This is a genomic window from Cobetia sp. 3AK, from assembly GCF_029846335.1.
In the GTDB taxonomy this organism is placed as follows: domain Bacteria; phylum Pseudomonadota; class Gammaproteobacteria; order Pseudomonadales; family Halomonadaceae; genus Cobetia; species Cobetia marina.
This window is the reverse complement of the sequence record NZ_JARWKR010000003.1, coordinates 1-57,671: the sequence shown is the minus strand read 5'-3', so window position 1 is coordinate 57,671 and position 57,671 is coordinate 1. Positions and strand designations below refer to the sequence as shown.

Annotated in this window: 43 protein-coding genes and 2 tRNA genes (1 of these 45 running past the window's edge); 24 read left to right on the top strand and 21 right to left on the bottom strand. The window is 63.3% G+C overall.

The genetic code is table 11. The features are described 5' to 3' along the window. On the top strand, window positions 1-176 hold the end of the coding sequence (locus QD228_RS05075) for a hypothetical protein (protein WP_279874665.1). The gene continues 643 nt to the left of window position 1, outside the view; the window shows 176 of its 819 coding nt (coding positions 644-819); its start codon lies off the left edge, out of view; its stop codon occupies window positions 174-176. A gap of 45 nt (window positions 177-221) precedes the next feature. Here the strand turns inward: QD228_RS05075 and QD228_RS05070 are convergent, their stop codons facing one another. Continuing rightward, complete coding sequence (locus tag QD228_RS05070; protein ID WP_279874663.1) at window positions 222-830, bottom strand: helix-turn-helix domain containing protein; 609 nt, start codon at window positions 828-830, stop codon at window positions 222-224. Between the two features lie 273 nt (window positions 831-1,103). On the opposite strand from QD228_RS05070, the gene QD228_RS05065 reads away from it, so the two are divergent. From QD228_RS05065 to QD228_RS05055, 3 genes are all read left to right on the top strand, one after another. After that, window positions 1,104-1,658 (top strand): carboxymuconolactone decarboxylase family protein, encoded by a 555-nt coding sequence (locus QD228_RS05065; RefSeq protein WP_077379203.1) that lies wholly within the window; start codon window positions 1,104-1,106, stop codon window positions 1,656-1,658. 798 nt (window positions 1,659-2,456) lie between these two features. Then, window positions 2,457-3,509: a magnesium/cobalt transporter CorA gene (gene corA, locus QD228_RS05060; protein ID WP_279874661.1), complete on the top strand. Its 1,053-nt coding sequence runs from the start codon at window positions 2,457-2,459 to the stop codon at window positions 3,507-3,509. Between the two features lie 435 nt (window positions 3,510-3,944). Further along, a complete protein-coding gene (locus QD228_RS05055) occupies window positions 3,945-4,844 on the top strand; it encodes a LysR family transcriptional regulator (RefSeq protein ID WP_043333112.1) in 900 nt (299 codons plus the stop codon). Between the two features lie 18 nt (window positions 4,845-4,862). Here QD228_RS05055 and QD228_RS05050 read toward each other — a convergent pair whose 3' ends face one another. Genes QD228_RS05050 through cydD form a run of 3 tightly spaced genes read right to left on the bottom strand, consistent with a single transcriptional unit; the run spans window position 4,863 to window position 9,404 of the window. After that, entirely contained in the window at window positions 4,863-5,747 is an 885-nt protein-coding gene (locus tag QD228_RS05050; protein ID WP_279874659.1) for a short-chain dehydrogenase, read from the bottom strand. Between the two features lie 25 nt (window positions 5,748-5,772). Then, complete coding sequence (gene cydC, locus QD228_RS05045) at window positions 5,773-7,596, bottom strand: thiol reductant ABC exporter subunit CydC (RefSeq protein ID WP_279874658.1); 1,824 nt, start codon at window positions 7,594-7,596, stop codon at window positions 5,773-5,775. Beyond that, window positions 7,593-9,404, bottom strand: coding sequence for a thiol reductant ABC exporter subunit CydD (gene cydD, locus QD228_RS05040; RefSeq protein ID WP_279874656.1), 1,812 nt, complete (start codon window positions 9,402-9,404; stop codon window positions 7,593-7,595). Before cydD ends, cydC begins: the two co-directional genes overlap by 4 nt. A 301-nt stretch (window positions 9,405-9,705) precedes the next feature. Here cydD and gltX point away from each other — a divergent pair, with 301 nt between their 5' ends. The 3 genes from gltX to QD228_RS05025 all read left to right on the top strand — a co-directional run bounded on the left by gltX (window position 9,706) and on the right by QD228_RS05025 (window position 11,547). Continuing rightward, window positions 9,706-11,181 (top strand): glutamate--tRNA ligase, encoded by a 1,476-nt coding sequence (gene gltX / locus QD228_RS05035; protein ID WP_077379213.1) that lies wholly within the window; start codon window positions 9,706-9,708, stop codon window positions 11,179-11,181. A gap of 196 nt (window positions 11,182-11,377) precedes the next feature. Continuing rightward, a tRNA-Ala gene (locus tag QD228_RS05030) sits at window positions 11,378-11,453 on the top strand. An 18-nt stretch (window positions 11,454-11,471) separates the two neighbouring features. Beyond that, a tRNA-Glu gene (locus QD228_RS05025) sits at window positions 11,472-11,547 on the top strand. 575 nt (window positions 11,548-12,122) lie between these two features. Here the strand turns inward: QD228_RS05025 and QD228_RS05020 are convergent. Both QD228_RS05020 and gltA read right to left on the bottom strand, forming a co-directional pair. Next, window positions 12,123-13,010 carry an NAD(P)-dependent oxidoreductase gene (locus QD228_RS05020; protein ID WP_077379215.1) on the bottom strand — a complete coding sequence of 296 codons (888 nt, stop codon included), beginning with the start codon at window positions 13,008-13,010 and terminating at the stop codon, window positions 12,123-12,125. A gap of 239 nt (window positions 13,011-13,249) precedes the next feature. After that, complete coding sequence (gene gltA / locus QD228_RS05015; protein ID WP_077379217.1) at window positions 13,250-14,536, bottom strand: citrate synthase; 1,287 nt, start codon at window positions 14,534-14,536, stop codon at window positions 13,250-13,252. A gap of 391 nt (window positions 14,537-14,927) precedes the next feature. Between gltA and sdhC the strand changes: the two genes are divergently transcribed. The 10 genes from sdhC (at window position 14,928) to QD228_RS04965 (ending at window position 27,427) form a co-directional block, all read left to right on the top strand. After that, on the top strand, window positions 14,928-15,305 hold the full coding sequence (gene sdhC / locus QD228_RS05010) for a succinate dehydrogenase, cytochrome b556 subunit (protein WP_043333108.1): 378 nt from the start codon (window positions 14,928-14,930) through the stop codon (window positions 15,303-15,305). Then, complete coding sequence (gene sdhD, locus QD228_RS05005; protein WP_077379219.1) at window positions 15,299-15,646, top strand: succinate dehydrogenase, hydrophobic membrane anchor protein; 348 nt, start codon at window positions 15,299-15,301, stop codon at window positions 15,644-15,646. The genes sdhC and sdhD overlap by 7 nt, the downstream gene beginning before the upstream one ends. Before the next feature lie 3 nt (window positions 15,647-15,649). Further along, window positions 15,650-17,422, top strand: coding sequence for a succinate dehydrogenase flavoprotein subunit (gene sdhA, locus QD228_RS05000; protein WP_077379221.1), 1,773 nt, complete (start codon window positions 15,650-15,652; stop codon window positions 17,420-17,422). Window positions 17,423-17,536: 114 nt separating this feature from the next. Beyond that, complete coding sequence (locus QD228_RS04995) at window positions 17,537-18,241, top strand: succinate dehydrogenase iron-sulfur subunit (protein ID WP_077379223.1); 705 nt, start codon at window positions 17,537-17,539, stop codon at window positions 18,239-18,241. Between the two features lie 228 nt (window positions 18,242-18,469). Next, window positions 18,470-21,304 (top strand): 2-oxoglutarate dehydrogenase E1 component, encoded by a 2,835-nt coding sequence (locus QD228_RS04990; protein WP_077379225.1) that lies wholly within the window; start codon window positions 18,470-18,472, stop codon window positions 21,302-21,304. Between the two features lie 51 nt (window positions 21,305-21,355). Continuing rightward, window positions 21,356-22,906, top strand: coding sequence for a 2-oxoglutarate dehydrogenase complex dihydrolipoyllysine-residue succinyltransferase (gene odhB / locus QD228_RS04985; RefSeq protein ID WP_077379227.1), 1,551 nt, complete (start codon window positions 21,356-21,358; stop codon window positions 22,904-22,906). A gap of 110 nt (window positions 22,907-23,016) precedes the next feature. Further along, window positions 23,017-24,456 carry a dihydrolipoyl dehydrogenase gene (lpdA, locus tag QD228_RS04980; RefSeq protein WP_279874654.1) on the top strand — a complete coding sequence of 480 codons (1,440 nt, stop codon included), beginning with the start codon at window positions 23,017-23,019 and terminating at the stop codon, window positions 24,454-24,456. Window positions 24,457-24,564: 108 nt separating this feature from the next. Beyond that, window positions 24,565-25,731: an ADP-forming succinate--CoA ligase subunit beta gene (sucC, locus tag QD228_RS04975; protein WP_077379231.1), complete on the top strand. Its 1,167-nt coding sequence runs from the start codon at window positions 24,565-24,567 to the stop codon at window positions 25,729-25,731. Further along, entirely contained in the window at window positions 25,731-26,603 is an 873-nt protein-coding gene (sucD, locus tag QD228_RS04970) for a succinate--CoA ligase subunit alpha (RefSeq protein WP_065392579.1), read from the top strand. Before sucC ends, sucD begins: the two co-directional genes overlap by 1 nt. Before the next feature lie 281 nt (window positions 26,604-26,884). Further along, window positions 26,885-27,427 (top strand): DUF302 domain-containing protein, encoded by a 543-nt coding sequence (locus tag QD228_RS04965; RefSeq protein WP_136939005.1) that lies wholly within the window; start codon window positions 26,885-26,887, stop codon window positions 27,425-27,427. Window positions 27,428-27,612: 185 nt separating this feature from the next. Here the strand turns inward: QD228_RS04965 and glpQ are convergent, their stop codons facing one another. From glpQ to QD228_RS04930, 7 genes are all read right to left on the bottom strand, one after another. Next, on the bottom strand, window positions 27,613-28,758 hold the full coding sequence (glpQ, locus tag QD228_RS04960) for a glycerophosphodiester phosphodiesterase (protein ID WP_205632712.1): 1,146 nt from the start codon (window positions 28,756-28,758) through the stop codon (window positions 27,613-27,615). Window positions 28,759-28,900: 142 nt separating this feature from the next. Next, window positions 28,901-29,905 (bottom strand): lysylphosphatidylglycerol synthase transmembrane domain-containing protein, encoded by a 1,005-nt coding sequence (locus tag QD228_RS04955; RefSeq protein WP_279874651.1) that lies wholly within the window; start codon window positions 29,903-29,905, stop codon window positions 28,901-28,903. A 63-nt stretch (window positions 29,906-29,968) separates the two neighbouring features. Continuing rightward, on the bottom strand, window positions 29,969-30,784 hold the full coding sequence (locus QD228_RS04950; RefSeq protein WP_279874649.1) for a DUF2334 domain-containing protein: 816 nt from the start codon (window positions 30,782-30,784) through the stop codon (window positions 29,969-29,971). Then, window positions 30,777-31,904: a glycosyltransferase family 1 protein gene (locus QD228_RS04945; RefSeq protein WP_279874647.1), complete on the bottom strand. Its 1,128-nt coding sequence runs from the start codon at window positions 31,902-31,904 to the stop codon at window positions 30,777-30,779. Before QD228_RS04945 ends, QD228_RS04950 begins: the two co-directional genes overlap by 8 nt. 660 nt (window positions 31,905-32,564) lie before the next feature. Further along, entirely contained in the window at window positions 32,565-32,918 is a 354-nt protein-coding gene (locus QD228_RS04940; RefSeq protein ID WP_077379237.1) for a hypothetical protein, read from the bottom strand. Between the two features lie 272 nt (window positions 32,919-33,190). Continuing rightward, window positions 33,191-35,137 carry an exoribonuclease II gene (locus tag QD228_RS04935; RefSeq protein ID WP_077379239.1) on the bottom strand — a complete coding sequence of 649 codons (1,947 nt, stop codon included), beginning with the start codon at window positions 35,135-35,137 and terminating at the stop codon, window positions 33,191-33,193. A gap of 172 nt (window positions 35,138-35,309) precedes the next feature. Continuing rightward, window positions 35,310-35,975, bottom strand: a complete 666-nt coding sequence (locus tag QD228_RS04930; protein ID WP_279874643.1) for an NAD(P)H-binding protein — start codon at window positions 35,973-35,975, stop codon at window positions 35,310-35,312. Between the two features lie 405 nt (window positions 35,976-36,380). Here QD228_RS04930 and QD228_RS04925 point away from each other — a divergent pair, with 405 nt between their 5' ends. Then, window positions 36,381-37,502 carry an oxidoreductase gene (locus QD228_RS04925; protein WP_240499595.1) on the top strand — a complete coding sequence of 374 codons (1,122 nt, stop codon included), beginning with the start codon at window positions 36,381-36,383 and terminating at the stop codon, window positions 37,500-37,502. Window positions 37,503-37,602: 100 nt separating this feature from the next. Here the strand turns inward: QD228_RS04925 and QD228_RS04920 are convergent, their stop codons facing one another. The 7 genes from QD228_RS04920 to QD228_RS04890 all read right to left on the bottom strand — a co-directional run bounded on the left by QD228_RS04920 (window position 37,603) and on the right by QD228_RS04890 (window position 48,485). Next, window positions 37,603-38,808: a TIGR01620 family protein gene (locus QD228_RS04920; protein WP_279874641.1), complete on the bottom strand. Its 1,206-nt coding sequence runs from the start codon at window positions 38,806-38,808 to the stop codon at window positions 37,603-37,605. Further along, on the bottom strand, window positions 38,805-40,292 hold the full coding sequence (locus QD228_RS04915) for a YcjX family protein (RefSeq protein ID WP_240704268.1): 1,488 nt from the start codon (window positions 40,290-40,292) through the stop codon (window positions 38,805-38,807). Before QD228_RS04915 ends, QD228_RS04920 begins: the two co-directional genes overlap by 4 nt. Before the next feature lie 115 nt (window positions 40,293-40,407). Then, window positions 40,408-41,613 (bottom strand): MFS transporter, encoded by a 1,206-nt coding sequence (locus QD228_RS04910; RefSeq protein ID WP_279874839.1) that lies wholly within the window; start codon window positions 41,611-41,613, stop codon window positions 40,408-40,410. Window positions 41,614-41,779: 166 nt separating this feature from the next. Next, on the bottom strand, window positions 41,780-42,616 hold the full coding sequence (locus QD228_RS04905) for a DUF2927 domain-containing protein (protein WP_279874639.1): 837 nt from the start codon (window positions 42,614-42,616) through the stop codon (window positions 41,780-41,782). Window positions 42,617-42,773: 157 nt separating this feature from the next. Further along, complete coding sequence (locus QD228_RS04900; protein ID WP_136938999.1) at window positions 42,774-44,366, bottom strand: solute:sodium symporter family transporter; 1,593 nt, start codon at window positions 44,364-44,366, stop codon at window positions 42,774-42,776. Between the two features lie 420 nt (window positions 44,367-44,786). Beyond that, window positions 44,787-46,382 (bottom strand): solute:sodium symporter family transporter, encoded by a 1,596-nt coding sequence (locus QD228_RS04895; RefSeq protein ID WP_279874637.1) that lies wholly within the window; start codon window positions 46,380-46,382, stop codon window positions 44,787-44,789. 393 nt (window positions 46,383-46,775) lie between these two features. Beyond that, window positions 46,776-48,485, bottom strand: coding sequence for an alkaline phosphatase D family protein (locus QD228_RS04890; protein WP_279874635.1), 1,710 nt, complete (start codon window positions 48,483-48,485; stop codon window positions 46,776-46,778). Between the two features lie 335 nt (window positions 48,486-48,820). Between QD228_RS04890 and QD228_RS04885 the strand changes: the two genes are divergently transcribed. From QD228_RS04885 to QD228_RS04870, 4 genes are all read left to right on the top strand, one after another. Further along, window positions 48,821-49,447, top strand: a complete 627-nt coding sequence (locus QD228_RS04885) for a DUF924 family protein (RefSeq protein ID WP_176493619.1) — start codon at window positions 48,821-48,823, stop codon at window positions 49,445-49,447. 99 nt (window positions 49,448-49,546) lie between these two features. Continuing rightward, window positions 49,547-49,792, top strand: a complete 246-nt coding sequence (locus tag QD228_RS04880; protein WP_084209300.1) for a GlsB/YeaQ/YmgE family stress response membrane protein — start codon at window positions 49,547-49,549, stop codon at window positions 49,790-49,792. 259 nt (window positions 49,793-50,051) lie between these two features. Next, complete coding sequence (gene katE, locus QD228_RS04875; protein WP_279874632.1) at window positions 50,052-52,295, top strand: catalase HPII; 2,244 nt, start codon at window positions 50,052-50,054, stop codon at window positions 52,293-52,295. Window positions 52,296-52,745: 450 nt separating this feature from the next. Further along, window positions 52,746-54,272 carry a catalase gene (locus tag QD228_RS04870; protein WP_084209298.1) on the top strand — a complete coding sequence of 509 codons (1,527 nt, stop codon included), beginning with the start codon at window positions 52,746-52,748 and terminating at the stop codon, window positions 54,270-54,272. A gap of 125 nt (window positions 54,273-54,397) precedes the next feature. On the opposite strand, the gene QD228_RS04865 is transcribed toward QD228_RS04870, so the two are convergent. After that, window positions 54,398-56,557 (bottom strand): prolyl oligopeptidase family serine peptidase, encoded by a 2,160-nt coding sequence (locus QD228_RS04865; RefSeq protein WP_279874630.1) that lies wholly within the window; start codon window positions 56,555-56,557, stop codon window positions 54,398-54,400. Between the two features lie 241 nt (window positions 56,558-56,798). Here QD228_RS04865 and QD228_RS04860 point away from each other — a divergent pair, with 241 nt between their 5' ends. Together QD228_RS04860 and QD228_RS04855 are read left to right on the top strand one after the other, a co-directional pair. After that, window positions 56,799-57,317, top strand: a complete 519-nt coding sequence (locus tag QD228_RS04860) for a hypothetical protein (RefSeq protein ID WP_279874628.1) — start codon at window positions 56,799-56,801, stop codon at window positions 57,315-57,317. Window positions 57,318-57,361: 44 nt separating this feature from the next. Beyond that, window positions 57,362-57,671 (top strand): hypothetical protein (locus tag QD228_RS04855; RefSeq protein ID WP_279874626.1); only part of this gene is annotated, 310 nt, incomplete at its 3' end.

Genomic DNA, 57,671 nt, shown 5'->3' with positions numbered 1-57,671 from the left:
TTCTAGTAGTGGGTGAGATGTATCCAAGATTTAAAGATAAGTTCAGGCTTGCTGATTCAAATAGTCCTGAAGGGATGCATGTGTTGGTTATCGGAGAGTTAAAGAAGAGTAGCAGAGATAAGTTGTATATCATGTTAGAGGGTTTGGAGAGATGCGCGCTTTGTGACGATAAGTAGTACTGTCTGTTTTAATAAGGGCGATTTATGCATCGCCCTTATTCGTTAATGCACTCTTAGCGCCTCGATATCCTGGGCGATGTCTTCGGCGAGCTGGCGGACGGCGTCGCTTTCGCCTTCACGCTGGGCGTAGGCGCGCAGGCCCATGACTTCGGCCTGCAGGCGGCGACCGAGGCGTTCCGGCTGGTGAGCGGGGCGCTCGGGGTCGACGAGTTCACCGGCGTCGCGGGCGTCCGCGAAGGCCTGGCGGAAGCGGGCTTCCATGTTGGCGAGCAGCGTCTCGACCTTGTCGCGGGCGGCCTGTTCACGCTCGCCGAGTTCCAGCAGGCTCTTGGCCAGCATGCAGGCGCGGGACGGCACTTCGCAGTCACGTAGTCCGCCGAGCTTGCGAATATAGGTGGCGAGGGCGGTCAAGGGTGAGTCGTGACTGGCCATCAGGCTTTCCATCTCGCGCAGGCTGCGCGCGGAGTAGCACTCCAGCGCTTCCTGGAAGAGGCCATCCTTGCTGCCGAAGGTGGCGTAGATGCTGCCGGGACGCATGTCGAGCGCGCGCTCGATGTCCTTCAGCGAAGTGGCATGAAAGCCCTTCTGCCAGAAGAGATTCAGCGCCCGGTCGAGGGAGTCCTGGCGGTTGTGCAAGGTCGCGCGTGGCATGGCTGTCCTGACGATGGGGCCCGCGAGTGACGCCTGACTCCACACAGTGTGGAGGGGAGGCTGATCCCGAGGAGCAAGGTATTGAGTGAGTACTCAATTTTAACTTGAATGACCGCTCAAATCCAGCTAGTGTGTCCCACGACAACGTAGTGAAGCGCATGAGCAGGTCTTTTTTTGAGCAATTGCTCATCATCATGGGTAGCGACGACGTTCACGACGCCTCCCCAGCCCTGCCATTGCGCTCATCTCGTCCATCATATTGAAGGAGTCATCATGACCGATTTCACGCTGCACACTGCCGATACCGCCCCGCAGGACAGCAAGCCGCTGCTCGACAAGTCCGTCAAGGCCTTCGGCATGGTGCCGGGTCTGCACGCCGTGATGGCCGAGGCGCCGGGCCTGCTGGAAGGCTATCAGGTACTGCACCAGCTGTTCCTCGACAGCAGCTTCAATGATGAAGAGACCACCGTGGTGTGGCAGACCATCAATGTCGAGCACAACTGTCACTATTGCGTGCCGGCACACACCGGTATCGCCAAGGCGATGAAGGTGGATGACGCCATCACCGAGGCGCTGCGCAACGAGACGCCGCTGCCGACCGAGCGCCTGGAAGCCCTGCGCACCTTCACGCTGGCCGTGGTGCGTGAGCGTGGTTTCGTCGATGACGCTACCGTGCAGACCTTCCTCGATGCCGGCTACACCAAGCGCAACGTGCTGGAAGTGGTTCTTGGCCTGTCCCAGAAGGTGATGAGCAACTACACCAATCACCTGGCCGAGACGCCGATCGACGAGCCGTTCAAGAAGTTTGAATGGCACAAGCAAGGCTGAAGCCGCAGAACGGATGATGCATGACCTGCGAGAGGGGTGAAGCGCGCCGTCACTCAATCTTAATGAAAATATTTCTCATTAGTGTTGACGGACGCGTGCTCGCGACCTAATCTGGGGCCATCGCTTCCCCGCCATGGGCAGCGGTGCCCCGGTCAGTGGAGTCAGGCCCCTTTCCGGGAGGCTTCTCATCAGACGTTTTACGGTCCTTGCCAGCGGCTCCCCTCACGGGTGAGCCGCTTTTTTCATGCGCAAAAAAAGACGCCTCCTTCGCTTGCACGAGGGAGGCGTCCGGAAGCGCTTCTCGAGTCATTCGCTTTCCCTCTGCCAATGACAGGGAGGAAGGCTTGCGAGTCGAGCGGTGCTTCGTGCCCGCCAGAGTGTGGATGTCAGGTCCGAGGCGGGCGTCTCATCAGGCCAGTCACGACCTTGATATTCTGGCGGCATGATACGTCAGCTCATCGATGGAGGCCAGCCGTGATGGTGAGATAAACGCTGTCTCAATGGTTAATGAAAATAATTCTCATTGGTATTGACGGACGATCTGTCAGGGCATAATCTTGGGTCATCGCTTCCCGCCATGGAACGCGATGGCCAGAGCAGCGGAGTCAGGCCCCTGTTCAGGTTTCTCCTCATCAAGCTAGTCACGGTCTTCGGGCGACTCTTCGAGTCGCCCTTTTTCTTGGCGGTGTCACGGCTGTCAGCGTCTGTCGTGCCTTTCTCCTGCCTCTGTCAGGCCCCGCACTCCCGGTATCTCGTCTAGAATGGCCCTTCCTTCAGGTCATTCACACGGGACCGTGTATGATTACCCTCTACCGCCTTCATGAAGACGGGCGCCTGCGTGGCGAGCAGATCGTGCTGCCCGACATGTCCGACGGCGAGGCGCCGCAGCTCGCCGACAGCCATGAGCAGGCCAGCGCCCTGCATGCCGAGCGGCTGGCCAGTGATGAGCTGGCACCTCCGGTACTGGTGCGTGGCGATGTGCTGTGGATCGACCTCTGCCAGCCCGATGAGGCCGAGCAGCGCTGGGTGAGCGAGCAGTTCAGCGTGGAGCTGCCGCAGATCGAGGAGCTCGAGGAGATCGAGTCGTCCTCGCGATTCTATCTGGCCGGCGATGGCATCCATGTCGTCTCGCTGTTTCCCCATCGCAGGGGGCGCGAACCGCAGACCGCCAACGTCGCCTTCCATCTGCATGGGCGGCAGCTGATCAGCATGCGTCACGAGGAGATCGGGCTGTTGCGGCTGTTCCGCAATCATCTGCGTCGCCAGCGCCTGAGTCCCCAGGATGGCTGGGACGTGCTGCTGGCATTGCTGGCGATGAAGGTCGATTACCTGGCCGATGAGATCGAGGACATCTATCGCGCGCTGGAGGTACTGGGCAAGCAGGCGGTGCACCCTGAATCGCTGGAGGACACCCTGCATGGCATCCTGCTGCAGGAGCGCTACAACGACAAGGTGCGCCAGGCCCTGCTGGACAGTCAGCGGCTGTTGCGTCAGCTGACGCGCCATCTGCCCGCCGAGCCGCATCACAAGGCTCGGCGTCAGGAAATTCGCGACATGCTGCGCGATGTGGATTCGCTCAATCCGCACACCACCTTCATCTTCGAGAAGGTCAACTTCCTGCTGGATGCCTCGATCGGTTTCACCAACCTCGACCAGAGCCGCATCATCAAGATCTTCTCGGTCGCGGCAGTGGTGTTCATGCCACCGACCCTGATCGCCAGCATCTACGGCATGAACTTCCACTGGATGCCGGAGCTGGACAAGGACTGGGGCTATCCCTTCGCGCTGTGCCTGATGGGGGCATCGGCTCTCTCGACCTACCTGTTCTTCAAGTGGAAGAAGTGGTTGTAAGTCACTGATCAAAGGCAAAAAAAAGCGCCTGGCGTCGTGAGACGGCCAGGCGCGCAAATAGCTTGCATTACTACACTGAAGATCGCCACCGAGGCCCGGGATGGGCCGACGGCGAAACCGCGCGTGCGGGTGTCGCCATGCAGACCAGTCACCGGGACCCGGTGGGATGAGCAGTGCAACTACCTGAGCGCGAACCTGAATCGCCTGACTGCGCCACGCAGGCCAGACGCTTCACGGTCTAGTCCGGAAGCAGACGGTCGATGCCGCGACGCGTCTGCTCCCGCATGTTCGAGGTGCCCAGTATAGGGCGACGCGCTTTGGAGAATAAGCGCGTACAATCGAAAACTAGGGTTTCCAATATGGAAACATGTTCGCGTGGTCACGCAGGACGCTCGTCAATGGGCGTCTGGAGCTGAATCAACTCTGGAGTATGGAATGGCGACGCTTGATGCCCTGCGGGTCTTCGTCGAGGTGGTACGAGCGGCGAGCTTCACGGCCGCCGCGAGACGCCTGGGAATTTCCAAGTCGCTGGCGTCCAAGCGCGTGGCGGCACTGGAGGAGCAGCTGGGGGTGAGTCTGATCAATCGCTCGACCCGCAAGCTGCACCTCACCGAGGCGGGGCGCATCTATTACGAGCACGGGCTGCGCATCCGCGAGGAGCTGGAATCCGCCGAGGCGCGGGTGCAGTCCGTCACCTCCCAGCCGATGGGCCAGCTCAAGGTCTCGGCGCAGGTGTCGTTCGGCTTCATGTATCTGGCCGCCCCGACCACCGCCTTCATGCGCCGTTATCCGGACGTCAGCGTCGAGATCCTGCTGGAGGATCAGCGCTTCGAGCCCATCGATGAGTCGGTGGATCTGGCGATTCGCATGGGACCGTTGCCGGATTCCTCGATGGTCTCGCGGCCTCTGTGCAAGGTGGTCTATGGCCTGTATGCGGCACCGGATTATCTGGCGCGCGTCAATGCCCCGCCGGTGCAGCCGCAGGACATCCGCGCCTTCGATACCATCTTCTACGGCAATTACGATCTGGGTGCCCACTGGCGCTTCACGCTCAACGGGCAGCCCTTCGATGTGGAGCCGGAGTCGCGGCTGGTGATCAACAATCTGCTCGGCGTGGTGGAGGCGGCCAAGGCCGGTTTCGGTCTCGCCTATCTGCCGACCTTCTCGGCCCGCGCAGCAGTGGAAAGCGGTGAACTGGTGCCATTGTTGCAGCCCTACTGGAACGAGCATGGCTCGATGGTGGTGCTGTTCCGCTCACGCAAGTACCTGCCCGACAAGACGCGTGCCTATCTCGACTTCATCACGGAGTGGTTCCAGGAGCATCTGCAGCTCTGATCGCCCCCGCAGCTTCCGTCACCAGTCGATCGGCTCGCCGGCCCAGTCACGGAAGCCGCCGCTGTCCTCTGGCGACAGCTCACCCGCCACCCGCAGCAGGCGACGCGCCACGTAGCCTGGCGTGAACAGCTTGTGCTCGGGGACCCGCGCCTGAAAGGGGGCCGAAAGCCCGGTATCGGTGGTGCCCGGATGCAGCGCGACCAGCACAGCCTCGGGATTGCGGCGCGCGATCTCGATGGCGGCGGTCTTCAGCAGCATGTTGTGACTGGCCTTGCTGGCACGGTAGGCATACCAGCCGCCACTGCGGTTGTCGCTGATCGAGCCGACCCGCGCCGAGAGCGAGGCGAAGATCAGCGGCGTGCGCCGGCGCAGGCGTGGCGCGAGCATCCCCAGCAACAGGGCCGGGACGAAGGCATTGACCTGATGCAGGCGCGTCAGCGCGGCCATGTCGAGATCCTCGAGACGTTTCTCGGGCCACAGTGCCGCGTGCTGCTCAAAGGCTTCCTCATGCAGCAGCCCCATGGTGTTGAGGGTCAGTGCCGGTGGCTGGCCTGGCCTGGGCTCGTTCTCCTCGTGCTTCTCCTTCTCCTTGTTCTCCTTCTCCTTGTTCTCTTCCTGCCCCGTGTCATCCAGTTGCTCGCGGAGCCAGTCTGCCAGCCGCGCCATGCCCTCGTCGGTGGTCAGGTCAGCCTGCAGTGAGGCAAGTGCGGGATGTGCCGGCAGACGCGAGACGTCACGGCTGACCGCCAGCACCCGGCCGCAGCGTTCGTGGGCGAGCAGCTCTTCGAGCATCGCGCGTCCGATACCACCCCCGGCACCCGTCACCAGAGCGGTGAAGCCCTGTGGGAGGCGTGCAAAGGTGTCAGCGGCCAGTGGTTGATCCTTGAGTGTGGATTCCGTCATCGTCCCTCCCGCGAAAGCGTTCAAGTCAGGCTTGATTCGTGGTGCGCGCCATCAGGCGTGCCAGCCGCGAGTCGGCCTGCAGTGTGATCGGCGTGGCATCTTCCTTGAGTCTCCCTTCTTCCAGCAGTGCCAGACGCGCAAAGCGCTCAAGCCCCAGCGGCTGATGGGTGATCATGATCAGGCTGCGTCCCCGGCAGGCCGTGAGAATCGCGCTGATCACCCGTTCGGCACTCTCGCGATCCAGACCTTCACAGGGCTCGTCGAGCAGCACGATCGGGGCGGGCGAGAGCAGCGCCCGTGCCACGCCGAAGCGACGCAGCTGGCCTCCGGACAGCGAACGGCCCCCCTCGTCCGGGAAACCGGCCAACCCCTGCGGCTGTCGGGCCAGCCACTCGCCAAGCCCCAGGCTTTCCAGCATGTGGATGAGTGTCTCATCACTGGCCTCAGGCGCGGCCAGGCGCAGATTGTCAGCGTAGCTTGCGCAGAACAGATGCGTGTCCTGCGGACAGACGGCGAAGCTTGCGCGCAGTGTGGCCTCGTCGAGCGACTCAAGCGCCACACCGCCCAGATGAATGCTGCCGGAATTCGGGGCATGGAAGCGGCTGAGCACTTCCAGCAGGGTGCTCTTGCCGCTGCCGGAGGGGCCAAGCAAGGCCAGATGCTCGCCCGCTGCCAGGCTCAGCGACAGCTGCTCGAGCACCTGAGTGTCGCCATGCGCGACATTCAGGTCATGGATCACCAGTTCATGCCCGACAGGCGTGGCGGCGGCGGAGTCCTCCGGAAACTGTGGCGCCGGGGTATCGGCCTGTACCTGGTTGAGGCGCGCGGCCGCCGACAGGCAGCGGCCCAGCCCCTGCCAGGCCAGCGGCAGGGGGGCGAGGGCTTCGAAGGCACCGAGGATCGCCAGCAGAAACAGCGCCAGCAGGCGGCCGTCGAGCAGCTCGCCGGCATGGGCGGTCACGTCACCGACAGCCGTCTGCGTCTGGGGCGCCATCTGCATGACGCCGAGCAGGGCGACCCCTGCCAGCGTCAGCCCCAGCAGCGTATGGCTCAGCCAGGTGGCCAGCGCCTGACGACGCGCCTGGGAGCGCTCGATGCGATCACGCTCGGCCTGTTGCTCCGCCAGGCTGGCAAGCTCTGCCTGCCAGCGTCCGTAGATGACCAGCTCGCCCAGGCCCTGCAGTCGCTCCAGCAGACGGGCACGCAGGTGACTGGCGGAGGCCTGATGGCGCATGGCATCGCGGCTGCCAAGATGCCAGGCCAGCCACGGCACCAGACCCCCGGTCAGCGCCAGCCCCAGCACGGTGATCAGCGCCAATGTCGGCGCGAAGACACCGATCAGCGTACCGGCGGCGAGGATGGCACACACCGCCACCAGTGACGGAATCAGCACGCGCACATAGAGGCTGTCGAGGGCATCGACATCCGCGCCCAGACGCGTCATCAGCTCGCCCTGCCCGGCACGCTGCAGAGCGGCGGGGGAGAGGGGTTCGATGGCGTCGAACAGACGACGACGCAGGCTGGCCAGCAGGCGCAGCGTGCCTTCGTGGGTGGTGACGCGCTCGCCATAGCGTCCGGCGGTGCGCGCCAGTGCCAGTCCGCGCACGCCAGCCGCGGGAGTGAAGAAGTTGAAGGCCTGGGTGGCCGCGACGCTCACGCCGGCCACGGCGGTGGCGGAGAGGAACCATCCCGACAGCGCCAGCAGCCCGGTGGCTGCCAGCAGGGTGATCAGCGCCAGCAGGGTGCCGACACCCAGCCAGCCCCGGTGCTCGCGCATCAACGCCAGGTAGGGACTCAGTTCGCCAAGCGATGGTGGCCGGGCGGTCGGGGGGACGTCAGGGGGTGTCATGCATCACCTCGCGGGCTGGTGGCCTGCAGGTGCCGATCTTCCACCAGGCGGCCGCCTTCGAGACGGATCAGCCGCTGGCAGAGTGGCAGCAGTTCGGGACGATGTGTGAGCAGCAGCAGGGTGCGGCCTTCGCCGAGGCGTTGCAGTGCCCGGATCACACGTGCCTCGCTCTCGGCATCCAGACTGGCGGTGGGTTCGTCCAGCAGCACCAGCGGCGCATCATGCAGGAAGGCGCGCGCCAGCGACAGGCGGCGTGCCTGCCCACCGGACAGTGGCTGACCGCCCTCGCCAAGCGGTGTCGCGAGTCCGTGGGGCAGGCTGGCGTGCCATGTGGACAGGTCGGCCTTGGCCAGCGCGGCCTCGAGTTCGTCGTCGCTGGCCTGAGGCTTCGCCAGTCGCAGGTTGTCGGCCAGCGTGCCGGACAGGACCACCGTTTCCTGGCCCACCCAGGTGGCCGTGCCGGCCGGGAGACCCTGGGTCAAGGGATGTCCATTCAGAGACAGCATGCCGTCGGCGACCTCGACGAAGCCCAGCAGCAGGTTGAGCAATGTCGACTTGCCTGCCCCCGAAGAGCCGGTGATGGCGATTCGTTCACCGGCGGCGATCTGCAGTGACAGCGGGCCCAGCGCGGGGGGCGTGTCCGGGAGCTGGCCGGCATGGCGCACGCTCACGTCCTGCAGTCTCAGGGCGCTGAGGGCGATGGGCCGGGTCGCGCTGTGAGGCGGCGCGGTGTTCACGCCGTCGGGCGTCTGCTGACGGGAGAAGGGGGTGGCACCGACGATCGGCGCCAGGTCGAGCGCGGCCGCTTCGGCCTCGGCCTTGGCGTGATAATGCACGCCCAGCTCGCGCAGCGGCTGATAGAATTCGGGTGCCAGCACCAGAATGAACAGGGCGGTCTGCAGCGTCAGCGGTGCCTCGTCCCAGGTGCCGAACTGCAGATGACCGAGGAAGTGAAAGCCGAGATAGACCGCCAGCAGCGCGATGGACACGGCGGTAAAGAATTCCAGCACCGTGGAGGACAGGAAGGCGAGGCGCAGCACGCGCATGGTGCGCTTGCGAAAGGCGTGACTGACGGCCTCGACCTGGGCGCCGCGTCTGGCGCTGCCGAACAGCTTGAGGGTCTTCAGGCCGGTGAGCAGGTCCATGAAGTGGCGCCCCATGCGGTCCATCTCCTGGAATTGCTCGCGGGAGCGCTTGCGCGCCGCGATCCCGACCAGAATCATGAAGATGGGCACCAGCGGGGCGGTGATCGCCAGAATCAGGCCCGCCGCCCAGTTGAGCGGAAAGACGACCGCCAGCAGCAGCAACGGGATGAGCCCGGCCAGGCGAGTCTGGGGGCGAAAATCGGCGTAATAGCCATGCAGCGACTCGACCTGGTCCCAGACACGGTTGGCGAGGCTGGCGCGGTGCTGACGATGCACCCACAGCGGGCCGAGTTCGGCGAAGCGCTGCAATAGACGCTCTCGCAGGCGGCGACGGATCTGCTGACTGGCACGGGTGCCAGCGTAGCTGCGCAGCCCGCCAAGCGCGCCTCGCAGCGAGAGGCTGGCGGCGAGTACCGCGATGGCCGGCCACAGTGTCATGAGCGACTCGCGCTCGATCGCCACGCCCTGGGCGAGGCGCGCGATGCTCCACGCCTGTGCCAGCAGCACCAGGGTCGAGAGCAGGGCGCAGCCGATGGCGATGTTCGGCCAGTGGCCGCCAGCTCGGGCCAGGGTCTCCAGCCAGCGGCGTGGCACGAACTCAGGCGACGAGGCGTCAGCGTCAAGGGGGGAGGCAACATCAGACGAGGCGGTGGTTCGGGACATGCTGGCTCCTGCCGGTGGTGGCAGAGGGGGTGGTGAGAAGGCGCGGGCGCCAGGCGTCACGGCGGACGATCATCGGGCGTCAGCTTACCGCCGTGGAGGCGTTGGCACACGGTGACGCACTGTCGCACATCTTCACCTTGCGTATAATATGCCCCCAGTACAGGCTGCCGAATTGAAGCGTGTTGGCCGGGCACCACTTGCCAGGCTGGTTCGAGATCTTGTCGCGCCTCGCGCCCGGCCGTCATCTCGAGACGCTTTTCGACACCCTTCTTGACACTCCCCCTGAAATACTGGACTCCACATGACCGTTCGTACGCGTATCGCACCGTCGCCGACTGGTGATCCCCACGTCGGCACTGCCTATATCGCCCTGTTCAACCAGTGCTTCGCTCGTCAGCACGGTGGCGAGTTCATTCTGCGTATCGAGGATACCGATCAGACCCGCTCCACCGGTGAGTCCGAGCAGATGATTCTCGACTCGCTGCGCTGGCTGGGCATCGAATGGTCGGAAGGTCCGGATGTCGGCGGCCCCCATGGTCCGTATCGCCAGAGCGAGCGTGGCGACATCTATGCCGCGCATTGCCAGCAACTGATCGATGCCGGCCACGCCTTCAAGTGCTTCCGCACCAGCGAGGAGCTGGATGAGCTGCGCGACTCCCGCAAGGCTGAAGGTCTGCACATGGCGCTCAAGCCGTCCGATCTCGCCCTGCCGGCCGAGGAAGTGGCACGTCGTGAAGCGGCGGGTGCGCCCTTCGTCATCCGCATGAACGTACCGGAAAGCGGTACCTGTGTGGTCAAGGACATGCTGCGCGGCGAGATCGAGGTCGACTGGGCCCAGGTCGATGCGCAGATCCTGCTCAAGTCCGATGGCATGCCGACCTACCATCTGGCCAACGTGGTGGATGATCACCTGATGGAGATCACCCACGTGATGCGCGGTGAGGAGTGGATCAACTCGGCGCCCAAGCATCAGCTGCTGTATGAATACTTCGGCTGGCAGATGCCGGAGCTTTGCCACATGCCGCTGCTGCGCAACCCGGACAAGACCAAGCTGTCCAAGCGCAAGAACCCGACGTCCATCCTGTATTACCGCCGCATGGGCTATCTGCCGGCAGCCGTGATCAACTATCTCGGGCGTCTCGGCTGGTCCATGCCGGACGAGCGCGAGAAGTTCACGCTGAGCGAGATGCAGGAGCACTTCGACATCCAGCGCGTCTCCCTTGGCGGCCCGGTGTTCGATGTCGAGAAGCTCAGCTGGCTGAACGGTCTCTACATCCGTGACCTGTCCGAGGACGAGCTGCTGAGCGAGCTGCGTCAGTGGGCCTTCAACGAGTCCTACGTCAAGCAGATCCTGCCGGAAGTGAAGCCGCGCATCGAGACGCTGTCCGAGGCGATTCCGCTGGCGGGGCACTTCTTCTCCGGACTGCCGGCCATCACGCCGGACGACTTCGCCAAGGCCAAGCTTCAGGGCGAAGACCTGGTGCGTCAGATGCAGTTCCTGACCTGGAAGCTCGAGGCCGTGAGCACCTGGGACAAGGAGCACCTGCTGGCGGAAGTGAAGCTGCTGTCCGAGCACTTCGAACTCAAGATGAAGGACTTCCTGGCGCCGGTGTTCGTGGCGGTGACTGGCTCGGCGACCTCCACCTCGGTGATGGATGCGATGGTCATTCTCGGTTCCGACATGACCCGTGCACGTCTGCGTCATGCCGTGGCAGTGCTGGGCGGCGTCTCCAAGAAGGCTGCCAAGCGCTTCGAGAAGGAATATCGCGAGCTGTAAGGGTGTCAGTGATGCCTGAAGGGCCCCCATGGCGAACGTGTGTCATGGGGGCATGCGCTGCAGCAGGGCGCTGAGCCTTCTCAAGGCGCTGTCGGACTGCCCTGGTGGGCCTGATGCGCCGCGCGACGGAATTGTGTGAAAAAGAAGTTGACGACTACGAGGCGGGTCAGTAATATACGCCTCGTTCTTGAGAGACGGGGCCTTAGCTCAGCTGGGAGAGCGCAACACTGGCAGTGTTGAGGTCAGCGGTTCGATCCCGCTAGGCTCCACCAAGTTTCTCAAGCGACTGCGTCCCATTCGTCTAGTGGTCCAGGACACCGCCCTTTCACGGCGGTAACAGGGGTTCGAACCCCCTATGGGACGCCACTCTTCTGACATCTCGAGTCGCCTGTGATGGCCTCGGGAAGTCAACAAAAAGCACACCTTGCGGGGTGTGTTTTTTTTGTCTCTGATTTCGGCTTATGCACAGCCGGTGTGTCGCCCGAAACGCATGTTATCCCCAAGTCGCCCTTGACATCGCTGTTGTGTTGTCCACTGCGCGGCCAGGACGTGAACTTTCCTCATACTCCCCCTCGAAGTGCGGCCATCCGGTCTGCGCTTGCTCTTGCATGCCAAAATTTTCTTTTATATCAATGGCTTATAAGCTGGTTAAAAATTGTGCAATCTGTTGGTAAGCCCGCTGTCATGCAGGTTGGAAGCGCTTGTCTAAGGGTTATCAACGAGGTTATCCACAGATAGTGTGGAAAAAGGCAGCGCAGCGTGACGGTGACAGGGTTGTTGCAATGCGGCATCAAGAAAGCGCCGATTCCAACGTCTCGCTGACGCTGGAATCGGCGCTTTTCATCGGGCGGCTTGCACGGCTAGCAGGACGTCATTCGTTCAGTGCCCGATTCGCTGCGCGATGACGCGGGCGAGGCCGCTTCGAGAGGGGAGGGCTCGCCTCATCTGGCCAGGCGCTTGAGCAGCGAGGAGGTGTCCCAGCGGCCGCCCCCCATGCTCTGGACGTCGGCATAGAACTGATCGACCAGCGCCGTCACCGGCAGGCTTGCCTCGATGCGGCGTGCCTCCGCCAGACAGATGTCGAGGTCCTTGCGCATCCAGTCGACGGCGAAGCCGTGCTCGTACTCATCGCGGATCATGGTGGCGTGCCGGTTCTCCATCTGCCACGAGCCCGCTGCGCCCTTGGAGATCACCTCGATCACCGCCTCGCGATCCAGTCCCGCCTGCTCGGCGAAGTGCAGTCCCTCGGAGAGCGCCTGAACCAGTCCGGCGATGCAGATCTGGTTGACCATCTTGGTGGTCTGGCCGGCGCCGGTCTCCCCGATACGCTTCACCATGCGCCCGTAATGCGCCAGTACCGGTGCTGCGCGCTCGTAATCTTGCGGGTCACCGCCGCACATGATGGTCAGCGCGCCATTGATGGCCCCCTGCTGGCCGCCAGACACGGGGGCGTCCACGAAGCCGACCGAATGCTCGCGCGCCGCCACGGACAGCTCTCGCGCCAGATCAGCGCTGGCCGTGGTGTGATCCACCAGCAGTCCCCCCTCCGACAGACCGGCCAGTACGCCATCGGCGCCGTAGGTGACGCTGCGCACGTCATCATCATTGCCGACGCACATCAGCACGATCTCGGCGCCTTCCGCGGCTTCTCGCGGCGTGGCGTGATGGGTGCCACCGTACTCCTCGCACCACTGTTCGGCGCGCGAGCGGGTCCGGTTGTAGACGCGCACTTCCCATCCTGCGCGTGTCAGGTGGCCGGCCATGGGGTGACCCATGACGCCGAGTCCGATGAAGGCGGCAATGCGTGGCGTTGCGTGTGTCTCTGACATGCGAAGGGCTCCTGGCCATCTATCAGCGAAAGGCGGACTTGCTGGGCATGACGGCGGTGTCGGTACCGCGTGACATTACGCTAGCACGTCTGGCGTGGGGCGAGGGACTGTATATGACTGATGGCTTGTGCAGGAGGGGTGACAGGGGCGTGAGGCAGGCGAGCAGGGCAGGGGCGTCAGAAACGAAAAAACCGCCTCCTGAGAGGCGGTTTCGGTCGGCTGCCGGGGTGCGACGTGGCTTACTTGGCCGGGTAGTCGCGCTGCGGGTGGCCGGTGTAGAGCTGGCGCGGGCGGCCGATACGATGGCCGCCGGCGATCATCTCGTTCCAGTGGGAGATCCAGCCGATGGTGCGTGACATGGCGAAGATGACCGTGAACATGTTGGTCGGGATGCCGATCGCCTTGAGGATGATGCCGGAGTAGAAGTCGACATTCGGGTACAGCTTGCGCTCGATGAAGTACTCGTCTTCCAGTGCGATCTGCTCCAGACGCTTGGCGATCTTGAGTTGCGGATCGTCGGCCATACCCAGCTGCTCCAGCACCTCGTCACAGGTCTCCTTCATGACCTTGGCGCGCGGATCGAAGTTGCGATAGACGCGGTGACCGAAGCCCATCAGCTTGAACGGGTCATCCTTGTCCTTGGCCTTGTCGATGAAGCGCTGGATGTTCTCCTCGGAATCCTCACCGATCTCATCGAGCATGTTGAGCACGGCCTCGTTGGCGCCGCCGTGTGCCGGGCCCCAGAGTGCCGCGATGCCGGCGCTGATGCAGGCGAACGGATTGGCACCGGTGGAGCCTGCCAGACGCACGGTGGAGGTCGAGGCATTCTGCTCGTGGTCGGCGTGGAGCATGAAGATGGTGTCCATCGCCTTGGCGAACACCGGGTTGATCTTGTACTCCTCACACGGATTGCCGAACATCATGTACAGGAAGTTCTCGCCGTAGGAGAGGTCATTGCGCGGGTACATGAACGGCTGGCCGATGTTGTACTTGTGGCACATGGCCGCAAGGGTCGGCATCTTGGCGATCAGGCGCACCGCACTGACGTAGCGTTCCTTCTCGTTGTTGATGTTCAGGTTGTCGTGGTAGAAGGCGGCCAGGCCACCGACGACGCCACACAGGATCGCCATCGGGTGGGCATCACGACGGAAGCCCTTGAAGAAGTTGACGATCTGCTCGTGCACCATGGTGTGGTTGCCGATCAGTTGCGCGAACTTGTCGTACTCTTCCTTGTTCGGCAGCTCTCCGAACAGCAGCAGGTAGCACAGCTCTATATAGTTGGAGCTCTTGGCCAGCTGGTCGATGGGGTAGCCGCGATGCAGCAGGACGCCTTTCTGGCCATCGATGAAGGTGATGGAAGATTCGCAGGCGGCGGTGGAGACGAAGCCCGGGTCGTAGGTGAACATGCCTTCGGCGGTCAGGCCGCGGACATCGATGACGTCCTGGCCGAGCGTGCCGGAATAGACCGGAAATTCGATGGTCTTGTCGATACCGTCTACCGTCAGTGTCGCTTTCTTGTCAGTCATGCCGACCTCCTCATTATTCGCGTAACTCTTTGACTTGCTTGCCATGCCGGGCTTGCATCAATCCCGCCCACTATAGAAGCCCGCCAAAGATTGTCAATTCGCCACTCGGCGTAGAGACGTGCGATGCTGCGCTGTGCGTCAGTTTCCCGACGTTTGTCGTTCCATGCCCTTCAGGTTGCGTCCTGATCGCCGCATTTTGTGCAATTCGTGGTTGCGGCTATGCGACGTCGTGTCATTTGTCATGCCAATGGCCAACCCCTATAATCCTCCGTCGCGCGACTGGCGGGAAATTCGGCTCGGTACCGTGGATGGCCTGCGCCCGAGACCCTTCCTCAAACCACCGCCCCTGCGGGCTTGCGTCCGTGTTGGGCCAAGAGAGTGTGTAAGAGCCGTGAATAGCAAACGACCCGTAAATCTCGATCTGACGACGATCAAATTCCCTCTCCCTGCCCTTACTTCAATCACTCACCGTATTACCGGCGTGATTCTGTTCGTGGGCCTGGTGTTCGCGTTGTGGGCACTCGATGCCTCGCTGTCCTCCCCGGAAGGGTTCGAGGCAGTGCGTGACACCCTGGCAACCAATTTCCTTGCCAAGATCGTGGCCTGGGGTCTGCTGTCTGCCCTCGGTTTCCATTTCGTGGCAGGTATCAAGCACCTGCTGATGGACATGGATATTGGTGTCGAACTTGAAAGTGCGAATCGCAAGGCGCAGGTCACTGTCGTGATCAGTGCCGTTCTCGTGGTCCTGGCGGGAGTCTGGGTATGGTAAACAACATCACCAATTTCAGTCGCAGTGGTCTGTCTGACTGGGTGCTGCAGCGTGTGTCTGCCGTGGTTCTGGCAGCCTATTCCGTGTTCATGGTCGGCTATCTCCTGCTGCACCCGAACCTCGATTACGCCACCTGGAGTGGTCTGTTCGAGAACACGGCAATGCGCATCTTCTCTCTGATGGCATTCATCGCGATTGCCGCACACGCCTGGATCGGTCTGTGGACCGTGGCGACCGATTACATGAAGCCGACCGCGCTGCGCTTCGGTTTCCAGGTCTTCGTCATCCTTGCGTTGTTCATCTTCTTGGTCTGGGGCGTTCAAGTCCTGTGGGGAGCCTGATACATGTCCACCATGCGTAGCCTGACATTCGACGCGATCATCATCGGCGGCGGCGGCGCTGGCCTGCGTGCCGGTCTCGAACTGTCCCAGTCCGGCAAGAAGACTGCCGTGCTGTCCAAGGTCTTCCCGACCCGCTCGCACACTGTCTCTGCCCAGGGCGGTATCACCTGTGCCATCGCCTCTGCTGATCCGAACGACGATTGGCGCTGGCACATGTATGACACCGTCAAGGGCGGCGATTACATCGCTGACCAGGACGCGGCTGAATACATGTGTACCGAAGGCCCGAAGGCGGTCTTCGAGCTGGAGCACATGGGTCTGCCGTTCTCTCGCTTCGACAATGGCCGCATCTATCAGCGTCCGTTCGGTGGCCAGTCCAAGGACTTCGGCAAGGGTGGCCAGGCAGCACGTACGTGCGCCGCGGCTGACCGTACCGGCCACGCGCTGCTGCACACGCTGTATCAGGCCAACCTGAAAAACGGCACCGTCTTCCTCGACGAGTGGTACGCCATCGACCTGGTCAAGAATGCCAACGGCGACATCGTCGGCGTGATTGCCCTGTGCATCGAGACTGGCGAGACCGTCGTCGTCAAGTCCAAGGCCACCGTTCTGGCCACCGGTGGTGCGGGCCGTATCTACGCCTCCACCACCAATGCCCTGATCAACACCGGTGACGGTATCGGCATGGCACTGCGTGCCGGCCTGCCGGTCCAGGACATGGAAATGTGGCAGTTCCACCCGACCGGTATCCACGGTGCGGGCGTGCTGGTCACGGAAGGCTGCCGTGGTGAAGGTGGCTACCTGGTCAACAAGGACGGCGAGCGCTTCATGGAGCGTTACGCGCCGAATGCCAAGGACCTCGCGGGCCGTGACGTCGTCGCGCGCTCCATGGTCATGGAGATCCTCGAAGGTCGTGGTTGTGGCGAGAATGGCGATCACGTCTTCCTGAAGCTGGATCACCTCGGTGAGGAAGTGCTCAACAAGCGCCTGCCGGGTATCTCCGAGCTGTCCAAGACCTTCGCGCACGTCGATCCGACCAACGCGCCGATCCCGGTCGTGCCGACCTGTCACTACATGATGGGCGGTATCGCCACCAACGTGCACGGTCAGGCCATCGCGCAGAATGAAGACGGCACCGACCGCATCGTCAACGGCCTCTATGCCGTGGGTGAAGTGGCCTGCGTCTCCGTTCACGGTGCCAACCGTCTGGGCGGCAACTCGCTGCTGGATCTGGTCGTCTTCGGCCGTGCGGCGGGCAAGTACATCGAGAGCGCGCTCAACGAAGGCATCGAGTACCTCGAGCCGACCCAGAGCGACATCGATTCTGCCCTGGTGCGCCTGAATCGCTGGAACGAGTCCGAAAGCGGCGAGTCCGTGCCGGAACTCAAGCGCGAACTGCAGCAGATCATGCAGAACTCCTTCGGCGTCTTCCGTCAGGAAGACAAGATGGAAGAAGGCGTCAAGCAGCTGTCCGAGCTGCGTGAGCGTATCGCCAAGGCGGGTCTGGCTGACAAGTCCCAGGTCTTCAATACCGCGCGTATCGAAGCCCTTGAGCTGGACAACCTGATGGAAGTGGCGGAAGCCACCGCCATTGCGGCCCTGACCCGCAAGGAAAGCCGTGGTGCCCACTCCCGTTACGACTTCCCGGATCGTGATGACGAGAACTGGCTCAAGCACTCTCTGTTCTTCCCGAACGAGAAGCGTGTCGGCAAGCGTGACGTGAACTTCGCGCCGAAGACCGTCGAGCGTTTCGAGCCGAAGATTCGTACCTACTGAGTCTGACAAGCACCAGTTCGCACTCGCTCGAGTTCACGCTCGTTTGAGTTCGCCGTGATCCAGGTGCGTGCAGGGCATCGCACGCACCTGACCCGTTTGCCCGGAGGGGAAACCATGCTTCAGGTATCCATATACCGCTACAACCCTGAAACCGATACTGCGCCGTACATGCAGGAGTTTCAGGTCGACACCCAGGGCCGTGACCTGATGGTGTTGAACGTGATGGAAATGCTCAAGGAACAGGACAGCTCGCTGGCCTATCGTCGCAGCTGCCGCGAAGGTGTCTGTGGTTCCGACGGCATGAACATGAACGGCAAGAACGGCCTGACCTGTGTCACCGCGCTGTCCGAAGTCGTCAAGGACAACAAGCTGGTGCTGCGTCCGTTGCCGGGCCTGCCGGTCGTGCGTGACCTGGTCGTCGACATGAGCCTGTTCTACAAGCAGTACGAGCGCATCCAGCCGTACCTGCTCAACGACACGCCGGCCCCGGCCATCGAGCGTCTGCAGTCGCCGGAAGACCGCGACAAGCTCGACGGTCTCTATGAATGCATCCTGTGTGCCTGCTGCTCGACGGCCTGCCCGTCCTTCTGGTGGAACCCGGACAAGTTCGTCGGTCCGAGTGGTCTGCTGCAGGCCTATCGCTTCCTGGCCGACTCGCGTGATACGGCCACCAAGGAGCGTCTGAGCGAACTGGACGACCCGTTCTCCGTATTCCGCTGTCGCGGAATCATGAATTGTGTCGCGGTTTGCCCGAAAGGTCTGAACCCGACACGTGCCATCGGCAAGATTCGTGAGCTTTTGCTGGCAAACGCCACTTAAAAGCCGAGCGCTAGCTTGTTATGATTGCACGTCAGCTGCGGCAGGGTGTCACACCTTGTCGCAGCGCACAGCTTGCTGGAGCCGGTGCCTTGTGCACCGGCTTTTGACGATAAAAGAAGACTCAGATGGTGAAGGCCTCCATGGTTTCGCCATACAGGGCATAATCGAGTGACGCCGACAGCGCTTGTCCGGCGCCTACCCCACCCCATCAGTCAGGGTGACCGAGAGATGCAAGAAGGCACAATGGAGTTGATGTGGCGCACTTCCCATATGAGCGGCGGGAATGTCCACTACGTAGAAGATCTCTACGAGCGTTATCTTGTCGACCCGAACGAGGTTCCCGACGAGTGGCGCAACTACTTTGATACTCTGCCGCGTCATGACGGCAGCCCCTCCCAGGATGTTCCGCTGACCCCGATCCGTGAGCAGTTCTACGAGATGGGTCGCAACAGTCGCCGCTCGGTGGCTGTCTCGGCGGGCGAGAGCAGCGAGAACAAGAAGCAGGTTCGTGTTCTTCAGCTGATCAACGCCTATCGCTTCCGTGGCCACCAGAAGGCGGACATCGATCCCCTCGGTCTGCGCAAGCCGGCACCGATTCCTGATCTTGAGCTTTCCTTCCACCAGCTGTCCTCCGCTGACATGGACGTCGAGTTCCAGACCGGCTCGCTGTTCCTCGGCAAGGACGTTGCACCGCTGAAGGAAATTCACGCCGCGCTGGAGCAGACCTACTGCCGCAGCATCGGCGCCGAGTTCATGCACATCGTCAATACGGAAGAGAAGCGCTGGCTGCAGCAGCGTTTCGAGTCCGTGCGTTCCAAGCCGAACTTCTCACGCGATGTCCGCCATCACGTGCTGGAACGTCTGACCGCGGCCGAAGGTCTCGAGAGCTACCTCGCCAGCAAGTACCCGGGGACCAAGCGCTTTGGTCTGGAAGGCGGCGAATCCTTCATTCCGATGATGGATGAGCTGATCCAGCGCAGCGGCAAGTACGGTACCAAGGAAGTCGTGATCGGCATGGCTCACCGTGGCCGCCTCAACCTGCTGGTCAATCTGCTGGGCAAGAGCCCGTCCGAGCTGATCGAGGAATTCGACGGCAAGAAGCAGATCGCCAAGGGCTCCGGTGACGTGAAGTACCACCAGGGCTTCAGCTCGAATGTCATGACACCGGGCGGCGAAGTCCACCTGGCACTGGCGTTCAACCCGTCGCACCTGGAGATCGTCTCTCCGGTGGTCGAGGGCTCGGTGCGTGCCCGTCAGGATCGTCGTGAAGACGCCGAGGGTGACAGCGTACTGCCGATTTCCATCCACGGTGACGCGGCATTCGCCGGTCAGGGCGTGGTGATGGAAACCTTCCAGATGTCGCAGACCCGTGCCTACAAGACGGGTGGTACCGTTCACGTCGTCATCAACAACCAGGTGGGCTTCACCACCTCGCGTGCCGATGACGCGCGTTCCACCGAATACTGCACCGACATCGCCAAGATGGTTCAGGCGCCGATCATCCACGTCAATGGTGACGACCCGGACGCCGTGCTGCACGCCGCCCAGGTCGCCATCGACTATCGCCAGCAGTTCAAGCGTGACGTGGTGATCGACCTCGTGTGCTACCGCAAGCGCGGTCACAACGAGGCGGACGAGCCGTCCGGCACCCAGCCGCTGATGTACGCCAAGATCAAGTCCCAGAAGACCGCTCGCGAGAAGTATGCGCAGCGTCTGGTCGAGGAAGGCGTGCTCAGCGAGGAAGAGACCCGGCAGCTGGTGGATCAGTACCGCGCGGATCTCGATGCCGGCAATCACGTCGCCAATGCCCTCGTGAAGCAGCCGAATACCGGTCTGTTCGTCGATTGGACGCCGTACCTGGGCCACGAGTGGACCGGCGATGCCGATACCTCGATGGACATGAAGCAGCTGCAGGCGCTCGCCAACAAGATGTGCGAAGTGCCGGACGGCGTCTCGGTCCAGCGTCAGGTCAACAAGATCTACGAAGACCGTCGCAAGATGGCCGCCGGCGGCATGCCGCTGAACTGGGGCTTCGCCGAGACGCTGGCCTACGCCACCCTGGTGGATGCCGACCATCCGGTACGCATCACTGGCCAGGACGTGGGTCGTGGTACCTTCTCCCACCGTCACGCGGTGGTGCACAACCAGAATGATGGCAATACCTACGTGCCGCTGCAGCACATCAAGGATGGTCAGGCGACCTTCACCATCCATGACTCCTACCTCTCCGAGGAAGCGGTGCTGGCCTTCGAATACGGCTACGCCACGACCATGCCGACGGCATTGGTGGTGTGGGAAGCCCAGTTCGGTGACTTCGCCAACGGTGCCCAGGTGGTGATGGACCAGTTCATCTCCTCCGGCGAGAGCAAGTGGGGCCGCCTGTGCGGTCTGACCATGCTGCTGCCGCACGGTTACGAAGGGCAGGGGCCGGAGCACAGCTCCGCGCGCCTCGAGCGCTATCTCCAGCTGTGTGCCGAGCACAACATGCAGGTGTGCATGCCGACCACGCCGGCGCAGATCTATCATCTGCTGCGTCGTCAGGTCATCCGCTCGCTGCGCAAGCCGCTGGTCGTGTTGTCGCCCAAGTCACTGCTGCGTCACAAGGAAGCGACTTCCACCCTCGACGAGCTGGCCGATGGCCGCTTCGAGATGGTGCTGGCCGACAAGGGCAATCTTGAAGCTTCCAAGGTCAAGCGCGTCGTGCTGTGTGCCGGCAAGGTCTATTACGACCTGGCAGGCTATCGCGCCGAGCAGGGCCGTGAAGACGTTGCCATCATCCGTGTCGAGCAGCTCTATCCCTTCCCGAAGGAAGAGCTCCAGGCCGCCATCGCCGACTACGAGAATCTCGAGCAGGTGATGTGGTGCCAGGAAGAGCCGCTCAACCAGGGTGCCTGGTATCAGAGTCAGCACCACATGCGTCAGGTCGCTGATCAGCATCGTCAGGGCCTCGGCATGAGCCTGGCCTTCGCCGGACGCCCGGCCTCTGCGGCGCCTGCCGCGGGCTACATGTCCGTTCATAACGAACAGCAGCGCCAGCTGGTCGACGACGCCTTCAACAAGTAAAGGCCCGCGACCCGCAAGGGCACCGAGAGAGAATCGAGTTAAGGAACTCCAATGGCTATCGATATCAAAGCGCCGTCTTTTCCGGAATCCGTCGCCGAAGGCACAGTGGCGACCTGGCACAAGCAGCCCGGTGACAGCGTCGAGCGCGACGAGCTGATCGTCGAGATCGAGACTGACAAGGTGGTGCTGGAAGTGGTGGCACCGCAGAACGGCACCCTGGGCGAGATCAAGGTCCAGGAAGGCGAGACCTGCGAGTCCGAGCAGGTACTGGGTACCATCGGTGACGCAGACGCCGCATCTTCCGACGAGAAGAAGCAGGCGCCCGCTGAAGGCAAGGACGACGCCAAGGCCGAGAGCAAGCCGGCCGCCGGTGGCGAAGGCGAGACGCTGGAAGTCAAGGCGCCGAGCTTCCCGGAATCCGTCGCGGAAGGCACTGTCGCCACCTGGCACAAGAAGGTTGGTGACGCCTGTGAGCGTGATGAGCTGATCGTCGAGATCGAGACTGACAAGGTCGTGCTGGAAGTCGTGGCTCCGGCAGATGGCGCCCTGAGCGAGATCAAGGTTCAGGAAGGCGAGACCTGCGAGACCGAAGCCGTGCTGGCACTGTTCAGTGCTGGCGCTTCCGGTGCCGCTGCTCCGGCCGCTGAGGAAAGCGACAGCAAGTCCGACGAAGGTCAGGACGAGAAGGTCGGTGACAAGATTCTCGCGCCGGCCGCTCGCAAGATGGTTGCCGAGCACGATCTGGACGTCAGCAAGCTGGTCGGTACCGGCAAGGGCGGTCGCGTGCTGAAGGAAGACGTGGCCAAGGCCGTCAAGGAAGGCACCGCAGCCAAGTCCGCTGCCAAGCCTGCTGCCGCACCGAAGGCCGCTGCACCGAAGGCCGCTCCGGCCTTCGAGGGCGAGCGTCCCGAGAAGCGCGTGCCGATGAGCCGCATGCGTCAGACCATCGCCAAGCGCCTGGTCAATGCCCAGCAGACCGCCGCCATGCTCACCACGTACAACGAAGTGGACATGAGTGCGGTGATGGAGCTGCGCAAGCAGTACAAGGACACCTTCCAGAAGGTGCACGACACCAAGCTCGGCTTCATGGGCTTCTTCGTCAAGGCGGCCACCGAAGCGCTCAAGCGCTTCCCGGACGTCAATGCCTCCATCGACGGCACCGACATCGTCTACCACGGTTACCAGGACATCGGCGTTGCCGTGTCGTCCGATCGTGGTCTGGTCGTGCCGGTCCTGCGTGATACCGACAGCATGAAGCTTGCCGATGTCGAAAAGACCATCGTCGACTTCGGTCAGCGCGCGCGCGCCGGCAAGCTGGGCATCGATGAGATGCAGGGCGGCACCTTCACCATCACCAACGGCGGCATCTTCGGTTCCCTGATGTCCACGCCGATCCTGAATCCGCCGCAGACCGCCATCCTGGGCATGCACAAGATCCAGGAGCGCCCGATGGCCGTGAACGGTCAGGTCGTCATCCGTCCGATGATGTATCTGGCGCTGTCCTACGACCACCGCATGATCGACGGCAAGGATGCAGTCCAGTTCCTCGTCGCCATCAAGGACCTGCTGGAAGATCCGGCTCGTTTCCTGCTCGACGTCTGAGACTGCAACGCCTCACGCCCGGGGCTTCCCCGGGCGTGTGCGGCCCCGATGGGTGACAGGTTGCCCATCGGGATGCCAATCCGAATCGAACTGCACCAACAGGAAGAGACATGGCCGATAAATTTGATGTAATCGTCATTGGCGCGGGCCCCGGTGGCTATGTGGCTGCCATCCGCGCGGCTCAGCTGGGTCTGAAGACTGCCTGCGTCGAGAAGTGGGTCAACAAGGAAGGCAAGACCGTCCACGGCGGCACCTGCCTGAACGTCGGCTGCATCCCGTCCAAGGCGCTGCTGGAAACCTCTCACAAGTTCGTCGAGGCACGTGACGAGTTCGCCGAGCTGGGCATCAAGGCCGATGGCGTCGAGATCGACGTGGCCAAGATGATCGAGCGCAAGGCGCAGATCGTGAAGAACCTGACCGGCGGCATTTCCGGTCTGTTCAAGGCCAATGGCGTGACCGCCCTGGAAGGTACCGGCAAGGTGCTGCCCAACAAGCAGGTCGAAGTCACCGGTCACGACGGCGAGAAGGCGACCTACGACGCCGAGAACATCGTCATCGCGTCCGGTTCCGTGCCGGTCGAGATTCCGCCGACGCCGCTGACCGAAGGTCTGATCGTCGATTCCACCGGCGCGCTCGAATTCACCGAGACGCCGAAGCGTCTGGGCGTCATCGGTGCCGGTGTCATCGGTCTCGAGCTGGGTAGCGTGTGGAGCCGTTGCGGTTCTGAAGTCACCGTGCTGGAAGCGGTCGACAGCTTCCTGCCGATGGTCGATGCCGCTGTCGCCAAGGAAGCCCAGAAGCTGCTCAAGAAGCAGGGTCTGGACATCAAGCTCGGCGCCCGTGTGACCGGTTCCGACATCAAGGACAGTGAAGTCGTCGTCAAGTACACCGACGCCAGCGGCGAGCAGGAACAGACCTTCGACAAGGTCATCGTCGCGGTCGGCCGTCGTCCGTACACCCAGAGCCTGCTCGACAGCGATGTCGGCATCAATCTGGACGAGCGTGGCTTCATCCACGTCGATGACCAGTGCGCGACCAGCGTGCCGGGTGTCTACGCCATCGGTGACGTGGTACGTGGCCCGATGCTGGCCCACAAGGCCTCTGAAGAGGGCGTGATGGTTGCCGACATCATCGCCGGCCACAAGGCCGAGATGAACTACGACGCCATCCCGAGCATCATCTACACCTTCCCGGAAGTTGCTTGGGTCGGCAAGACCGAGCAGCAGGCCAAGGCCGAAGGCATCGAAGTCAAGACCGGCAGCTTCCCGTTCGCGGCAAGCGGTCGTGCCATGGCCAACAATGCCACTGAAGGTCTGGCCAAGATCATTGCCGACGCTGAGACTGATCGCGTCCTGGGTGTTCACATCATCGGCCAGCATGCCGGTGAGCTGATCGCTCAAGGCGTGACGGCCCTCGAGTTCGGCGCCAGCGCCGAAGACCTCGCGCTGATCTGCACGGCTCACCCGACACTGTCGGAAGCCGTACACGAAGCCGCGCTGGCCGTTGACGGGCATGCGATTCACATCGCAAACCGCAAGAAGCGCAAGTAAGCGTCCTTCCGAACAAGAGGCGCGTCGCCCCGGCCAGGCCGGGGCGAACGGTGGCAGCCGCATCTCGCGACTGCCGTTCGAGTCTAATGCAACCAATGGCATGACACGATGAACCTTCACGAGTATCAGGCAAAACAACTGTTTGCCGACTATGGCCTGCCGGTGTCCAAGGGCTTCGCCGTTGACACCCCGGAAGACGCTGCTGAAGCGTGCAAGAAGATTGGCGGCGACAAGTGGGTCGTCAAGGCACAGGTCCACGCAGGTGGCCGCGGCAAGGCCGGCGGCGTCAAGCTGGTCGAGAGCGCACAAGCCGCTTCCGACTTCGCTTCCCAGTGGCTGGGCAAGAACCTGGTGACCTACCAGACTGACGCGAATGGTCAGCCGGTCACCAAGATTCTCGTCGAGAACTGCACCGACATCGCCGAAGAACTGTACCTGGGTGCCGTCGTCGACCGTACCACTCGTCGCATCGTCTTCATGGCTTCCACCGAAGGCGGCGTGGAAATCGAGAAGGTTGCCGAAGAGACACCGGAAAAGATCCTGAAAGCCGAGATCGATCCGCTGGTCGGCGCTCAGCCGTACCAGGCGCGTGAACTGGCCTTCAAGCTGGGTCTGAACCCGACCCAGATCAAGCAGTTCACCAAGATCTTCCTGGGTCTGGCGAAGATGTTCGCCGACAAGGATTTCGCGCTGCTGGAAATCAACCCGCTGGTCATCACCGACGAAGGCAACCTCCACTGCCTCGACGGCAAGATCAACATCGATGCCAACGCCGTCTACCGTCACCCGGACCTGCAGGCGATGCACGATCCGTCTCAGGAAGACGAGCGTGAAGCGCATGCTGCCAAGTTCGAACTGAACTACGTTGCCCTCGACGGCAACATCGGCTGCATGGTCAACGGCGCAGGCCTGGCGATGGGCACCATGGACATCGTCAACCTGTCTGGCGGCAAGCCGGCCAACTTCCTCGACGTGGGTGGCGGTGCTACCAAGGAACGCGTTGCAGAAGCGTTCAAGATCATCCTGTCCGACGACAACGTCAAGGCTGTTCTGGTGAACATCTTCGGCGGCATCGTGCGTTGCGACATGATCGCCGAAGGCATCATCGGTGCCGTCGAGCAGGTCGGTGTCAACGTGCCGGTCGTGGTGCGTCTGGAAGGCAACAACGCTGAACTCGGCGCCAAGAAGCTGGCCGAAAGCGGTCTGAACATCATCGCTGCTACCAGCCTGACTGACGCGGCGCAGCAGGTTGTCAAAGCTGCGGAGGGCAAGTAATGAGCATTTTGATCGACAAGAACACCAAGGTGATCTGCCAGGGCTTCACTGGCGGCCAGGGTACCTTCCACTCTGAACAAGCCATCGCCTACGGCACCAAGATGGTCGGTGGCGTGACGCCGGGCAAGGGTGGTCAGACTCACCTGGGCCTGCCGGTGTTCAACACCGTCGCGGAAGCCGTTGCCGAGACTGGCGCTGAAGCGTCCGTCATCTACGTGCCGGCACCGTTCTGCAAGGATTCCATCCTTGAAGCGGCCAATGCAGGCATCAAGCTGATCGTCTGCATCACCGAAGGCGTGCCGACTCTCGACATGCTGGAAGTCAAGGTCAAGTGCGACGAGCTGGGCGCGCGTCTGATCGGTCCGAACTGCCCGGGTGTCATCACTCCGGGTGAGTGCAAGATCGGCATCATGCCGGGTCACATCCACCAGCCGGGCAAGGTTGGTATCGTGTCTCGTTCAGGCACCCTGACCTATGAAGCCGTCAAGCAGACCACTGACCACGGTTTCGGTCAGTCCAGCTGTGTCGGTATCGGTGGCGACCCGATTCCGGGTTCCAACTTCATCGACATCCTCGAGCTGTTCGAGAAGGACCCGAAGACCGAAGCCATCGTCATGATCGGCGAGATCGGCGGTTCCGCTGAAGAAGAAGCGGCTGCCTACATCAAGGCGAACGTCACCAAGCCGGTCGTCTCCTACATCGCTGGTGTGACTGCGCCTCCGGGCAAGCGCATGGGCCATGCAGGCGCCATCATCTCCGGCGGCAAGGGTACTGCCGACGAGAAGTTCGCGGCTCTGGAAGAAGCTGGCGTCAAGACTGTGCGTTCACTCGCAGAGATCGGCGATGCCATCAAGGAAGTCACTGGCTGGTAAGCCTGTGATCTCCTGACAGCGCTCGGCGGCAACGCTGAGCGCATGTCACCGAAAGGGCAGACCCACCGGGTCTGCCCTTTTTTCATGTCTGTCATTCGGTGAGGGAGTCATTGTCGGGAGCGATAGCTCATGCAAATGCGCATCACATCGCCTTCGCCACTCCAGACGGCAGGTGCGTTTGGATCAAGCAATTGCTAATCTGATGAGGTTCATTGGCACCTGACCAAGCGACACGTGCAGATGCCCCACGGCGAAACACGACTCACTGATAAGGATGTTCCATGCTCAAGACCTTCCCCGCTGTCACGCGTTCCGCCCGCCTGCTGGCGCTGCTGTCTCTGCCGTTGGTTACCGGCATTCCGCTGATGGCCAGTGCAGATTCCGGCGCGGCGGCAGCGTCCGCTCCTGAAGCCTCGGCGAGCATGCAGGTGCCTGCCAAGGGCATCGAGTCCGTGACCAGTCGTGAGGATGTCGCCACCGTCCAGGCGCGTCTGGAGAAGGCGCTCGAGGCCAAGGGGCTGACGCTGTTCAGCGTCATCGAGCATGAGGCGGGTGCCGAGAAGGTGGGGATGGAGCTTCCTGCCACGCATACCGTCATCTTCGGCAACCCCAAGGTCGGTACCCTGTTGATGCAGTGCAATGGTTCGGCTGCGCTGGATCTCCCGCAGAAGATGCTGATCCGTGCCGTGGAAGGGGGCAGCGTGATCGAGTGGAATGATCCGCAGTATCTGGCCAATCGTCATGATCTGGATGACTGCAAGCTGCCGCTGGACAAGATCGGTGGGCTGCTCAAGGGCCTGGCGGCCGAGGCAGCGGGGCAATGAGACGTGAAGACGCCATGTTTCAGCGCTGATCCTCCCAGTCTGGACGACACTGACACAAGCACTGACATCAGACACTGACATCCGTTTCTGACATTGCGCAGGACGAAAAAAGCCGGACTCCCTGAGGAGTCCGGCTTTTTCATGTGTCACCGCTCGCTTTTCTGCAAGCCGTCCTGCCGTGAGTTCTACAGGGCTTCGCCGTTGTGCTTGAGCCACTGTACCGCGCGGTCCGGGTAGTCCGTGAAGACGCCATCGACATCGGCGTCGACGAAGAACACGCGCAGCATGTCATCATAATCGCTGGCCCAGTCAGGGATGCGACCCTCATCAAGCCGGAAGGTATAGGGCATCACGATCAGGCCTGCCGCATGCGCTTCCTTGACCAGCGGCGTGACCTTGATGTCGTCCCGGGTCGAGCTGTCCTCGATCACCATCGGCTTCCACGGGCCGATGCCATCGGCATAGCCGGCAATCCGCTGCATGGCCCCATCCTGGTACATCCAGTCATAGCTGTAGGGCTCGAGCTTGCCATCCGAGCCCGGCTGGAAGGTCATGTCCCAGCTGGTCTCGCCCATCAGCTGCACCAGTCGCAGGTCCATGCCCAGCTCGGGCTGCAGCGTGTCGTGGATGCGTTCGAGTCCATTGGGATCAAAGACCTGCACGATGGCATTGTCGTCATGGTCCACATAGCCGTACTGCTTGAGCGTCTCGAGGACGGCTCTGGAGATTTCCTTGCCCTCGGACTGATGGAACCAGGGGGCCTTGATTTCGACATACAGGCCGACATCACGGCCCGTGGAGTGATTCAGGCCCTGAATCATCTCGATCTCCTCGCTCAGCGTATGCAGACCGAAGTGTGACTTGCCCAGCGGGAAGCGCTCGGGGTAGTCCGTGACACGCTCGCCATCCTTGACGGTGAAGCCCTCGCTGAAGGCCAGCTTGCGCAGCTCATCCAGGGTGAAGTCGATGGCATAGTAGCGGCCATCCTCACGAGCGCGGTCCGGAAAGACATCGGCGACATTGGTCACGCGATCCAGAAAGCGATCATGCAGCACCACCAGCTGATCATCCTTGCTCATCACCACGTCCTGCTCAAGGAAGTCGGCACCCTGGGCATAGGCCATCGACTTGGCGGCCAGCGTGTGCTCGGGCAGGTAGCCCGAGGCACCACGGTGAGCCACGACGACCTTGTCGGTGCCATGGCCGGGGTCGATGCTGCGCAGCGTCGCGTCATCGGCGAGGGCAGTGGAGGCCGTGGTCACAAGCAATGCGCCCATCACGCCAAGACGCGTGAGTGAGCGGTGAGTCAGGAAATGAGGGGAGCCGGACATGTGGGATCACCTTGGATGTGGTTATTGTATGGACGTTCAACATCGAATCATTACCATAACAAACACTTATCCAAATGGCGATGAGCAATGGAAATGAATGATGATGCGCTGGAGCTGTCCGGCAGAGGCGGGTCGCTGGGGGTCAGGCCGAGGGCGAGCGACGATTGAGCAGGCGGGCCAGCATGCCGCGTCCCGCCATCACGAAGAACACCGGGGCACCGGCGATCAGGTAGAAATAGAAGGTGACGGCGCGCCAGATGACGACGGCGGCAGCGGCGGTGGAGGCACCGATGACAGGCGCCAGCAGTGCCGTGGACGAGAGTTCGGCACCGCCTGCACCACCGGGCAGCAGCGTCAGTTGCCCGGCGGCGAGCGAGAGCATCTGCACGATGAAGGTCCAGCTCCAGTCGATGTCGCGCCCAAGTCCCGCGACGGCCAGATAGAGGATGGAATAGCGCAAGAGCCAATGGGCGCAGCACAGCAGAAAGATCAGGCTCAACGTCAGGCGAGGCAGGGCGAGCGTCTCGATCAGTGCATGGCGGAAATGGATCAAGGCACGCGCCAGTCTGAGGCGCGAACGATGGCGTACCTTGAGCCAGCGCAGCAGGCGGCCACTGGCCTTGATCAATCGTCGATGATGCTTGCCGAGCGCCGCCAGCAGGCCGAAGCCGATGATCAGCAGCAGCGCCGGCACGGCCAGCATCCAGCCCAGGCGTAGATCGATGGTATGCGACAGTGCGTAGAGCCCGATGCTGGCGAGCGCCGAGAGAAAGAACAGCATGTCGGTCATCTGGTCGACGGCAAACACTGCCGAGGCGTGTGCCGGGCGTACCCCCTGACGTGCCAGCAGCCCCATGAGAGTAAGCGGGCCGCCACTGCCACCCGGCGTGGCGCTGATGGCGAACTCGGTGGCCATCACCATGCCCAGTGCACGCCGCTGTCCGAGGTGGCCGCCACGCCCGGCCAGCAGCAGGCGCAGGCGTCCGGCATTCAGGTTCCAGCACATCACGATCATGCCCAGCATCAGCGCGAAGGTCTCGAGGGGGAACTGGCGCAGCTGGCTCCCCAGCCCACTGCCGCCCAGCACCAGCGGCACGGCGATGACCAGCACCAGGCCGGCTCCCAGCATCCACAGGGCGCGATTCATGGTGGATTCTCGTGTTCAGGCGATGGGTGGAAGGGCATGGTGCCCAGGGCATGCTGCGGGAACTCAGGCAGCACTGTCGGCATTCCGTCGATCGGCGGTGAGCAGCCCCTTGTGTGTCAGCCAATCGATCTTGGTCATCGGCAGGTAGCCATCATCCAGCAACCGTGTGACAAGTCGTGCCCAGTAGTCTCGCGAGCCCGTGTGCCGCATGTCGACCGGATGCAGTCCGAGGCGCAGGACATCGGCGTCACGCTCACGCGCCATCTTGCGTTCCGTGACCCAGCGGGACATGGCGCGCCGCGGCGCGGAGCGCGCGCTCCACACCAGTCCCGGAGCATCGATGGGGGTGAAGTCCGGCAGGCGATAGAGGTGCTGAGGGTCGCTGGTGTATTGGAAGTCCAATGCCTGCAGGGCGCGCCGTGTGCCGTCACTCATCAACCAGGCCGGTGCCACGAAGCCCGACAGCGGCCAGCCGAGCCGCTTGAACAGGGCAGCGCCTTCCTGAAGACGCCGTCTGGCTTCGGTCTCATCGAGGGGGTAGAACTCGCCTTCCCAGGTCAGTACGCGGCGCATCACGTAATCGCGTGGCGTGCGGGGCGGTGGCGCATCATCGCAATGATGAAAACCATGCAGCGCCAGTTCATCGCCCTGCTGTCTGCGGGCCTCCAGCAGGGCGATGAACTCGGGAGCACTCTCGAGAGGGTTGCGATGGTGGAAGTCCGGCACCACCAGCCAGGTGATCGGGCAGGGATGGCCAAGTCGCTCCTGACACAGCTCATCCATCTGATTGACGAAGTCGCGATAGTCCTGCCAGGTCTCGGGAGCGATGTCGTGGAGGACCAGCAGGAAATGCTTTCTGGCGGCTGGAGACTCACCCATGTGTCACCTCTTCCAGTATCGGTTGCAGCTGAGTGCCGGTGACGGCGCGATAGTGATCGAGCAGTCCATCCACCACGCGGTCCCAGTCATGGTGCTTCTCCACATGACGACGCGCCTGGCGACCCAGGGCCGCCGGGTCATTGGCGAAGATGTCCTGAACGGCACGCGCCATGGCATGCGGTGCATGAGGATCACACAGCTGGCCACAGCCCAGCGGAACATTTTCCGCCAGCGCACCGGCGCGAGCGGCCACCACTGGCGTGCCGCAGGCCATGGCTTCCAGCACGACCAGACCGAAGGTCTCCTGTGTGCCGGCATGCAACAGCACATCGACGGAGGCGACCAGTCGTGCCACCTCCGCGCTGCTGCAGAAATGGCCGGTGACACTGACATTGTCCGGCAGGTGGCGAGGCATCCCGGTGCCGATCAACAGCAGATGGTAATTCGGGCCAAGCAGACGGGCGACTTCCAGCAGCTCGTCGAGATTCTTCTCGCGTGAACCGCGGCCGGCGAAGGCCAGCAGTCGCACGTGATCCGCCAGGCCAAGTTCACGTCGCAGGTCCTGATCCCGGCAATCGGGGTGGAAGGTGTTCAGATCGACGCCCAGTGGCTGGATGTGGACATTGCGTACCCCGAGTCGATCCAGTCGCCTCGCCATCACGTCACTGGGTGCCAGCACGCGATCGAAATGGCGATAGAGGCGCTGCACATAGCGATCGACATTGGCCCCCGACCACTCGCCGAGACGGTTGGTGATCAGACGTGGCAGATCCGAGTGATAGAAGCCGATCACCGGGACATCCAGCTTGCGGCCTGCATCCAATGCCGCCCAGGCGGTGACGTAGGGGTCACCCGCCTCGATCACGTCCGGCTGCAGTGCCAGCAGGGTGCTGACCCAGCCTCCACGCCTCAGCGGGAAGCGGTAGCCATTGCCGAAGGGTATCGGGGGTGCCGGGACGTGATAGAGGTCATCGCTGACACTGGAGGACTCTCCGGGAACCAGCAGGCTGTGACGAATGCCTGGTCGGCTTCGTAGGCGTCGTCGCTTGGCTTCCAGATAGGTTCTCACGCCGCCGCTGGACGGCGCATGAAACATCGTCATGTCTGCAACGTGGAGCATCTATTTGATTCCGTTGTGTTTTCTGGCAGACAGCGCCGAAAGGTCAATTCTTGTGCCCAGTCTGAGTCTGCTATTGATCTGGGGGGGAGAGGGGTGGGCTTCAAGTAGGCTTTTGGGAACGCGGAAGTCATGTTGCGCAACTGGCTCTGCTTTCCGGTCGCTGGCTACCCCCTGCACTCAAGAGTGAGACGCCAACCCTACGCCACGGATGGCGTGACCCATGTGACAGCGGCCGGAGGATTTTGTGCGATGCCAGCCGAGGAGGCGTCATGCTGGCCCAGCAGCGAATGCGTTCGCGGACACAACACGGTTGCGGCGTTGGTGAGCCGCGGTGCAGACAGAACGTGATGCGGGGGGAGTGATTCAGGGGAGTGATGCGGGTAGGGGACTCAGGGGACTGATGCGGGAAGGACGTGATACTGGAAGAAAGTGATCAAGGGAGATAGTGAAAAAGGGAGAGAGTGAAAAAGGGGGAGAGTGAAAAAGGGGGAGAGTGAAAAAGGGAGAAGCGACGGGACACCTGGCCATGCCATGGCAAAAAAAATCCCACCCGGGCAGCCGGATGGGAAAGTTGCGTGCACTACAGGAATTCAGGGGGATACGCGGATGGATTCCCGAGGCCTTCTCAGACGCGGACTACGCCTGGGAATGCCTCAGGACTCATGAGAATGATTGAGCGGACAGGAAGGACATCGTCTGGCCCAGCTCTTGGGAGAAGGCGGCTTCGGGCTCGGCGGGACGTTGACTGGCGAGCAACACTAGGCTCAGCAGCATGCCGGCTGCGAGCAGCAGGCGATTGCGTGTCCGGCGGCGGTCCCGCTCCAGCAGCATGGCCACATGCTCCATCGCCTCCTGCTGGATCTCACGCTGTCGCTGTGGCGTGACCGCGTCACGCGAGTGGCCATCTGACGGCTGATCGGTAACACGTGCCAGGACCATGGCCGGCTGGCGCACGATGGCGGCGTGTTCTGCAGCATGACGCTGTGAGGCAGCAGGCGAGCGATGGAATTTCATGGGAGGTCCTCTCACGGCAAGTGGCAGCATGGACAGATGGCAATGACTGACTCGGTACTTGACTCAATCAACGTTGGCGCGAGGAGTGTGGATGCCTCGTGTCTCGATGAAATGAGTGTAACGTGATTTTCTGTTTCATAAAATTACAATTTATCACGATGCGATCACGCTATGAATACGTTACGTTGCAGCAACGAAAACGCCCCGGGCGCAGAGCGCTCCGGGGCGTGGGGTACCGCCATCCTGTCAAACGGCGGTGAGCGGGTCGCGGCTTATTCGGCCGGACGACCCACCAGTGAACGACGTTCTTCACGGGCTTCGGTCAAGGAGACCTTGATGATGTCGCCCAGTGAGTAACGCAGCTCGTCTTCGATGCGCACACGGCCTTCCTTGTCATCGATCGCGACCTTCTTGCGATCAGTGTGGATCAGCGGTGCCGGAATGAAGACGCTGGCGCCATTCTCTTCCAGGCGCACACGCATGCCACCGCGGCGGATGTCGATGATCTCGCCAGTGAAGATCTGCTGCTCTTCGGCGGCCTTGGTCAGGTAACGCACGTAGAGCCAGTCCTTGACGTCGCGCTCAGCCATGCGGTTGAGACGACGACGTTCACTGAGGTGTTCGGTCAGCTGCTCGGTGGCTTCGGCCGGAGCATCCTGACCCAGAATCACGCGCTTGATCAGGCGATGGTTGACCATGTCGCCGTACTTGCGGATCGGGGAAGTCCAGGTGGCATAGGCCTCGAGACCCAGACCGAAATGCGGGCCCGGCTGGGCAGACATCACGGTGTAGCCCTGGAAGCGACGCATGCGCACGTCCAGCCAGGTATCCTCGCGGCTGTCCAGCTCCTGGCGCAGCAGGCGATAGCCTTCCAGGCTGCCCAGCTGTTCCGGCGTCGCGGTGATCTCCTGGGTGGCCAGGAATTCGATGGTGTCGTCGTACTTCTCCGGTGCAAAGCCCTGGTGCACGTTGAAGATGCCGTGACCGATGTGCTTGGAGAGCAGACGGGCGCAGCTCAGGTTCGCGGTGATCATGGATTCTTCGATCATGCGATTGCTGATGCGGCGATGGTCGGCACGCACGTTGAGCACGTTGCCTTCCTCATCCAGCTCGAATTCGAAGTCCGGACGCTCGCGGAAGATCTGGGAGTTGCGTGCACGCCAGGCGATACGCGCCTGAGTGAAGGCTTCCAGCTGACGCAGGCCTTCGGCCAGCTCCTCGGTTTCCGGCTTCCAGCTGCCTTCCTGGCCTTCGATCCAGTCAGAGACGTTGTCGTAGGTCAGGCGGTGATGCGAGCGCATGGTGGCCGCGAAGAACTTCGGCTCACCGATCACGCCGTCGGTGTCGATGTCGACGATGCACATCAGCGTCGGACGGTCTTCACCTTCCTTCAGCGAGCACAGGTCATCGGCCAGGATTTCCGGCAGCATGGTGACGTTCTGGCTCGGCAGGTAGACGGTGAAGGAGCGCGTGCGCGCCTCTTCGTCCACGCGGCTGCCTTCCGGCACATAGGCGGTCGGGTCAGCGATGGCGATGCTCAGGGTCCAGCCGCCTTCCGGGCGCTCGACGATGTGCAGGGCGTCATCCATGTCACGGGTCTTCTCACCATCGATGGTGAAGAAGGGTACGTGAGTCATGTCTTCGCGGGTCAGACCTTCCTCCAGCAGCGGCCAGTCGTTGCCGCCCTCCGGAGAGGCCTGTTCCAGCGCGTGACGCGCCAGGGTGACACGCCACGGCACGCGCGGGTTGTCCACCTCGGCGATGACTTCCTCGATCTGGGCGAAGAAGCTGCGGTCATCCTTGCGCATCGGGTGACGCAGCAGACGAGCCACGACCCAGTCGCCATCATTGAGGCTTTCCTCATTGATGCCACGCTTCACGCGCGCTTTCATGCGCGTGTTGATGGACGGGTGATCCGGCATCACGTTGAGGCGACCGTCACGCTTGCCGACACGAGCGACGAAGCGGTCGACACCCGTCTCGATCAGCACTTCCGGCTGTACGGATTTCTTCTCGCCTTCGACCTTGACGGTCGCTTCGACGGTATCACCGTGCAGCACCTGCTTCATGGCGGGCGGCGGCACGAAATACGACTCGCCATCCTCGCACTCGAGGAAGCCGAAGCCCTTGTCGGTGCCTTTGATCACCCCCGTGACACGGGGAATTTCCTGGCGGATTTGATCTTTCAGCTGCGCCAGCAGCGAATTGTTCTGCAGCATTTCGGAAGTTCTGTTGGCGGGGTCAGTGGCTCACTATACGGACATGACGCATGGGGGGAAAGCGGCCAGAGACTCCGACGCCCGCACGGGCTGCGTGCGGGCGTCGGCAGCTGGCCGAACGAGTGGCGATGACGCCGCCGGTGGCGGTGCGTCGCTTGCGCCAGATGCGGCTTCAGACCGTGGCAGCAGCGTCCTGCAGCAGGCTGGAGACCGATTGATCACCATCGAACAGCGTGAAGACCGGTGCCTTGCGATGGCGACCTCCGATCTCGCGCGCCTGCATCACGCCCAGCAGGAATTCCGCCACGTTGGCGCGTGAGACCTGCATCTCGTCGGACTTCTCCGCGTCCTGAGTCAGCTTGCCGTTGCCGGCTTCCTCGGTGAGGCGGCCCGGTTTGACGATGACGTGGCGCAGTCCGCTCTCGGCCAGGCAGAGATCCGCCGCCTTCTTGGCCGCGAAGTAGGGACGCATGGCCGCCGGGCCTGCCAGCGGGGTCTCGGAGCGGATCGAGCTGACCTGGATCACCCGCGAGAGGCCGAATTCCGCGGCCAGTTCCGCAGTACGCATGGCACCGTGCAGGTCGATGGTCAATGTCTTGTCAGGGCCGGTATGCGGGCCGGACCCCGCGACGAACAATGCCTGGTCACAGCCATAGAACGCCTGGCGCATCTCGCCTTCCAGGTCTCCCATGACGGTCGGAATGCCGCGTTCATGGAACCAGCCCTGCTGGTCCGTCGAGCGGATCATGGCGACGATGGGTTCGCCGGCGGCCTGGGCCTTCTCGCAGAGTTGACGACCGATCTTGCCATTGGCACCGATGATGAGCGTCTTGCGCATGTTGGCGACTCCTTGTTCGGGGAACGAATGCAGCAGGCCGAGCCATCATCTCGAGAGAGCGATCCTCAAGCGATGACTCGGCGGGATACCGTCTTTCCTGCGGTCGGCCGGAGTGAACTTCAAGTGGTCCTGCCGTCGGGAGCCTGACAGGAGGTCAGGCCATGAGAGATGTGATGGGGGGAGTGGACAGAGCCGATCACACGCACGCGAGGCCGGCACTCGCAAGCCGCGCATGACTGATGTGAGCGCCGACACACCTACATGAGTCTTAGCTTATAAATACTGCGGTATTAAAGGCGCATGCCGGGGCTATGCCGTGACGTGCAGCCTGCTAGGATGGCGCTACAACACCCGAGAGCCCACGGCTCTCGGTCTCCACGACAGCATGAAAGACAAGGACGTCCGATGAGCGCCACGATGAATTCCGATGCCGCGCCCTCCCAGACACAAGGCAACGCCATTCGCGTCGGCCTGATCGGTTATGGCATGGCGGTACGTACCTTCCATGCGCCACTGATCGAGGCGACGCAAGGCCTGGCGCTGGTCGCGCTCTCGACCTCGCGTCCCGAGGTGGTCAAGGCCGAACGTCCCGAGCTCGAGGTGGAAGCCACTCCCGAGGCACTGCTGGCGCGTCAGGACATCGACCTCGTCATCATCGCCACGCCCAACGAGACCCACTATCCCCTGGCGAGTGCGGCGCTGGCGGCTGGCAAGCATGTGGTGGTCGACAAGCCCTTCACCGTCACGCTGGCCGAGGGTGAGGCGCTGGCCCGAGAGGCGGAGCAGGCAGAGCGGGTGCTGGCGGTGTTCCACAATCGTCGCTTCGATGCCGATTTTCTGACGCTGGTCGAGCTGATCGAGGGCGGTACCCTGGGGCGCATCGCCCACATGGAGTCCCATTTCGACCGCTTCCGCCCCAGCGTGCCGGACCGCTGGCGTGAGCAGGCCCTGCCCGGCAGCGGCCTGTGGTACGACCTCGGGCCACACCTGCTGGATCAGGCGCTGTGCCTGTTCGGCGAGCCTGCCAGCATCCAGCTGACACGTCGCACCCAGCGCGAGGGAGCCGTCACCGATGATTTCTTCCATGCCGTATTGAGCTATGCCTCACATGCCATCTATCCCTCGCTGGTGGTCGAGCTGCACGCCAGTGCCTTGGCGGCCGCACCGACGGCACGTTTCGCCGTCCACGGCACGCGCGGCAGTTACGTGACGTTCGGTCTCGATCCTCAGGAGGCATGTCTCAAGGCCGGCAGCTTCCCGGCCCGTGACGAGGCCGAGCGGCTCGCGCAGCAATGGGGGCGCGACCCGCGCCCGGGCATGCTCACGGTGCTGGAGACGGCAAGGGAGGCCGGCGATGGGGAGCAGGTGCTGGTCGCCGGTATCCACCAGGGCCGCGATGGCGACTACCCGGCCTGGTATGCGCGGCTGCGCGACTGCATCCGTTCCGGCAGTGCCAACCCGACGCCCGCCGACGAGGCGCTGCGCGTGATGAAGTGGCTGGAAGCGGGGATCGCCAGCGAAGGCTGAGGCTGTTGGCGGTGAGATGACTCACGAAAACGCGCGCCCCGATGACTCGGGGCGCGCGTTCTGCTTTCAAGAGAGTGACAAGGATCAGCCTGCGATGCGCTCAGGCGTTGGCGTCGTCCTCGCCCTTGTCGGCCTTGCGCATGCGCGAGAATAGCTCCGCGCGCAGCTCGCCGATGCGCGGTACCTCCTCGGCATGGAAGGGGATGGGGCGCAGCAGGCGCATGGCACGCAGGCCCAGGCGTGCGTTCATCAGGCCACTGCCCAGCCCCTGTCCGGCCTTGGTGGAGAGGCGGCCGGCCAGATTCATCGACAGCAGATCCATGCTGGCCTCGGCGGCCAGTTCACTGGCGCCGGCGAAGGCCATCGACGCCAGCACCTCCTTGAACAGGCGCAGACGGCTGGCGTAGCCCAGCTCCAGTCCGTAGAGGCGCGACAGGCGCTCCATCATGCGCAGTCCGCGCCAGGCCACCAGGCTCATGTCGACCCAGGTCAATGGCGAGACCGCCACCATCACCGCCGTCTCGCCGCTCATGCGCGAGATCAGACGCCGCGCCTCACGGTCCCGCGGCCCCAGCACATGGAAGGCGAACAGCTCGCGGCGCTCCGACGGGGAGTGATGCGCTTCGCAGGCAGCGCGCCAGGCGCGCACGCCGGCATCATCCTCGCCCAGCTTCATCTGACGGCGCAGCTGCTCAAGCAGGTCTTCCTGCTGGCTGTCGGCCTTGCCGCCTGCCTTGTTCGAGCCCTCGTCAGGCGTGGACGGCGCATCACCGCGCTGGCCAAAGCTTTTCTGGCCAAAGCCTCCTTGACCAAAGCTCTCCTGGCCAAAATCATCCTGCTGATGTTCTTCCAGCTCGGCACGCAGCGCGACGTGCTTGCGCAGATGACGCAGTCGGAAGAGCTCCTTGCCCAGCGCGCGGGCGCCGAGCCCGATGGCACCAAGCCCCAGCAGGCCCCAGGCCCCGGCGATCAGGTCACCGCCCATGGCCGCCTGATACAGCGCATGGCCGGCCTCGACACCACCGAGTGTCAGGGTGCCGAGCAGCAGCCATTTGAGGCCACGATGGCGTGGCCTGGCGCTCAGCGTCGCATCGAGTCCCGGCGTGGCGGGCTCCGGTTCGGCCGCGGCCAGTGGCTGGCTTTCCATCTCCGGCGAGAAGTGGCGCGCGCCGCGCAGGGCCTCTGCCGCGCTCTCGGTGGGGCGCTCGGCGTAAGCCGTCGAGGTGGCATCGGCCCGCGCCGAGTCGGCAGAACCGGGGCTCGTGAAGCGTTTGCCCGGGCGCGGGTGGCGGGATTCGGTGGTCATTTCAGGTGGTCTCCCAGCAGCCAGTCGAGCACGGCGTCCATGCGAATGTGAGGTGGTGCCTTGCCGTCGACCTGCGGCGGCGCGAAATGGGGGAAGTCGAAGCGGCTCTCGGCCCAGAAATTCGGGTCGGGCAGCCGTGAGGGCACCTCGCCCGGGAACAGCAGCACGGACTCGCGGCCAGCGCCTTGCGTGCCTGAGTCGCTCGACCCTTCGTGCTCACCGAGCAGGTGTCCCGCCAGCGCCGGATGACGCTGACCATTCTCGACCACTTCACGCGCCTCACTGGCGCGGATGGCGGCGATGGTGAAGGCCTTGAGCGGCACGTCGCGATAGCGCAGGCGTTTGAGCGGGCCCGCCAGTAGCTGCTCGAGCAGGTCGCGCATCGCACCATGCTGCTCGGGGGTGACGTGGTCGGCCTTGGTGGCGGCGATGGCCAGGCGGTCGATGCGACGGTCCATCAGGCGCGCCAGCAGGTGACGGCGGCCATAGGCGAAGCTGTCGAACAGCTTGTCCAGCGCGCGGCTCAGGTCGCGGAAGGGTGCCGGGCCGGCGTTCAGCGCGCCCAGCACGTCGATCAGCACGATCTGGCGGTCAAAGCGCCGGAAGTGGTCGTGATAGAAGGGACGTACCACGCGGCGGCGGTAGTGATCGAAGCGCCGCGCCAGGGTGCGGTACAGGCTGGTTTCCGGCAAGGCGGCCAAGGCGTCGGCTGTCCAGTCGCCGAGCCCCGGCAGCGGGAAGAACTGCAGCACCGGCGCTTCATCCAGCTCGCCGGGCAGCAGGAAGCGGCCCGGTGTCAGGTCGACGAAGCCCCCCTTGCGGCGTGCGGCGTGCAGATAGTCGGTATACAGGCTCGCGATCTCGGCGAGGCGGTCTTCATCCACTTCGCTGTCCGGCGTCAGGCCCGCGATGGCGCCCATCCAGTCATGCGCCCAGTCGCCGCGCCCATCGGCCAGCTGCGTCTCGCATTCGCTGCTCCAGGCGGTGAAGTCCTGCTCCAGCATCGGCAGGTCCAGCAGCCATTCGCCGGGATAATCGATCAGGTCCAGTGTCAGGGTGGCGCGCTGGCTGTCGAGCATGCGCGCGGCGCGTGAGGTGGGGCGAAAGCCGATCTTGAGACGCAGCTCGCTGATGCTGCGGGTCGGCGTCGGCCATTCGGGGCCATGGGGCGAATGCTGGCCGGAAAGCGAGCGCAAGCCGGCTTCCAGCGGAAAGCGCGGGATGGAAAGATCCGGCTGACTGACACGCTCTGCCCCGAGCAGACGGCCATCGCGGGCGGCAGGCAACAGCTCCAGACGCGCGCCGAGTCCTGCGTGGCGCAGCTGCTCGATCAGCGAGACGAGAAAGGCCGTCTTGCCGGCACCGGACAGACCGGTGACGGCAAGACGCAGCTGACGATCGAGGCCGCGCTCCAGCAGGTCATGGGCTTCGCGGCCCACCTCGCGGGCAAGCTGGCGGGCGTTGCGGGTCATGGTGTTGAACATCAGGCATTCCCTGTCAGTGGGGGCGAGGCGGCGGCGCGACGTGATGGCGTCCTGGCAGCTGATGATGAGCTGGGTGATGGCCGGGACTTGTCAGTGTGCGCCGCACGGCTCGCCATCATCCCTCTATCTGCGGGCGATCGGTACGCAAGGCAAGCTGTCGCCATGCCAGCAGTGCCACGGGCAGCAGGCAGGCGGGGATCAGCAGCAGGTTGAGCAACGCCCAGCCCAGCGTGCTGACCAGTGGCCCGGCCAGCAGTGCCGTCACCGCGCCTGTGGTGAAGACGAGGAACTCGTTGGCGGCCTGGGTGCGGGCCTTCTCGTTGGGGCGATGACAGCGGGTCAGCAGTGTGGTGGCGGGCAGGAAGGTGAAGTTCCAGCCGATGCCGAGCAGGATGAGGCCGAGGAAGAAGCCCTGGGTGCCGGTCAGATAGCCGGCGGCCAGCAGCTGCGCGGTGCCAAGGCTTGCCAGCAGGAAGGCGCAGCCGGTGATGATCATGGTGCCGGTGCCGAAACGTGCGGTCAGGCGTCCGGTGAAGAAGGAGGGCAGGAACATCGCCACCACGTGCCATTGGATGGTGGTGGCGACGTGATCGAATCCGTGTCCGGCATGCGCCATCGCCAGTGGCGTGGCCGTCATCGCCAGGTTCATCACCCCATAGCCGACCATCGCGCTGAGCACGGCCAGCAGGAAGGTCGGTTGGCGCAGGATCACGCCCAACGGGCGCGCGGGTTCGGGTTCATCATCGCCGTCCGACTGGGCGCTGCCTTCGCTGGGCAGCCGAATGAAGGCCAACAGCAGCAACGCCACCAGATACAGCGCTCCCAGCCCGAGAAAGCTGCCCAGGAAGGGCGTGTCGGCCAGTGCATGACTGGTGCGGGCAAGCCAGGGGCCGAAGAAGGCTGCCAGCACGCCACCACCCATCACCAGCCCGATGGCGCGCTCCCGCTGCTCCGGGGGCGCGGCTTCCATGGCGGCGAAGCGATACAGCTGGCCGAAGCCGATCCCGATGCCCACCAGCCAGGTGGAGAACAGGAACAGCCCGAAATGCTGCAGGTGCAGCGCCAGCACGGCCAGCCCCGCGCCTGCCAGCCCGCACAGATTGCCGAGCACGAAGCCGCGGCGTCGTCCGAGGCGTGCGGTGATCAGCGAGGCAGGGATGGTGGCGCACATCAGGCCCAGCCATTGGGTCGCGACCGGCGCGGTCGACCAGCTGCTCGAGGCAAGCTGGGCACCGATTAGCGGCGAGACCGCGATCAACAGGATGTTGCCGCTGACCAGCAAGGCCTGGCACAGCGACAACAGCGTGACGGCCAGCGGCAGGCGGGCCCGACCGGCAGTGGAGGATGAGGATGACATGATGACGCAGCTCCGACGGATTGTGGCGCCTGGTGCGCCTGTCCTGATTATGCCTGTGCTCCGCTCAGGCGTTCCAATCCTCCGTCAGGCATCGAGGAGTCCGGGGCGGAGCGCGTGATGACTTGCATGCCTACTCTCCCGCCCATTCCCGCAGGCTACCCTTGCGCACCCGCCGGACAGCGTGTGACAGCTCGCCCTGCTCGGCAAGTCGCTGGATGACCGCAGGCAGCGCGGCGCGGACCTCATCGGCTGACATGCCGGGGGAAAGTTCCGGGGCATAGAGCATCTTGAGCAGCACGTAATCCAGCGGGCTCAGCCAGGTATCCACCGTGACGTCACTGAAGACGGAGGGGAAGACTTTATCCGAATCATTGGGCAGCCCCATCAGCTGGGCGCTCTCCTCGACGACGCAGTCCACCAGACGCGCCTTCTGGCGGGCATAGTTCGCGGGGATCAGGATCAAGCCGCTGGTGATGGCGTGATCCGGCCCGGTCTTGAACAGTGTCAGGCATACGCCTTCCCGCAGTGCCTTGCGCATGCCCGGGGCGGCGGCCTGCTGCTTGCCGACGTAGGCGGCGGCCTCGCGAGTCATGTGGTCCCGAGTGATGAAGGCGATGCGCAGGTTGGCCTCTCTGGCGGAGGACACGAAACTCAGCGGCTGGCCGGTGATGGCGGAGAGATGACGAAACTGGACCTGGCTCAATTGGCGTTGCAGGCGGGCGTCACCCAGCTGCGAATCGAGCCAGACCGTGATCGGCACCTGCCAGCGGGTGAGCGAGGCGCTGCTGCCGGGCTGGTATTCACGCTTGAGCGCCACCTCCAGAAAGCTGTCCGTCAGCACATCGGCGCGCTGCCAGCGCTCGGCGGCCTGGCTGACAGGCACCGACATCAGTGAGGCGAGCAGGGAGATCGACAGTGACAGCACCTTGAGGCGCGGACGACGGCTACGCAGGCGACAGCGGGACATGGGAGGCCTCGGTGATGAGCGACTCGTCCAGCATGCCTGAAAGTGGTGCAGCAAATGCACAAATGCACGAATGCCCCGGCTGTCCGGGGAGACAGGGCGGGGCATTCGTGTCATGGCGGATGTGCTGCTCGCGGGGCGAGTCAGCAAACGGCGCGGGTCAGATGAAGGCCAGATAGATGGCGATCACCAGCACGACCAGCAGCAGCGCACAGACCTTGGCACCTTTCCAGGGGGTCATGTCGATGGCGCCGACATCCTGCTGGATCCATGGCTCGTCACGCGGTGCCAGCTTGCCGATGATCAGCATCATCGCGATCAGCAGCACGAACACCAGGCCGACGAAGTGGAACTCGTGGATCACGTCCAGCACGCCGGAGAAGGCCGGCACGAAGTAGACCACGCCGATCACGCTGCAGCCGATCAACAGCGCCAGGTTGGCGGCGATGGTCGGCACGCGACGCGTCAGCAGGCCCATCAGCACCACGGCGAAGATCGGGATGAAGTAGATGGCATTCATCTTCTGCAGGTAACCGAACAGGCTCTCCTGACCGGCCAGCAGCGGCGCGAGGGTCATGGAGGCGATCGCCAGTACCCAGCCGAAGCCCTTGGAGACCTTGACCACTTCCTCGTCGCTGGCATCACGGCGCAGGTGCGCCTTGTAGATGCCGGTGGAGAACAGCGTGGTGGTGGCGTTCAGCGCCGAGTTGAAGGATGACAGGATCGCCCCGACCATCGCGGCGGCGAAGAAGCCGGTCAGCGGTGCGGGCAGCACGTCGAACACCAGCTGGCCGTAGGCGCTGTCGGCCTTGACGCCGGAAGAGGCGTAGAGGTGATAGGCGATGATGCCGGGAATTACCAGATACAGCGGGCCCAGCAGCTTGAGTGCGCCGGTCAGCAGCACGCCTTTCTGACCCTCGGCGAGGGTCTTGGCGGCGAAGGTGCGCTGGATGATCTGCTGATTGGTACACCAGTAGAAGAAGTTGATGATCATCACGCCGGTGAACAGGGTCGAGAAGGGCACCGACTGGTCTTCACTGCCCATGGAATTGAATTTCTCGGGATTGGCGGCGGTCAGCGTGTCCCAGCCAGCCATCACGCCCTGGCCGTCGCTCACGGCATCGAGACCGAACCAGACGATCAGCATGCCGCCGATCAACAGTCCCACGCCGTTCAGGGTGTCGGAGATGGCGATGGAGCGCATGCCACCGAACAGCGCATAGATGGCACCGATGATGCCGACCACCCAGATGGTCATCCACAGTAGCGCGTTGGGAGAGCTGATCCCGGTCAGCGAGGGCAGGTCCAGCATGCCCTGCAGGCCGATGGCACCGGAGTACAGGATGATCGGCAGCAGGATCACCGCATAGGCGAACAGGAAGATGAGGTTGGTGATCAGCTCGGTGCTGCGCCCGTAACGCAGCGCCAGCAGTTCCGGCAGGGTGGTGATGCCGCTCTTGAGGAAGCGTGGCAGGAAGAACAGCGCCATCACCACCATCGCCAGCACCGCCATGACCTCCCAGGCCATCACCGACAGACCATCGGTGAAGGCGGCGCCATTCAGACCGACCATCTGTTCGGTGGACAGGTTGGTCATCAGCAGCGAGCCCGCGATCAGCGGGAAGGTCAGACTGCGTCCGGCGAGAAAATAGCCGGTGGAATGCGAGGTGTCATCGCGATGTGTCCACCACCAGGTCAAGGCGGCGACCAGGCCGGTAAAGAACACGAAAGAAACAAGGGTAAGGGCGTGCATGGGAGGAGGGTTCCTTGATGCTGGCTGGCGCGACGTCTGGCTCACGGGCACTCGGTCCGCGCGGCGATTCGGCGATCAGTCCAGCAGTATCGATGCAATGCACACAGCGAGCTGTGTCATCGTCCGTGACGAGACTCACCGGTAACATTCGCGGCAAGTCTGGCGACAGTGTAGGTATCTCCCGAGTTCCTGCTATCCGCCATTTGTAGAACATACGTTGGTTTCGGGGGTTGGCTCGCCCCTGTCGGCGTGATGGCGGGCAGGGGAAACGTGTGCCAGGCCCGCCTTGTAAGACCCGCCTTGTGAGCCCCGCCTTGTAAGACCGTGACGCGAGGCCTGCCGCGCAACGCAAGCGCCCCGTCTCGGCGAGGAGAACGGGGCGCAGGCGTGCCAGGGGGACACCGTCAGGTCATGCAGTGCTCAGCCGGCGAAGGCCAGATAGATGATCATCACCAGTATGAGAAGAATGATGCTGGCGATGCGCGTGCCAGCCCAGGGCGTCATGTCGATGGCACCGACATCCTGCTGGATCCAGGGCTCGGCACGCGGTACCAGCTTGCCGATCACCAGCATCAGGGCGATCAACAGCACCAGCACGATGGCGATGAAGTGGAAGTTGTGCACCTTGTCGACCAGCTCGGAAAGCACCGGCACGAAGTAGAACAGGCCGATGACCGCACAGCCCAGCACCAGCGCCAGATTGGCGGCGATGGCCGGCACGCGCCTGGAGAGAAGTCCGACCACGATCACCGCCAGCAGCGGGATGTAGTAGATGGAGTTCACCTTCTGGATATAGACGAACAGGCTTTCCTGAGTCGCCAGCAGCGGCGCGATGGTCATCGCGGCGGCTGCCATGATCCAGCCCGCCCATTTGGACGCCTTGACCACCTCTTCATCGCTGGCATCCGGCTTGAGGCGCGCCTTGTAGACATCGAGACTGAACAGCGTGGCGGTGGAGTTGAGCGCCGAGTTGAAGGACGACAGGATCGCGCCGACCATCGCCGCGGCGAAGAAGCCGGTCAGCGGGGCAGGCAATACATCGAAGACCAGGCGACCGTAGGCGGCGTCAGCCTTGATGCCATCACCGGCGTAGAGCTGGAAGGCGATGATGCCCGGCAGTACCAGGTACAGCGGGCCCAGCAGCTTGAGCGCGCCGGTCAGCAGCACCCCCTTCTGGCCTTCGGCCAATGTCTTGGCGGCGAAGGTACGCTGGATGATCTGCTGGTTGGTACACCAGTAGAACATGTTGAGCAGCAGCACCCCGGTGAACAGGGTCGAGACCGGCACTGACTGGTCATCACCGCCCAGCGAATTGAGCTTCTCCGGGTGGGTCTCCTTGAGTGTCTCCCACCCGGCGAGAATGCCGTTGCCATCACTGATCCGATCCAGCCCGTAGTAGACGATGATCATGCCGCCGATCAGCAGCCCGATACCGTTCAGGGTGTCGGAGATGGCGATGGAGCGCAGACCGCCGAAGAGGGCATAGATGGCCCCTGCGATGCCGACGGCGATCACGGTACCGGTCAACAGCACCATCTGGGAATCGATGCCGGTCAGGGCGTGCAAATCCAGCACGCCCATCAGGCCGAGGGCGCCGGAATAGAGGATGCTGGGCAGCAGGATGATGGCGTAGGCCAGCATGAAGATCAGGTTGGCCAGCAGCTGGGTGGTGCGATCGAAACGCAGTGCCAGCAGCTCCGGCAGGGTAGTGATGCCGCTCTTGAGGAAGCGTGGCAGAAAGAACATGGCCATCGCGACCAGCGAGACCACGGCCACCACCTCCCAGGCCATCACGGAGAGGCCATCGGTGAAGGCGGCCCCGTTCAGGCCCACCATCTGCTCGGTGGAGAGATTGGTCATCAGCAGGGAGCCTGCGATGATCGGGAAGGTCAGACTGCGGCCGGCAAGAAAGTAGCCGGTGGAATGGCGATGGTCGTCACGACGGGTCAGCCACCAGGTGATCACGGCGACCAGCCCCGTGAAGAACACGAAGGAGCTCAGGGTGAGGGCATTCATGGCGTTATCCTTGTTGAACAACAGGGCTCGGAGGCCTGCCTGCTCAGTTGCCATCACCCGATTGGCCTGCCTCACCGTTGGCGCGCGGTACCTCGAGGCAGGCGGTCAGTGATCGACAACCAGCGTGCCGATCAGTGTCAGAGAAATGCGCTCACCTCTCCATTGACAATTTGTCTGACATTTTTCCCCAATTGTCTGAAGCGTGCAGACATAGCAGCGTGGCCGGATGTCCTCTTCCGGCGCAGCGGTCTTCTCGAGTGGCTCTGGGGAAGGCGGCACCCGACAGGCGGCCCAGACAGACGAATGCCCCGTGCACTCGAGAATCCGCCCTCGGGATCCTGTCGTGCACGGGGCATTCGGGGTAGGGCGTGAACCGAGTGTGTCGCGGCAAGATCAGCCCATTCGCGACTCAGGCGTCAGCACCTTCTGATAGAGCGAGGCGCCGTGGATATCCTTGAGCGTGACGGTCAGTGCTTCGCTCTCGGGATCGAGATCCACCTGACCGAAGAACTGGAACCCTTCGCTGGGCGACATGTTGGCACGGCCTTCTGGCGGTGCCTTCACGAATTCCAGCCTTGGCCCGAAGGTATTGTCCAGCTCGCCAGGGCCGTAGGTGCCGGCATGGATCGGCCCGCTGACGAATTCCCAGAACGGCGTGAACTCCTTGAAGACGGCGCGCTCGGGCGAGTAGTGGTGCGCGGCGGTGTAATGGACATCCGCCGTCAGCCACACCAGGTTCTGGATGTCGTGATCGCGCACGAACTTCAGCAGCTCCGCGACTTCCTGTTCGCGTCCCAGCGCCTCACCATCGCCATTGGCACCGTTCTCGAAATTGTCGCCGTCACGCACCAGCAGGCCGATGGGCATGTCGGAGGCGATGATCTTCCAGGTGGCGGTGCTGGCCTTGAGCGACTGCTTGAGCCATGCCAGCTGATTGCGCCCCAGGAAGTCGGTCTCGGGGCCACGCCCGGACTGGCGATTGGCGGAATTGGGGCCGCGGAAGCTGCGCATGTCGAGCATGAACATCTCGAGCCCCGGGCCGAAGCTGAAGTTGCGGTGGATGCGTTCCGGCGCGGCTGGACCGGTCCGCAGCGGCATGTTCTCGAGGAAGGCACGACGCGCATTGGCGGACAGCACGTCGAGATTCTTCTCGGTGTAACGGTCATCCTCGAGAATCTCGCCCGGATACCAGTTGTTGGTGGTCTCGTGGTCATCCCACTGGGCGAACATCGGCACCTCGGCATTGAAGCGACGCAGGTTCTCATCCATCAGGTTGTAGGCGTACTGACCACGATACTCGTCCAGGGTCTCGGCGACCTTGGACTTGGCCGGCGTGACGATATTGCGCCACAGGCTGCCATCGTGCTGAGTGACGCTCTCCTCGAGCGGGCCATCGGCGTAGATGGTGTCGCCGGAATGCAGGAAGAAGTCCGGCTTGACCTGACGCATCGTCTCGTAGAGGCGCAGGCCACCGAAATCCGGGTTGATCCCCCAGCCCTGGCCGACGGTGTCACCGGACCACACGAAACGCAGCGCACGTGGTGTCTGAACGCCGGGCGGCAATACCAGACGCCCGCTGGTCGCCTCACTGATGGCGCGGTGGTCATCCAGTGCCGCATAGCGTACCCGGTAGAAGACTTCGCCGCTGGCGTTGGCGCGGGTGTTGATGCGGGTCAGATCCAGCTTGCTGGTCAGGCCGTCGGCCGGCAAGGCCACGGGGCCGCGCATCTGGAAGGCGCCACGCATCTCGATGTTGTCGGCCAGCTCGATCAGCATGCGGGCCGGCTTGTCGGTCTGACTCCACAGCATGGCGCGGCTGGCGGTCACGTCGCCGCTCATCACGCCAGAGGGCATGCCCGGGCGACGGCCCTCGGCCATCACGATGGCCGGGGCGCCCAGCAGGCCTGAGCTTGCCAGCAGGCCCACGCCGGCACCCTGAAGGCCACGGCTCAGCAGGCGTCGGCGGTCCATTCGCGAAGGTGCGCCGGCGCGTGCGGCATGCGAGTCACCGGGGCTCGCGTTCGCGTCGTCCTGCGAGGTGGGCGAGACAGGTGTCGTGCGCGAGGAGCGGGAAGGTAGCAGATCAGACAGACGGCGGGACATGAAGGGCTTCCTTGTTACGGTCTGGCATCAGGATGGCAGCGGCGGCATAGGTGCCGCGGTGGCTGACAGGGCTCACGGGAGAGGCTACTTTCCATGCTCAAGATGACGATCAGGTGTCAGAACCATGATCGCCATGCAGTCCCGTGAACCGGCAGCGCGACGTCCGGCCGTCAGAGCCTCCTTGCGGTGTTGCGGTGTTGCGGTGTTGCGGGTTCTCTTTGCCTTGTGGCCGCTCTCTCTCTTTCTCGCTCGCTTTCTCGCTCGCTTTCTCTGTTTACCTCTTCCCTTTGCGACTTGCTGTCACTTCTTGCCACTCCCGGATCAGGACACCTTTCATGAGTCCCTCACGCCCCTCGAACCCGACACCTCCATCGTCCACCCCCGCGCCATCGGATGCCGACAGGCTGATCGCGGATAGCCATCCCCAGGCACGGCCGGTGCTCGAACATTGGTTCACTCGACTGACGCCCAAGGACTGGTTTCGCAAGAGCGAGGCCCTCGATGCTCAGCTGCGTGAACGGTTCGCGGAGCTGCTCGAGCAGGCACTGGTCTGTGAACTGTGGGAGTGGCGCACCACTCCCGGTGGTCGGCTGGCGGAAATCCTGGTGCTGGACCAGTTCGCGCGCAACATCCATCGCGATACCCCGCGTGCCTTCAGTGGCGACAGCCTGGCACTCGCGCTCTCCCAGCAGGCCGTGGCGCTGGGGGATCTCGAACGCCTCCCGCTGGCCTGGCAACCCTTCGTCATCATGCCGTGGATGCACAGCGAGTCGTTGCGTGTCCATGAACACGCTGAAGCGCTGTTTGCACGCCCAGGGCTCGAGGACACGCTGCGCTTCGAGCGACGGCATGCGGACATCGTGCGTAGATTCGGCCGTTACCCGCACCGCAACGCGATTCTCGGCCGTGTTTCCACGCCACAGGAGGAGGCATTTCTTCGCCAGCCCGGCTCCTCGTTCTGACAATCGGGAAATCTGACCCTTTTAATTTCGCGAGATCGTCTCCAAGACATGTTCATCGGGCGCACAGCGCCACTTCATCCGCAAGAAAGGAGACAGCAGATGGGTATCATTCTTGGATTGATCATCGGTGGTCTGGCTGGCTGGATCGCAGGCAACATCATGCGTGGCGGCAGCTTCGGCATTCTCGGCAACATCGTCGTCGGTGTGGTCGGTGGCCTGCTGGGCAGCGTCATTTTCAAGCTGCTGGGGCTGGCCTCCACCGGCATCATCGGCTCGCTGGTCGTCTCGATCGTGGGGGCGGTGGTATTGCTGTGGATCGTCTCGAAGGTCAAGTCCAAGGCCTGACGACGCGGCGCCGGCGAACATCGTCAGGCGTTCGCCAGCAGTTCAGGTCGCAGGTGCATCAAATCCCACGTGGGTGTCCTAAGGGATTCATTCGAGACACCCGCCGCATGGAAGTCGCCTGTCATCGGTTGCCCCTGACATCCAGACGGTCCTCGTGACCGTGGCAAGGCAGCCTGACAGGACATCGCAAGGCCGAATCAACTTCGACGCCATCCCGGATGGCGCGTTGCAGATCTAGCGAAAACAGGAGCGTTTGAGCATGGCGAGCAATGAGCACGATTCAGCATCCTCCCCCCAGTCAAATGCCGATAGCGCCAAGTGCCCGTACCACGAGGGCCAGAACCGCTCGGCAGACGCGGAGAACCCCTATACCCATCCCAATCGCAACGGGCCACATGACACCCAGCCCAATGCCGGGGATGGCAAGGCCAAGGACGAGGCGCTGGAGACCTATCGCGCGGATGCCGAGGGGCATGACCTGCGTACCAACCAGGGATTGCGCATCGCGGACAACCACAACTCGCTGAAGGCGGGGGAACGCGGTCCGACCCTGATGGAAGATTTCATCTTCCGCGAGAAGATGAACCACTTCGACAACGAGCGTATTCCGGAGCGTATCGTCCACGCGCGTGGCGCGGCCGCGCACGGGTATTTTCAGGCGTACGACAATGCCGCCAGGTACTCCAAGGCCGGCGTGTTCCGTGATCCGTCGAAGAAGACACCGGTGTTCGTGCGTTTTTCCACCGTACAGGGCTCGCGCGGCTCCAATGACACCGTCCGTGACGTGCGCGGCTTCGCGACCAAGTTCTATACCGATGAAGGCAACTGGGATCTGGTCGGCAACGACATCCCGGTGTTCTTCATCCAGGATGCCATGAAGTTTCCGGACTTCGTGCACGCGGTGAAACCGGAGCCGCACAACGAGATTCCCCAGGGGCAGTCGGCCCACGACACCTTCTGGGATTTCGTGTCGCTGATGCCGGAAACCACCCACACCGTGCTGTGGACCATGTCGGATCGTGCCTTCCCGCGCCATTACCGCAACATGGAAGGCTTCGGCGTGCATACCTTCCGTCTGATCGACCGTGAAGGCGTGTCGCGCTTCGTCAAGTTCCACTGGAAGCCGGTGGCGGGTACCTGCTCGCTGATCTGGGATGAAGCCCAGAAGCTGTGGGGACGTGACCCGGACTTCAATCGCCGCATGATGTGGGATGACATCAAGAACGGTGCGCCGCTGGAGTGGGAACTGGGCATCCAGGTGGTGGAAGAGAAGGATGAACACAGCTTCGATTTCGATATCCTCGACCCGACCAAGCTGATCCCCGAATCGCTGGTGCCGGTGGTGCCGATCGGCAAGATGGTGCTGGATCGCAATCCGGACAACTACTTCGCCGAGACCGAGCAGGTGGCCTTCAATCCGGCCAACATCGTGCCGGGTATCGACTTCTCCAATGACCCGCTGCTGCAGGGGCGTCTGTTCTCCTATCTGGATACCCAGATGCTGCGCCTTGGTGGACCCAACTTCCACGAGATCCCCATCAATCAGCCGGTGTGTCCGTTCCACAACAACCAGCGCGATGCCCAGCATCGTCAGACCATCAACACCGGGCAGGCGTCCTACGAGCCGAACTCCATCGATGGTGGCTGGCCCTCCGAGACGCCGCCTGCGGATGAACATGGCGGCTACGAGCCACATCATGAGCGCATCGAGGCGCACAAGGTGCGTGCGCGCAGTGCCTCCTTCGGGGATCACTACTCCCAGGCCACCCTGTTCTGGAACAGCCAGACCGAGGTGGAGAAGGAGCACATCATCGCGGCCTACACCTTCGAGCTCTCCAAGGTCGTACGCCCGTGGATCCGAGAGCGGGTGATCACCGAGATCCTGCCCAACATCGATCTGGAGCTGGCGCGTCGTGTCGGTGAGAACCACGGTATCGAGGCGCCCACCACCCAGCCGGCGCCGAAAGGGGAGCTGGGCACCAGTCAGGTCGAGAGCGACCCGGCGCTGAGCCTGATGGCGCGCATGCCCGACAGCATCGCGACCCGCAAGGTGGCGATTCTGGCGGCCGATGGCGTGACGATGGAAGATGTGCGCTCCATCCAGAAGCAGCTCAGCGATGAAGGTGCCGAAGGGCTGCTGATCGCGCCGAGCATGGCACCGATCAAGGCCAGCGATGGCAGCATGCTGGCGCCGGACGCGATGCTCAATGGTCTGCCGTCCGTGGCGGTGGATGGCGTGGTCGTGGCCGGTGGCGAGGGTAGCGTCAAGGCGCTGGCCGCATCAGGGCTCGGCCTCTACTACGTGCAGGAGGCTTACAAGCACCTCAAGCCCATCGTGGCGATCAGTGAAGGCAAGGAATTGCTGGCCGCCGCGCGCGTGCCGGTCGAGGAGGGCGTCATCCTGGTGGATGATGTGCTCGCCGCCAGCCTGCCACTGCGTGATGCCCTGATGGCTCACCGTGTGTGGTCGCGTGATGCGCGTGCCAATCAGATGCCAGCATGAGGCGCTGACGCCCCAAAAGGCATGATGTGACCCACCAAGCCCCCTGACCTTTGAAGGTCAGGGGGCTTTTTCATGGTCATGATGCGGTCATTTGTGGACGTGAAGATGGGGTGGCGGTGAAAGGTGTAAACAAGGTTGGTGATGCCGTTGGGTTGAGTGCCGTCCTGCGGTTCACGCCGCTGAGAGTGGCTGATAGGCTCGGTGATAGGGGCTGATTATCGAAGGCATGCTGGTAATTGATTATCGCTAGAAGCACCAGGTGCGTAAGGTAAGCAGGCATCAAGGGGCCGCAAGCCAGCACATGCCGGGCAGGCATCGGCCCCGACCCGATTCGACAATGGGCTGCAGGCTTTCACATCAAGCAGCGCATGAAAATGTGACATCAGCAGCATCTGGCCTTGCCAGTCGAGTTTGATAGCGCTTTTTTCTACCTGACAGGAGAACGTCAACATGTCCCAGACTCCACGCTATACCACTGGTAATGGCGCCCCGGTGCCTCACGATGACATCAGCCAGACAGCGGGCCCGAATGGCTCCCTGACCTTCGACAACTGGCGTCTTTTCGAGAAGCTGGCGCACTTCAACCGTGAGCGCATTCCGGAGCGTGTCGTCCACGCCCGCGGCGTTGCCGCCTACGGCACCTTCACCCTGACCCGTGACCTGTCTGACCTGACCATTGCCCGCTTCCTGCAGGGCGTCGGCAAGCAGACCCCGATGCTGGCACGTTTCTCCACCGTGGCCGGTGGTCAGGACAGCGGCGACAACACTCGTGACGTGCGCGGCTTCTCCCTGAAGTTCTACACCGAGGAAGGCAACTGGGACATGGTCGGCAACAACACGCCGGTGTTCTTCATCCGCGAGCCATCCAAGTTCCCTGACTTCATCCACACCCAGAAGAAAGACCCGCGCACCAACATGGTCGACTGGCAGAACCGCTGGGAGTTCTGGGCCAACCATCCGCAGGCGCTGCATCAGGTCACCATCCTGATGTCCGACCGCGGTATCCCGAAGTCGTTGACCACCATGAACGGCTACAGCTCGCATACGCTGAGCCTGTGGAACGACAAGGGCGAGCGTGTCTGGGTCAAGTGGCACTTCAAGACCGACCAGGGCCACGAGACACTGACCGATGACGAAGCGGCACAGGTCGCACCGGACTTCCACCAGCACGACATGTTCACCCGCCTCGAGCGTGGCGAGCGTCCGAGCTGGACCGTCAACCTGCAGGTGATGACTGAGCAGCAGGCGCGCGACTACCACATCAACCCCTTCGATCTGACCAAGGTGTGGCCGCACGGTGACTTCCCGCTGATGGAAGTCGGCAAGATGGAACTCAATCGCAACCCGGAGAACTACTTCGCGGAGGTCGAGCAGTCCGTCTTCTCACCGTCCAACTTCGTGCCGGGTATCGGCGCCTCCCCGGACCGCGTGCTGCAGGCACGTCTGTGGGCCTACGCCGATGCACACCGCTATCGCGTCGGTGCCAACGCCGAGCAGCTGCCGGTCAACCGTCCGGTCTGCCCGGTCAACCACTACCAGCGTGATGGCGTGATGGCGGGCATGTGCCCGGTCACCGGTCACGGTGGCGGTCCGCTGGGCGGCCAGGTCGGTCAGGGTGTGCCGGGAGAGACGAAGGAAGGTGGTCAGTACTCGCGCACCAACTTCTACCCCAACGAGCGTGCCGATCACGGCGCCCCGGTGCCGGACGCCACTGTCGCCGAGCCGCCGATGCCGCTGGAGCAGAACGCCTGGATGGGCTATCACGACAACAGCGATGAGGACAACTACAGCCAGGCCGGCAATCTCTATCGCCTGTTCGATGAAGGTCAGAAGTCTCGCATCACGGACGTCATCGCCGGCACCATGGTGGGTGTCAGCCACGTCGTGCAGGACAAGATGATCGCGCACTTCCGCCAGGCGGATGCCGACTACGGCGAGCGTGTCGCGACCAAGCTGGCCAGACTCGATCCGCGCTGAGTCAGTCATGTTGCACCCTTCGTCAGGTCAGTCGTGACCCTTTGAGCTGACGAAAACCTCAAGGCCCCCGCCGGTTACCCGGCGGGGGCCTTGTCGTAGGTGAGTCGCAGAGCGCCGTGCGAGCGTCAGCCGTTGCTGCGGGCGGTCGTTTCGCTGCCTGCTTTCTCGCACACGCCCAGTGCCCACAGCAGGAAGGCATCCTGCCGGGCGTTGTCACGCCAGGCCTTGAAGCGTCCCGAGGCACCGCCATGACCGGAACTCATGTCGGTGCGCAGCAGCACCGGATGCGGCGTGCAGTCCATCTGGCGCAGGCGGGCATACAGCTTGGCCGGTTCCCAGTAGGGCACGCGGGTATCGTGCCAGCTGCCCTGCAGGAACAGCGGCGGGTAGGGGGCGGCGCTCAGGTTGTCCAGCGGGGAATAGGCGCGGATGCGACGCCGCGCCTCGCTCTCGTGCGGGTTGCCCCATTCGGTGTATTCCGCGGTGGTCAGCGGCAGCTCCGGATTTTCCATGGTGCGCAGCACGTCCACGAAGGGCACATCGAGCACCGCGGCGCAGAAGGCCTCGGGGCGCTTGTTGAGGCTGGCCCCGACCAGCAGGCCACCGGCGCTGGCACCGTAGGCGGCAATGCGCTCCGCGGCCCCGACGCCTTGCTCGACCAGCGCATCCCGCGCGGCGAGGAAGTCATTGAAGCTGTTTTCCTTGTGCTCCAGCTTGCCGGCCAGATACCAGGGCTCGCCACGATCCCCACCGCCGCGCACGTGGGCGACGGCAAAGGCGACGCCACGGCTGAGAAGCTCCAGCCGCGCGATGGAGAACCAGGGGTCCAGTGTCTCGCCGTAGGCACCATAGCCATAGAGCAGTACCGGCAGCGGGGCGTGGGGGATACCCTCGCCATCACACAGGTCACGGCGCATCACCACCGAGACGGGCACCTGCTCGCCATCGTCGGAGGTGGCCCACAGACGACGGCTGATCAACTGCTCTGGCGCGAGATCGCCATGCACGGTCTGGCGCTTGAGCAAGGTGCGCTCACCCGTGTCAAGATCCAGCTCGATCCAGCTCGGCGGCGTGGTGAAGCTTTCCTCACGGATGCGCAGGCGGCGAGCGTCGAAGTGCGGGCAGTCGCCCAGCCCCTGGCTCAGCGGTTGCTCCGGCATCGCCAGGCGTTCGTCGCGGCAGATCGTTTGCGTAGGCGCCGTGCCCTCGAATTCGATCACGCGCAGCCAGGCCTGGGCCTGACGGTGATCGCGTTCATCGACCATCAGGCCCCAGGAAAACGCCTCCACGCCTTCCAGCGTCACGTCGTCGCGAGTAGTGATCAGCGGCTGCCAGTCGCCGGGGGCATGCTCGGCGGCGATATCCAGCTGGAAATGCGGCGCCTCCTTGTTGTGCAGCACATAGAAGTGGCCGGGGCGGTGATCGATGCCATATTCGACGCCGGTCTCACGTGCGCGCACCAGCGTCATCTCGCCCAGTGGTGCCGCTGCCGGCAGCAGCCAGGATTCACTGGTGTCCTTGGACGCGGTTTCCAGTACCAGCCAGTCCCGTGAACGGGTCTTGCCCATGCCGACCCAGAATTCGCTGTCTTCCTCACTGTAGAGCAGCGTCTCGGCACGGCTCTCGATGTCCAGACACCAGATCTCGAAGGGGCGCTGGGTGCTGTCATAGCGCGTGAACAGCAGGTGCTGACCGTCCTCGGCCCACACCAGGTCCGGCCCGATATCCTCCAGCAGACATTCATCGTCCTGCCCTGCAGGCCGGGACTCGCCAGGCCGGGCCTCGCCACGCACTGGCGTGCGCGCGTCGCGGTCAGCCGCGCTCAGTGTTGCAAGCCGCAGGCTGAACACCTCGTCGCCGCTGGTGTCCAGAGTCCATGCCAGTCGTTGCTCATCGGGCGAAATGGCCATGTCGCCCAGTTCGACGAAATCGTGATGGCGCGACAGGGCCTGCAGGTCCAGCAGACATTCATGGCGCGAGCGATCCGTGGGGTCCGCCTCCAGCGGATGGCGCCACCAGACGGGATACTCCGCGTCAGCGGCGGTCTCGCTCCAGTAGACGTGATGGTCGAGGGCTTCCGGCAGACTGGAAACGGCGAGTTCGCGACGGGCCAGATGTCCGGTGTAGAGGGCGTCAGTCAGTGACTCGAGTGGCGTGAACCAGGTATCGCTCTCGGCATTGGCAGCCTCGAGAAAAGCCTTTACCTCTGGTGTGTCGCGCGCTTCAAGCCAGTGCCAGTGGGGGTCTTCGGCACGATAATGACGCTGGACGGGGCTGTCGGACATGGCTACCTCTTGAATGTCGTGTGCCCGAGTGTGTCGGGCGGGCTTGGAGTGTAACATTGAGCCTGTCCCACAGCGTTCGCAAGCCCTTGCCGCGAGCGGCATGTCGCGTCCCTGGTTGGCGATGAGCCGCGCCTGACGTCATGCGGTGAGCGGCCCCCTGAGTGGGGAGGATGTGATGGCTGGCCTTATATCGAAGACCTGACACAGGTCTCGCCAGGAAGTTCTGACAGGAGTGAAGGGCATGTTGATTTCGGATTCTCTGCCGCAGATGTGGCTGATCTATCTTGGCCTGGCGGCAGTGGTCTTGGTGACCGGGTATCTGGCGGTTCGCGCCTTGCCGCGCTTCATACGCTGGATCGTGGTGGGAGCGGTGGCCGGCATGATCGCGGTGCCGACCGGTTTCCACGTGACGGCCAGCGTGCCGGAAGATTCCTATGGTGGTACGGCGCCAGCCATCGTGGCCTTCGCGGTGAGCCTGATCCAGAAGGATGGCAGCGGCATGGCCTCGGCCTTTGCCATGCTGGTACTGGGCATCGGAGCGGGCGTCGCGGCCGGTCTCGGCATCTGGTGGCTGGGACGTGGCCGTGAGCAGCGTCAGCGTGAAATGGCCCGCTCGCGTCAGCGTCGCGCGTCAAGTGCCGACGAAGAAGAGAACGACGACCTGCACGGAGAGGGCCTGCGTGCCGAGCGTCGTGACACGTCCGCCGGTGGCGCCACACGCTCGCGCGCCGCGCGGGATCGTCAGGAACCTTCTCTCTGATCAACGCTGCCCGGGCTTGCCCATGGGTGGAACAAGGATCTGCAATGGCTCGTGATGTGAATGCCTCGTCGTCTCTCGCTCGTCCCGTCGTTCGGCGCGCCCGCCGGCGCCTGTCAGATCCCCGCGCGTGGCGCCGGGGGCTGGCCGGTCTGGCCATCTCGCTGCTGAGCGCTTTTTCAGGGCTGGGGGCCACCTCGGCATGGGGCGAAGAGACAGCCTCTGCCCCCAAGGTCGCGGCTTCACCGAGCGGGAGACAGGAAGGCGCAGAGGTGTCGCCCAGCGAGGTGTCGCCCAGCGAAGTGTCGCCCAGCGAAGTGTCGCCCAGCGAAGTGTCGCCCAGCGAAGTGTCGCCCA

Bases quoted from the DNA above. Each gene is read 5' to 3' on its own strand.
- QD228_RS05070 (WP_279874663.1), bottom strand. From the start codon at position 830: ATGCCACGCGCGACCTTGCACAACCGCCAGGACTCCCTCGACCGGGCG.
- QD228_RS05065 (WP_077379203.1), top strand. From the start codon at position 1,104: ATGACCGATTTCACGCTGCACACTGCCGATACCGCCCCGCAGGACAGC.
- corA (WP_279874661.1), top strand. From the start codon at position 2,457: ATGATTACCCTCTACCGCCTTCATGAAGACGGGCGCCTGCGTGGCGAG.
- QD228_RS05055 (WP_043333112.1), top strand. From the start codon at position 3,945: ATGGCGACGCTTGATGCCCTGCGGGTCTTCGTCGAGGTGGTACGAGCG.
- QD228_RS05050 (WP_279874659.1), bottom strand. From the start codon at position 5,747: ATGACGGAATCCACACTCAAGGATCAACCACTGGCCGCTGACACCTTT.
- cydC (WP_279874658.1), bottom strand. From the start codon at position 7,596: ATGACACCCCCTGACGTCCCCCCGACCGCCCGGCCACCATCGCTTGGC.
- cydD (WP_279874656.1), bottom strand. From the start codon at position 9,404: ATGTCCCGAACCACCGCCTCGTCTGATGTTGCCTCCCCCCTTGACGCT.
- gltX (WP_077379213.1), top strand. From the start codon at position 9,706: ATGACCGTTCGTACGCGTATCGCACCGTCGCCGACTGGTGATCCCCAC.
- QD228_RS05020 (WP_077379215.1), bottom strand. From the start codon at position 13,010: ATGTCAGAGACACACGCAACGCCACGCATTGCCGCCTTCATCGGACTC.
- gltA (WP_077379217.1), bottom strand. From the start codon at position 14,536: ATGACTGACAAGAAAGCGACACTGACGGTAGACGGTATCGACAAGACC.
- sdhD (WP_077379219.1), top strand. From the start codon at position 15,299: ATGGTAAACAACATCACCAATTTCAGTCGCAGTGGTCTGTCTGACTGG.
- sdhA (WP_077379221.1), top strand. From the start codon at position 15,650: ATGTCCACCATGCGTAGCCTGACATTCGACGCGATCATCATCGGCGGC.
- QD228_RS04995 (WP_077379223.1), top strand. From the start codon at position 17,537: ATGCTTCAGGTATCCATATACCGCTACAACCCTGAAACCGATACTGCG.
- QD228_RS04990 (WP_077379225.1), top strand. From the start codon at position 18,470: ATGCAAGAAGGCACAATGGAGTTGATGTGGCGCACTTCCCATATGAGC.
- odhB (WP_077379227.1), top strand. From the start codon at position 21,356: ATGGCTATCGATATCAAAGCGCCGTCTTTTCCGGAATCCGTCGCCGAA.
- lpdA (WP_279874654.1), top strand. From the start codon at position 23,017: ATGGCCGATAAATTTGATGTAATCGTCATTGGCGCGGGCCCCGGTGGC.
- sucC (WP_077379231.1), top strand. From the start codon at position 24,565: ATGAACCTTCACGAGTATCAGGCAAAACAACTGTTTGCCGACTATGGC.
- sucD (WP_065392579.1), top strand. From the start codon at position 25,731: ATGAGCATTTTGATCGACAAGAACACCAAGGTGATCTGCCAGGGCTTC.
- QD228_RS04965 (WP_136939005.1), top strand. From the start codon at position 26,885: ATGCTCAAGACCTTCCCCGCTGTCACGCGTTCCGCCCGCCTGCTGGCG.
- glpQ (WP_205632712.1), bottom strand. From the start codon at position 28,758: ATGTCCGGCTCCCCTCATTTCCTGACTCACCGCTCACTCACGCGTCTT.
- QD228_RS04955 (WP_279874651.1), bottom strand. From the start codon at position 29,905: ATGAATCGCGCCCTGTGGATGCTGGGAGCCGGCCTGGTGCTGGTCATC.
- QD228_RS04950 (WP_279874649.1), bottom strand. From the start codon at position 30,784: ATGGGTGAGTCTCCAGCCGCCAGAAAGCATTTCCTGCTGGTCCTCCAC.
- QD228_RS04945 (WP_279874647.1), bottom strand. From the start codon at position 31,904: ATGCTCCACGTTGCAGACATGACGATGTTTCATGCGCCGTCCAGCGGC.
- QD228_RS04940 (WP_077379237.1), bottom strand. From the start codon at position 32,918: ATGAAATTCCATCGCTCGCCTGCTGCCTCACAGCGTCATGCTGCAGAA.
- QD228_RS04935 (WP_077379239.1), bottom strand. From the start codon at position 35,137: ATGCTGCAGAACAATTCGCTGCTGGCGCAGCTGAAAGATCAAATCCGC.
- QD228_RS04930 (WP_279874643.1), bottom strand. From the start codon at position 35,975: ATGCGCAAGACGCTCATCATCGGTGCCAATGGCAAGATCGGTCGTCAA.
- QD228_RS04925 (WP_240499595.1), top strand. From the start codon at position 36,381: ATGAGCGCCACGATGAATTCCGATGCCGCGCCCTCCCAGACACAAGGC.
- QD228_RS04920 (WP_279874641.1), bottom strand. From the start codon at position 38,808: ATGACCACCGAATCCCGCCACCCGCGCCCGGGCAAACGCTTCACGAGC.
- QD228_RS04915 (WP_240704268.1), bottom strand. From the start codon at position 40,292: ATGTTCAACACCATGACCCGCAACGCCCGCCAGCTTGCCCGCGAGGTG.
- QD228_RS04905 (WP_279874639.1), bottom strand. From the start codon at position 42,616: ATGTCCCGCTGTCGCCTGCGTAGCCGTCGTCCGCGCCTCAAGGTGCTG.
- QD228_RS04900 (WP_136938999.1), bottom strand. From the start codon at position 44,366: ATGCACGCCCTTACCCTTGTTTCTTTCGTGTTCTTTACCGGCCTGGTC.
- QD228_RS04895 (WP_279874637.1), bottom strand. From the start codon at position 46,382: ATGAATGCCCTCACCCTGAGCTCCTTCGTGTTCTTCACGGGGCTGGTC.
- QD228_RS04890 (WP_279874635.1), bottom strand. From the start codon at position 48,485: ATGTCCCGCCGTCTGTCTGATCTGCTACCTTCCCGCTCCTCGCGCACG.
- QD228_RS04885 (WP_176493619.1), top strand. From the start codon at position 48,821: ATGAGTCCCTCACGCCCCTCGAACCCGACACCTCCATCGTCCACCCCC.
- QD228_RS04880 (WP_084209300.1), top strand. From the start codon at position 49,547: ATGGGTATCATTCTTGGATTGATCATCGGTGGTCTGGCTGGCTGGATC.
- katE (WP_279874632.1), top strand. From the start codon at position 50,052: ATGGCGAGCAATGAGCACGATTCAGCATCCTCCCCCCAGTCAAATGCC.
- QD228_RS04870 (WP_084209298.1), top strand. From the start codon at position 52,746: ATGTCCCAGACTCCACGCTATACCACTGGTAATGGCGCCCCGGTGCCT.
- QD228_RS04865 (WP_279874630.1), bottom strand. From the start codon at position 56,557: ATGTCCGACAGCCCCGTCCAGCGTCATTATCGTGCCGAAGACCCCCAC.
- QD228_RS04860 (WP_279874628.1), top strand. From the start codon at position 56,799: ATGTTGATTTCGGATTCTCTGCCGCAGATGTGGCTGATCTATCTTGGC.